Origin of the sequence: Microcoleus vaginatus HSN003 (genome assembly GCF_022701255.1) — a bacterium.
Classification (GTDB): domain Bacteria; phylum Cyanobacteriota; class Cyanobacteriia; order Cyanobacteriales; family Microcoleaceae; genus Microcoleus; species Microcoleus vaginatus_B.
Genome location: NZ_CP031705.1, coordinates 6,521,682 through 6,579,352 on the forward strand (window position 1 = coordinate 6,521,682; position 57,671 = coordinate 6,579,352).

At 45.9% G+C, this 57,671-nt stretch carries 57 protein-coding genes, 1 tRNA gene and 2 pseudogenes (2 of these 60 cut by a window edge); 41 read left to right on the top strand and 19 right to left on the bottom strand.

Going from position 1 to position 57,671, the window contains the following annotated elements; all coding sequences use genetic code 11:
• The 5 genes from glf to D0A37_RS27870 form a co-directional block, all read left to right on the top strand.
• A protein-coding gene (glf, locus tag D0A37_RS27850) for a UDP-galactopyranose mutase (RefSeq protein WP_242719480.1) crosses the window boundary here: on the top strand, nt 1-546 show its final stretch. Its footprint begins 702 nt before the window's first position; only the last 546 of its 1,248 coding nucleotides appear in the window; its start codon lies beyond the left edge, outside the window; it ends in the stop codon at nt 544-546.
• A gap of 104 nt (nt 547-650) precedes the next feature.
• Complete coding sequence (locus tag D0A37_RS27855) at nt 651-1,007, top strand: STAS domain-containing protein (protein ID WP_242719482.1); 357 nt, start codon at nt 651-653, stop codon at nt 1,005-1,007.
• A 220-nt stretch (nt 1,008-1,227) separates the two neighbouring features.
• Nucleotides 1,228-3,111 carry a glycoside hydrolase family 2 protein gene (locus D0A37_RS27860; RefSeq protein ID WP_242719484.1) on the top strand — a complete coding sequence of 628 codons (1,884 nt, stop codon included), beginning with the start codon at nt 1,228-1,230 and terminating at the stop codon, nt 3,109-3,111.
• Between the two features lie 181 nt (nt 3,112-3,292).
• A complete protein-coding gene (locus tag D0A37_RS27865; RefSeq protein WP_242719486.1) occupies nt 3,293-4,411 on the top strand; it encodes a glycoside hydrolase family 1 protein in 1,119 nt (372 codons plus the stop codon).
• Between the two features lie 939 nt (nt 4,412-5,350).
• The gene (locus D0A37_RS27870) at nt 5,351-6,154 is read left to right on the top strand and encodes a phytanoyl-CoA dioxygenase family protein (RefSeq protein WP_242719488.1); all 804 of its coding nucleotides are present in this window, start codon (nt 5,351-5,353) and stop codon (nt 6,152-6,154) included.
• Nucleotides 6,155-6,577: 423 nt separating this feature from the next.
• Here the strand turns inward: D0A37_RS27870 and D0A37_RS29635 are convergent, their stop codons facing one another.
• Complete coding sequence (locus D0A37_RS29635) at nt 6,578-6,727, bottom strand: pentapeptide repeat-containing protein (RefSeq protein ID WP_445242455.1); 150 nt, start codon at nt 6,725-6,727, stop codon at nt 6,578-6,580.
• 953 nt (nt 6,728-7,680) lie between these two features.
• On the opposite strand from D0A37_RS29635, the gene galT reads away from it, so the two are divergent.
• On the top strand, nt 7,681-8,766 hold the full coding sequence (galT, locus tag D0A37_RS27875) for a galactose-1-phosphate uridylyltransferase (RefSeq protein WP_242719490.1): 1,086 nt from the start codon (nt 7,681-7,683) through the stop codon (nt 8,764-8,766).
• Nucleotides 8,767-8,813: 47 nt separating this feature from the next.
• On the opposite strand, the gene D0A37_RS27880 is transcribed toward galT, so the two are convergent.
• On the bottom strand, nt 8,814-8,963 hold the full coding sequence (locus D0A37_RS27880) for a hypothetical protein (RefSeq protein ID WP_242719492.1): 150 nt from the start codon (nt 8,961-8,963) through the stop codon (nt 8,814-8,816).
• Here D0A37_RS27880 and D0A37_RS27885 point away from each other — a divergent pair.
• The gene (locus D0A37_RS27885; RefSeq protein ID WP_242719493.1) at nt 8,951-10,066 is read left to right on the top strand and encodes a M24 family metallopeptidase; all 1,116 of its coding nucleotides are present in this window, start codon (nt 8,951-8,953) and stop codon (nt 10,064-10,066) included. The genes D0A37_RS27880 and D0A37_RS27885 overlap by 13 nt on opposite strands.
• Before the next feature lie 128 nt (nt 10,067-10,194).
• Nucleotides 10,195-12,447, top strand: a complete 2,253-nt coding sequence (locus D0A37_RS27890) for a family 1 glycosylhydrolase (protein WP_242719495.1) — start codon at nt 10,195-10,197, stop codon at nt 12,445-12,447.
• Here the strand turns inward: D0A37_RS27890 and D0A37_RS27895 are convergent.
• Nucleotides 12,388-12,885, bottom strand: coding sequence for a hypothetical protein (locus D0A37_RS27895; protein WP_242719497.1), 498 nt, complete (start codon nt 12,883-12,885; stop codon nt 12,388-12,390). The genes D0A37_RS27890 and D0A37_RS27895 overlap by 60 nt on opposite strands.
• Before the next feature lie 232 nt (nt 12,886-13,117).
• Between D0A37_RS27895 and D0A37_RS27900 the strand changes: the two genes are divergently transcribed.
• The 3 genes from D0A37_RS27900 (at nt 13,118) to D0A37_RS29245 (ending at nt 15,016) form a co-directional block, all read left to right on the top strand.
• The gene (locus D0A37_RS27900) at nt 13,118-14,188 is read left to right on the top strand and encodes an IS630 family transposase (protein WP_242719499.1); all 1,071 of its coding nucleotides are present in this window, start codon (nt 13,118-13,120) and stop codon (nt 14,186-14,188) included.
• Between the two features lie 176 nt (nt 14,189-14,364).
• The gene (locus tag D0A37_RS27905; RefSeq protein WP_242719501.1) at nt 14,365-14,631 is read left to right on the top strand and encodes a hypothetical protein; all 267 of its coding nucleotides are present in this window, start codon (nt 14,365-14,367) and stop codon (nt 14,629-14,631) included.
• A 250-nt stretch (nt 14,632-14,881) separates the two neighbouring features.
• Nucleotides 14,882-15,016: a hypothetical protein gene (locus D0A37_RS29245; RefSeq protein WP_278187125.1), complete on the top strand. Its 135-nt coding sequence runs from the start codon at nt 14,882-14,884 to the stop codon at nt 15,014-15,016.
• 482 nt (nt 15,017-15,498) lie between these two features.
• On the opposite strand, the gene D0A37_RS27910 is transcribed toward D0A37_RS29245, so the two are convergent.
• Nucleotides 15,499-15,571 (bottom strand) — tRNA-Glu (locus D0A37_RS27910).
• Between D0A37_RS27910 and D0A37_RS27915 the strand changes: the two genes are divergently transcribed.
• On the top strand, nt 15,542-15,901 hold the full coding sequence (locus D0A37_RS27915) for a hypothetical protein (RefSeq protein WP_242719503.1): 360 nt from the start codon (nt 15,542-15,544) through the stop codon (nt 15,899-15,901). The genes D0A37_RS27910 and D0A37_RS27915 overlap by 30 nt on opposite strands.
• A gap of 80 nt (nt 15,902-15,981) precedes the next feature.
• Here D0A37_RS27915 and D0A37_RS27920 read toward each other — a convergent pair whose 3' ends face one another.
• The gene (locus tag D0A37_RS27920; RefSeq protein WP_242719505.1) at nt 15,982-16,263 is read right to left on the bottom strand and encodes a hypothetical protein; all 282 of its coding nucleotides are present in this window, start codon (nt 16,261-16,263) and stop codon (nt 15,982-15,984) included.
• Nucleotides 16,264-16,294: 31 nt separating this feature from the next.
• Between D0A37_RS27920 and D0A37_RS27925 the strand changes: the two genes are divergently transcribed.
• Together D0A37_RS27925 and D0A37_RS27930 are read left to right on the top strand one after the other, a co-directional pair.
• Nucleotides 16,295-16,861, top strand: a complete 567-nt coding sequence (locus D0A37_RS27925) for a hypothetical protein (RefSeq protein ID WP_242719507.1) — start codon at nt 16,295-16,297, stop codon at nt 16,859-16,861.
• Between the two features lie 17 nt (nt 16,862-16,878).
• On the top strand, nt 16,879-18,597 hold the full coding sequence (locus D0A37_RS27930) for an ATP-binding protein (RefSeq protein ID WP_242719509.1): 1,719 nt from the start codon (nt 16,879-16,881) through the stop codon (nt 18,595-18,597).
• A 145-nt stretch (nt 18,598-18,742) separates the two neighbouring features.
• Here the strand turns inward: D0A37_RS27930 and D0A37_RS27935 are convergent, their stop codons facing one another.
• Nucleotides 18,743-18,991: a hypothetical protein gene (locus D0A37_RS27935; protein ID WP_242719511.1), complete on the bottom strand. Its 249-nt coding sequence runs from the start codon at nt 18,989-18,991 to the stop codon at nt 18,743-18,745.
• Nucleotides 18,992-19,318: 327 nt separating this feature from the next.
• Here D0A37_RS27935 and D0A37_RS27940 point away from each other — a divergent pair, with 327 nt between their 5' ends.
• The 6 genes and pseudogenes from D0A37_RS27940 to D0A37_RS27965 all read left to right on the top strand — a co-directional run bounded on the left by D0A37_RS27940 (nt 19,319) and on the right by D0A37_RS27965 (nt 25,847).
• Nucleotides 19,319-20,080 carry an FkbM family methyltransferase gene (locus tag D0A37_RS27940; RefSeq protein ID WP_242719513.1) on the top strand — a complete coding sequence of 254 codons (762 nt, stop codon included), beginning with the start codon at nt 19,319-19,321 and terminating at the stop codon, nt 20,078-20,080.
• 239 nt (nt 20,081-20,319) lie between these two features.
• A pseudogene (dtd, locus tag D0A37_RS27945) lies at nt 20,320-20,664 on the top strand (D-aminoacyl-tRNA deacylase); the annotation flags it as partial.
• A gap of 162 nt (nt 20,665-20,826) precedes the next feature.
• Nucleotides 20,827-21,024, top strand: a complete 198-nt coding sequence (locus D0A37_RS27950) for a hypothetical protein (RefSeq protein WP_242719515.1) — start codon at nt 20,827-20,829, stop codon at nt 21,022-21,024.
• Nucleotides 21,025-21,123: 99 nt separating this feature from the next.
• Nucleotides 21,124-21,297: a hypothetical protein gene (locus D0A37_RS27955; protein WP_242719517.1), complete on the top strand. Its 174-nt coding sequence runs from the start codon at nt 21,124-21,126 to the stop codon at nt 21,295-21,297.
• 225 nt (nt 21,298-21,522) lie between these two features.
• Nucleotides 21,523-22,425 carry a GPI inositol-deacylase gene (locus D0A37_RS27960; RefSeq protein WP_242719519.1) on the top strand — a complete coding sequence of 301 codons (903 nt, stop codon included), beginning with the start codon at nt 21,523-21,525 and terminating at the stop codon, nt 22,423-22,425.
• Between the two features lie 29 nt (nt 22,426-22,454).
• Nucleotides 22,455-25,847 (top strand): TPR end-of-group domain-containing protein, encoded by a 3,393-nt coding sequence (locus D0A37_RS27965; RefSeq protein WP_242719521.1) that lies wholly within the window; start codon nt 22,455-22,457, stop codon nt 25,845-25,847.
• A gap of 83 nt (nt 25,848-25,930) precedes the next feature.
• On the opposite strand, the gene D0A37_RS27970 is transcribed toward D0A37_RS27965, so the two are convergent.
• The 3 genes from D0A37_RS27970 to D0A37_RS27980 form a co-directional block, all read right to left on the bottom strand.
• Entirely contained in the window at nt 25,931-26,296 is a 366-nt protein-coding gene (locus D0A37_RS27970) for a DOPA 4,5-dioxygenase family protein (protein WP_242719522.1), read from the bottom strand.
• A 47-nt stretch (nt 26,297-26,343) separates the two neighbouring features.
• Entirely contained in the window at nt 26,344-26,529 is a 186-nt protein-coding gene (locus D0A37_RS27975; RefSeq protein ID WP_242719524.1) for a hypothetical protein, read from the bottom strand.
• A gap of 247 nt (nt 26,530-26,776) precedes the next feature.
• Nucleotides 26,777-27,028 (bottom strand): hypothetical protein, encoded by a 252-nt coding sequence (locus D0A37_RS27980; RefSeq protein WP_242719526.1) that lies wholly within the window; start codon nt 27,026-27,028, stop codon nt 26,777-26,779.
• Between the two features lie 43 nt (nt 27,029-27,071).
• Between D0A37_RS27980 and D0A37_RS27985 the strand changes: the two genes are divergently transcribed.
• The 6 genes and pseudogenes from D0A37_RS27985 (at nt 27,072) to D0A37_RS28000 (ending at nt 32,658) form a co-directional block, all read left to right on the top strand.
• Entirely contained in the window at nt 27,072-28,298 is a 1,227-nt protein-coding gene (locus D0A37_RS27985) for a HetZ-related protein (RefSeq protein WP_242719528.1), read from the top strand.
• A gap of 346 nt (nt 28,299-28,644) precedes the next feature.
• Entirely contained in the window at nt 28,645-28,809 is a 165-nt protein-coding gene (locus D0A37_RS29640; protein ID WP_445242456.1) for an IS1/IS1595 family N-terminal zinc-binding domain-containing protein, read from the top strand.
• 515 nt (nt 28,810-29,324) lie between these two features.
• Nucleotides 29,325-29,460, top strand: a pseudogene (locus tag D0A37_RS27990) (IS1 family transposase); the annotation flags it as partial.
• Nucleotides 29,461-29,807: 347 nt separating this feature from the next.
• The gene (locus D0A37_RS27995) at nt 29,808-30,701 is read left to right on the top strand and encodes a DUF2382 domain-containing protein (protein ID WP_242719530.1); all 894 of its coding nucleotides are present in this window, start codon (nt 29,808-29,810) and stop codon (nt 30,699-30,701) included.
• A 346-nt stretch (nt 30,702-31,047) separates the two neighbouring features.
• Nucleotides 31,048-31,182 carry a hypothetical protein gene (locus D0A37_RS29250; RefSeq protein WP_278187126.1) on the top strand — a complete coding sequence of 45 codons (135 nt, stop codon included), beginning with the start codon at nt 31,048-31,050 and terminating at the stop codon, nt 31,180-31,182.
• Nucleotides 31,183-31,431: 249 nt separating this feature from the next.
• A complete protein-coding gene (locus D0A37_RS28000; protein WP_242719532.1) occupies nt 31,432-32,658 on the top strand; it encodes a mechanosensitive ion channel family protein in 1,227 nt (408 codons plus the stop codon).
• Here the strand turns inward: D0A37_RS28000 and D0A37_RS28005 are convergent.
• From D0A37_RS28005 to D0A37_RS28030, 6 genes are all read right to left on the bottom strand, one after another.
• Complete coding sequence (locus D0A37_RS28005) at nt 32,631-32,870, bottom strand: hypothetical protein (RefSeq protein WP_242719534.1); 240 nt, start codon at nt 32,868-32,870, stop codon at nt 32,631-32,633. The genes D0A37_RS28000 and D0A37_RS28005 overlap by 28 nt on opposite strands.
• Entirely contained in the window at nt 32,867-33,835 is a 969-nt protein-coding gene (locus D0A37_RS28010; protein ID WP_242719536.1) for a TIGR03885 family FMN-dependent LLM class oxidoreductase, read from the bottom strand. Before D0A37_RS28010 ends, D0A37_RS28005 begins: the two co-directional genes overlap by 4 nt.
• A gap of 177 nt (nt 33,836-34,012) precedes the next feature.
• Nucleotides 34,013-34,864, bottom strand: coding sequence for a DUF1206 domain-containing protein (locus tag D0A37_RS28015; protein WP_242719538.1), 852 nt, complete (start codon nt 34,862-34,864; stop codon nt 34,013-34,015).
• Between the two features lie 211 nt (nt 34,865-35,075).
• Nucleotides 35,076-36,128, bottom strand: a complete 1,053-nt coding sequence (locus D0A37_RS28020; protein ID WP_242719540.1) for an AI-2E family transporter — start codon at nt 36,126-36,128, stop codon at nt 35,076-35,078.
• Between the two features lie 13 nt (nt 36,129-36,141).
• Nucleotides 36,142-37,005, bottom strand: coding sequence for an HAD family hydrolase (locus tag D0A37_RS28025; protein ID WP_242719542.1), 864 nt, complete (start codon nt 37,003-37,005; stop codon nt 36,142-36,144).
• Between the two features lie 261 nt (nt 37,006-37,266).
• A complete protein-coding gene (locus D0A37_RS28030; RefSeq protein ID WP_242719544.1) occupies nt 37,267-38,685 on the bottom strand; it encodes an Nramp family divalent metal transporter in 1,419 nt (472 codons plus the stop codon).
• Between the two features lie 763 nt (nt 38,686-39,448).
• Between D0A37_RS28030 and D0A37_RS28035 the strand changes: the two genes are divergently transcribed.
• The 6 genes from D0A37_RS28035 to D0A37_RS28060 all read left to right on the top strand — a co-directional run bounded on the left by D0A37_RS28035 (nt 39,449) and on the right by D0A37_RS28060 (nt 46,313).
• Nucleotides 39,449-40,309 (top strand): formate/nitrite transporter family protein, encoded by an 861-nt coding sequence (locus D0A37_RS28035; RefSeq protein WP_242719546.1) that lies wholly within the window; start codon nt 39,449-39,451, stop codon nt 40,307-40,309.
• Nucleotides 40,310-40,402: 93 nt separating this feature from the next.
• Nucleotides 40,403-41,017: a DUF2238 domain-containing protein gene (locus tag D0A37_RS28040; protein ID WP_242719548.1), complete on the top strand. Its 615-nt coding sequence runs from the start codon at nt 40,403-40,405 to the stop codon at nt 41,015-41,017.
• 251 nt (nt 41,018-41,268) lie between these two features.
• On the top strand, nt 41,269-42,309 hold the full coding sequence (locus tag D0A37_RS28045; protein ID WP_242719550.1) for a hypothetical protein: 1,041 nt from the start codon (nt 41,269-41,271) through the stop codon (nt 42,307-42,309).
• A 352-nt stretch (nt 42,310-42,661) separates the two neighbouring features.
• The gene (locus D0A37_RS28050; RefSeq protein WP_242719552.1) at nt 42,662-43,501 is read left to right on the top strand and encodes a hypothetical protein; all 840 of its coding nucleotides are present in this window, start codon (nt 42,662-42,664) and stop codon (nt 43,499-43,501) included.
• 176 nt (nt 43,502-43,677) lie between these two features.
• Nucleotides 43,678-44,244 (top strand): DUF3611 family protein, encoded by a 567-nt coding sequence (locus D0A37_RS28055; RefSeq protein WP_242719555.1) that lies wholly within the window; start codon nt 43,678-43,680, stop codon nt 44,242-44,244.
• Between the two features lie 437 nt (nt 44,245-44,681).
• Nucleotides 44,682-46,313 (top strand): alpha-amylase family protein, encoded by a 1,632-nt coding sequence (locus D0A37_RS28060; protein WP_242719557.1) that lies wholly within the window; start codon nt 44,682-44,684, stop codon nt 46,311-46,313.
• A 23-nt stretch (nt 46,314-46,336) separates the two neighbouring features.
• On the opposite strand, the gene D0A37_RS28065 is transcribed toward D0A37_RS28060, so the two are convergent.
• Both D0A37_RS28065 and D0A37_RS28070 read right to left on the bottom strand, forming a co-directional pair.
• Nucleotides 46,337-47,302: an S-layer homology domain-containing protein gene (locus D0A37_RS28065; protein ID WP_242719559.1), complete on the bottom strand. Its 966-nt coding sequence runs from the start codon at nt 47,300-47,302 to the stop codon at nt 46,337-46,339.
• Nucleotides 47,303-47,351: 49 nt separating this feature from the next.
• Entirely contained in the window at nt 47,352-48,272 is a 921-nt protein-coding gene (locus tag D0A37_RS28070; protein ID WP_242719561.1) for a DUF2382 domain-containing protein, read from the bottom strand.
• 493 nt (nt 48,273-48,765) lie between these two features.
• Between D0A37_RS28070 and D0A37_RS28075 the strand changes: the two genes are divergently transcribed.
• From D0A37_RS28075 to D0A37_RS28105, 8 genes are all read left to right on the top strand, one after another.
• Entirely contained in the window at nt 48,766-49,377 is a 612-nt protein-coding gene (locus D0A37_RS28075) for a hypothetical protein (RefSeq protein WP_242719563.1), read from the top strand.
• Between the two features lie 155 nt (nt 49,378-49,532).
• Nucleotides 49,533-50,084, top strand: coding sequence for an SH3 domain-containing protein (locus D0A37_RS28080; protein ID WP_242719566.1), 552 nt, complete (start codon nt 49,533-49,535; stop codon nt 50,082-50,084).
• A 14-nt stretch (nt 50,085-50,098) separates the two neighbouring features.
• Nucleotides 50,099-51,223 (top strand): EcsC family protein, encoded by a 1,125-nt coding sequence (locus D0A37_RS28085; protein WP_242719568.1) that lies wholly within the window; start codon nt 50,099-50,101, stop codon nt 51,221-51,223.
• A gap of 170 nt (nt 51,224-51,393) precedes the next feature.
• Nucleotides 51,394-52,404 carry a mechanosensitive ion channel family protein gene (locus D0A37_RS28090; RefSeq protein ID WP_242719570.1) on the top strand — a complete coding sequence of 337 codons (1,011 nt, stop codon included), beginning with the start codon at nt 51,394-51,396 and terminating at the stop codon, nt 52,402-52,404.
• Nucleotides 52,401-53,726, top strand: a complete 1,326-nt coding sequence (locus D0A37_RS28095) for a DUF2254 domain-containing protein (RefSeq protein WP_242719572.1) — start codon at nt 52,401-52,403, stop codon at nt 53,724-53,726. The genes D0A37_RS28090 and D0A37_RS28095 overlap by 4 nt, the downstream gene beginning before the upstream one ends.
• Nucleotides 53,727-53,743: 17 nt before the next feature.
• Nucleotides 53,744-54,496 carry a hypothetical protein gene (locus D0A37_RS28100; RefSeq protein WP_242719574.1) on the top strand — a complete coding sequence of 251 codons (753 nt, stop codon included), beginning with the start codon at nt 53,744-53,746 and terminating at the stop codon, nt 54,494-54,496.
• A 150-nt stretch (nt 54,497-54,646) separates the two neighbouring features.
• A complete protein-coding gene (locus tag D0A37_RS29645) occupies nt 54,647-54,832 on the top strand; it encodes a hypothetical protein (protein WP_445242567.1) in 186 nt (61 codons plus the stop codon).
• Nucleotides 54,833-55,235: 403 nt separating this feature from the next.
• Nucleotides 55,236-55,721: a ZIP family metal transporter gene (locus D0A37_RS28105; protein WP_242719576.1), complete on the top strand. Its 486-nt coding sequence runs from the start codon at nt 55,236-55,238 to the stop codon at nt 55,719-55,721.
• Between the two features lie 22 nt (nt 55,722-55,743).
• Here the strand turns inward: D0A37_RS28105 and D0A37_RS28110 are convergent, their stop codons facing one another.
• Complete coding sequence (locus D0A37_RS28110; RefSeq protein WP_242719578.1) at nt 55,744-55,881, bottom strand: hypothetical protein; 138 nt, start codon at nt 55,879-55,881, stop codon at nt 55,744-55,746.
• 278 nt (nt 55,882-56,159) lie between these two features.
• A complete protein-coding gene (locus D0A37_RS29255; RefSeq protein ID WP_278187127.1) occupies nt 56,160-56,282 on the bottom strand; it encodes a hypothetical protein in 123 nt (40 codons plus the stop codon).
• 182 nt (nt 56,283-56,464) lie between these two features.
• Here D0A37_RS29255 and D0A37_RS28115 point away from each other — a divergent pair, with 182 nt between their 5' ends.
• Nucleotides 56,465-57,671, top strand: partial view of a bifunctional serine/threonine-protein kinase/ABC transporter substrate-binding protein gene (locus D0A37_RS28115; RefSeq protein WP_242719580.1) — the start only. 1,247 nt of this gene lie beyond the right edge of the window; the window shows 1,207 of its 2,454 coding nt (coding positions 1-1,207); the start codon lies at nt 56,465-56,467; its stop codon lies off the right edge, out of view.

Here is a 57,671-nt window from a genome sequence, read left to right on the forward strand (position 1 = left end):
GATTCATATTTCAATTATTGCTACGGCAAACTTCCTTACCGTTCCTTGGAATTCAAGCACGAAACACTGAACGTACCCGTACACCAAAAAGCACCGGTCGTAAATTACCCCAACGAGCATTTATATACTCGCTGCACGGAGTTTAAATACCTCACCGGACAAGAGCATCAAAAAACTAGCATTGTCTACGAATATCCCCAAGCTGAGGGAGACCCTTACTACCCGGTTCCGCGTCCAGAAAATGCCGAAATTTACAAGAAATATAAGGCTTTGGCTGATGCAACTCCGGGAGTCTCTTTCGTGGGAAGGCTGGCGACTTACAGGTATTACAACATGGATCAAGTGGTCGCTCAAGCTCTGACAACTTACAAACAAATTACTACCAAGCCGGTGATTGAATTGGTAGAAAATGTTAACGGTTCTGCCTCTAATGTAAGCTCCTCCAATGAAGTTGCCCCTCCCCCAGCCGCCGCTTCTCTAGAAGTCGCTGCTGTCAACAACGGCAACAGCCACGGCAACGGCAACGGCAAATCTGTTAGCAAGTAGCTAGAAGCTGCGAGTTACGGGTAAAAAGGTAAGGTGCCCACAGAGCACCTTACTCGGTTTTCATCAAAAGTTATTTAATAATTCAAACAAGCATTGAGGTAAAAATGAACGTTCTAGTGAAAATTGTTTTGTCTCATGAGGTTTTGGAAAATTCTCAATTTGCTCAGTTTCAGAAAGAAATACAGCGCCTCATTGAAAACGGTGGCAAAATTCTTATGCTGGATTTTTCAAAAATAAATTTCCTGAAAAATTCCGAGTTAATGGCTGTAGTGGCGATCGTGAAATTAGTTAGAGACAGCCAATGTATACTTTTGATCTCGGCCATGAGTGAACAAGTTAGAATTCTCTTTGAACTCACGGGACTACAGCAAATATTTCATTGTTTGCCGTTTGCGGAAGACTTTTATCTCAAAAGTGAGCTAACTGAACCGTTAGGAGGTTTGCAAAGTCTGGCTAGCTAGAGAGAGGGGGAGAGGGGGAGAGTGGGGTATAGGAAAAATCTTCCTGGTTTTTTCTTCCTGGTTTATTGTTCCTTCTCCTGACTAATGACTTCAGCACAAGAGACCCTTCAGATGAGGCTGTTTTAATGGGCAGAACTTTTGCAAATTAATCAGCAAAAAACTTGTCAAAGTGGTGGTAATTGTAGCTAACCTATAAATATAACTTTGGGTAGATGTGCCGATGAGTTGGTTAGGTAGAGAACTAGAAAATTGCGAGATAGAAGAGTCTTCCACTCTTGATAGTAAGGTGACTGTTCAAGGGCGGAAAACAGGTTATCCGCGCCCCCAATTGCGCCGGAGCAACTGGATTTGTCTCAACGGTCAGTGGAGGTTTGCTTACGACGACGCGGGCCACTGCGTGCAGCCGATCGATATTACTGAGTGGACTCACACTATAGAAGTGCCGTTTGCTCCAGAATCGGTAAAAAGTGGGATCGGGGACACGAATTTTCACCCCAACTGCTGGTACGAGCGCGAATTTGACGTACCCCATACAGAAGGAAGAACTCTCCTCCACTTTGGGGCCGTAGACTACCGCGCCCGCGTCTGGGTAAACGGTCAGTTTGTCATCGAACACGAAGGCGGACACACTCCTTTCACCGCAGACATTACAGCAATTGTAAACCCCAACGGGCCGCAACGGGTGACAGTCTGGGCCCAGGACGACCCGCAAGATTTGGAGAAACCGCGCGGCAAGCAAGACTGGCAAATAGAGCCACACAGTATTTGGTATCCGCGCACGACCGGCATTTGGCAGACAGTCTGGGTAGAATTGGTGCCTCACACTTATATCGAGCGCATCCGCTGGACTCCGCAGTTTGAACGCTGGGAAATCGGTTTTGAAGCGTTTGTCGCGGGCGATCGCAAGGAGGGAATCCAGATTAAAGTTAAACTGTCGATCGGCTGTTTGCTGCTAGTCAACGACACCTACGAAGTCATCAACGGCGAAATCCACCGCCGTATGGCCCTCTCCGACCCTGGTATCGACGACTACCGCAACGAACTGCTGTGGAGTCCCGAAAAGCCGACGCTAATTAACGCTCAAGTGCAGTTGTGGGCCGACGGCAAACTGCTCGACGAGATTAAATCCTACACGGCCATGCGGACTGTCAGCATCCAGCGCGATCGCTTCATGCTAAACGGCCGCCCCTACTATTTGCGACTGGTGCTCGACCAAGGTTACTGGCCCGACACCATGATGACTGCCCCCTCCGACGAAGCTTTGCGCCACGATGTCGAATTAGTCAAAGCAATGGGTTTCAACGGCGTCCGTAAGCACCAAAAAATCGAAGACCCCCGATTTTTGTACTGGGCTGACGTGTTGGGGCTCCTAGTTTGGGAAGAAATGCCCAGCGCCTACCGCTTCACTCCCAAAGCCGTGCAACGGCTGACGCGGGAGTGGACGGAAGTCATCGACCGCGACGCCAGCCACCCCTGTATCGTAGTCTGGGTTCCCTTCAACGAATCTTGGGGAGTTCCGAATTTAGTCGAAGCCGCAGCCCACCGCAACTACGTGCAAGCGCTGTATTTCTTGACAAAAACCCTCGATCCGACTCGCCCCGTCATCGGTAACGACGGCTGGGAAAGCATCGATACCGACATCCTGGCGATTCACGACTACGACAACAACCCGCAAACCCTAGCCAAGCGCTACGGGCCCGAAGTCCAGCTAGCCGATTTGTTCGATCGCGGGCGTCCGGGAGGGCGCATCCTCACCCTCGACGGCCACCCGCACCAAGGACAGCCGATGATGCTGACAGAATTCGGCGGCATCGCCTGCGCCGGCCACGAAAACCCCGATTTTTACAGAGTTTGGGGCTATGTGCGTGCGTGGGACACGAAGGAACTGCAAAGGCGCTACACCGCGCTGCTGAAGGTGGTAAACAAAGTGGAAATGTTCAGTGGATTTTGTTACACCCAGTTGACCGATACTTACCAAGAAGCTAACGGTTTGCTGTATGCCGATCGCACTCCCAAGTTTCCCCTAGAGACGATGGCCGCGGCAACTCTCGGCTGGGATATTCCCGAAGAAAGTTCACCGCCACAAGCTATTACTCAGTGCTAATTGGGCATTGGCAAAGGAAAAAGTAAAAATCTCAGATTTTTTTCTGATTTGATTTGGACTTTTTACCGATATACTTCTTACAAAAATAGCGTTTGTAGTAAGGACTTTAGTTTTTTCTAATGAAGATTTAAGGGCTCAAGTCCTGACTACCAACGTGAATGCCCCATTACCCATTCGATTGATGTTTCAAAGTTTTTTCATGGGTGGCTTTGAATGTTCCACCCAGAGATTGCTATCGGGAAAACGCCTCAATGTAACAGCCGCCACCGGCCACGATAAATTTGCAGTCGCCGACTACCAACGTTTGCAGCAGCAAGGCATTTACACAGTCCGCGAAGGTCTCTGCTGGCACTTAATTGAACAGTCGCCCGAAAAATACGATTTTTCCAGCGCCCTGCCAATCATCCGCGCCGCGCGCGACACAAAAATGCAGGTAATTTGGGATTTGTTTCACTACGGCTGGCCCGACGATATTGATATTTTCAGTCCCGAATTCGTGTCCCGGTTTGGCAATATGGCGCGCGCTTTTATGGAACTGTTGACTGAGGAAACCGACCAAACACCTTTCGTGACACCTGTCAATGAAATTTCATTTATTGCCTGGGCCGCCGGCGATGTCGCCTACCTCAATCCCTTTGCCCGAGGAAGGGGAGACGAACTCAAAATCCAGTTAATCAAAGCAGCGATAGCAGCAATAGAATCAGTTTGGGAAGTGAATCCCCGCACCCGCATCGTTCACCTCGACCCCGTAATTAACATTATTCCCCATCCTGACAAACCCGAGGAGCGGGACGAGGCGGAAGGTTATCGCTTATCTCAATATCAAGCTTGGGATATGTTGGCGGGACGCTTTTGCCCCGAACTCGGCGGCCAGGAAAAATATCTCGATATTATTGGGGTGAATTATTACGATCGCAATCAGCGGATTCACAATGAAGGCCCGATTAAATACAACGATCCGCTGTACCGCCCGTTTCGTGAACTGCTGCAAGAAGTGTTCGAGCGCTACGGTCGCCCCTTATTCGTATCAGAAACAGGCGCTGAAGACGATTTTAGACCCGTGTGGTTTAATTATGTGTGCACGGAGGTAGTGGCGGCGATGAAAGCAGGAGTTCCGATAGAGGGAATCTGCTTGTATCCGATTGTTAACCATCCGGGTTGGGATGACGACAGGCACTGTCACAATGGTTTGTGGGATTATTGCAATGAATCGGGCGATCGAGAAATCTACCAGCCTTTAGCAGACGAATTACAGTATCAAAGACAGCAGATTGAACTCTTGATGAAGTCGCACAAGTAACAAGTCCAAACTTTACGAGGACACTTGGCCAACAACTTGGTTTCTACCAAAAATCGTCTTGAATAGCCACCAAATATTGCTGAAAAACCAAGTTTTGGGGAGACGGTGCGTAACTCTACTTGAGGGTGTGCAATGCGCGCCTTACCACTATTTGCGAGGGAACATCCCGATTTGGCAAATAGACTGCCAGGAGGTCAAATTCTTGACACTCCCCGGCGTGCACGCACGGGGATTCTTTAATCTACGAGCCACTTGCTGAGGCAGGATTTCTCCAACAACAGTATACGAATTGCTTCATCTACTGGATTGAACTGATTCTGTTTCCCGTAGGCTTTAAACTAAAAAACTAGCAGGGCTTTACCTCGGGTATTTATGTTATATCGTTTGACATAAGACTGCCCCTCACAGTAAAGAAAGTTTACAATATAACTCGTATTGCTGATGAAGCAAACATTTGACTGGGAGACTTTAGTCTCCCGTGATCTTTCATCCCTGGAGTGAAGTCACAGGGTTTTCAGCTTATTTCCTATAATGTAAACGTTTTAGCCAAGTTCGAGCGATCGTGCGGGCTATTTCAATTCTTCTGCCTGAAACACTACTTAGAAAATATCCTAGGCTATCCTGTGAATTGGGGAACGGAGAAAGCTGAGAGAGCGTATTTACAATAATCGTCGGTTCTCCAGGAAGCGCTCCGCAGCTTTTAAAGATTAGCGACTTAGTATTTAATATAGCTCGGGTCGCTGTTAAGCGAATCAGCATTTTTATCTAATTTGAATAAAATAAGTACGAATACCGGCACCCTCGGTTTAAAAATTAAAATCAGGGATAATACTTAGCAATAAAATGCTGAGTTAGCTGTTCCGTAACAATTTATTAAAATCGGCTATTTTAGCTTTCTACGCCACCACAAAAGCCGAAGGAAATGCTAAAAATTAAAATATGAAGCAACAACGGTATAATCAACAACAAATTGACTCGTTCGCCCAAACGGTATTGAACGATGGCTATTGCGTGTTGCGCGATCACTTTTCCACCGCAACACTGAATGTTTGGCGCGAAACTTTTGCGCCCTTGCTACAGGATCATATTGAGCGCGAAGGTAAACTTCGCAATCGCGGCCCAGCTCGTTATTATGTTACCCTTCCTTTCAACGCTCCCTTTGCCGATCCCAGTATTTATGAAGATGAGGATGTGCTAGCGCTGGTTGAGCGTTTGGTGGGCGAAGATGCGGTGATGTGCCAGTTGGCGACTGACACGCCATTGCTGGGTTCTGAGTATCAAGATGTGCACCGGGATGCGCCACCGCTTTTCCCCGAAGCTGGGATAGAAACGCCGCCATTCCAGTTAGCAGTTAACTTCCCCCTCGTTGATATGACGCTGGAAAATGGCCCATTTGAGGTGGTGCGGGGTACGCACATGATCTCCAAGGCGGAAGGGTTGCAGCGCATGGAATCGGGTGAGATTAAGTTAGAGCCGGTTTTGATGAAAGCGGGAGATGTGATGATCCGCGATGTGCGGGGGCTTCACCGGGGTACCCCTAACCGCACGGAAATACCGCGCCCGATGGTAGTGATTGGCTACAGCAGGCGCTGGTTCTATCGCCCGGAGGTTTGCATTCACATTCCCCGTGCTTCCTTCGATACACTTTCGGAACGCGCTCGCCATTTATTGCGCTTTAATCCGATTGTTGAATCCCTGGAAGAGAAGCCGGCAGTTGAGGTTTATCAAGCGTTTGCTTACTAATAAAAAATGTGATAGGCGTTCGCTCTGTAACAGAAAAAGGGCGATCGCTTTTGCTTTATTTATGATATTCCACCGCTTGCAAAAGTCTCGAATTGGTAATTTGTCTTGAACACAAGCCGTTAACTCATTTGTGTTTATATGTGTTGATATATGGTTAAAAAAAGACTTTTATAATTCACTTGGGCCCACAGGGGCGGGGATTTGAGGGGCGAAGTGAAACGGACGGTTCGCTATCGTTCTACATACAAATAGAACTACTTCTCCAAAGAATAATTACCTCAATATTTGGGGACTGCGAGTAATTTGCCTTCGGGACTCCTATTGATTTTGTTGCTGGAATGGCACAAAGGCAAAGGACGCAGAGAAAAAAAGATTCTTTTGTCTTTTCACTTTTTACTTTCACCCCAGTCCTAACTGTTTCCTTCAGGTTGCCGGTGTATTCTTTGCGCTTTCCAACCATTGCACATTCTCCCACCCTGTAGCCTCATTCCAGGAAATGTTTCTGAGGTTTGCACCACTGAGGTTTGCACCACTGAAGTCTGTGCCATAGAGAAAGGGACGGCTGTTAATCACACAAAAACAAGCAAACCGTTTGGGGGTGGAGCCTTACAGCCATAGAAGTCCTACAAGTGGAAAAATGCTGTTTTCTACTGGATACCGATCGAGTCTTACCAAAATGCTTCTGTTGACCTGCTGGCCACTGTCACGGGAATTAAGGTCAGCCATAGCAGTCAACACAGACTTGTGTAGCGTCAATAATTTTCTGATTCTCAAGCGTCTGGGGCGATGGCACAAGTCAGCATAGATGGCGGTAAAGTACGACTCCGATACTAGCGGGGACTTGCGTGTCAGTAGCGGGATTATCAAGGCAGTTCGCTGGCAAGACCTTTATTATGGCGCTTTCTTCCCAGATAACTGCCATCTGAGCCGATTGGGTGAATAGTCAGCTACTAACTAATCCTGTAATGTGTTTAGGATCTCGTCCGGTGATGGTGCGGGTGAATTTCTTCAAGGAAATTACTACCTGTTCACAACGGCAGGAAATCTCAGACTAATATCACCTGAAAATAAATCTTGATAAAGTTGGTGGCCAGCGCCAGCGCATAAAACAAGCTGAGGTTTTGTTATGGCGCCCTTGGGTGGAGGATGCGCCTGCCATTGTTGACAACTGCCACAGTCGGCAAGTTATTAATTTCCGTGTCCACCTCAAAAAACACCGTCTCGGCCTTGTAGAGTATCAGACAAGTCAACAATTGCAACCAAGCTCCATCGGTTCGGCAGCGGTAGAATCAGCCGTCAAGTAGATAGGTAGAAGGCTAAAAATTTCCGGGGCAGGGGTGGAAATCCGAAAGTTTTTCTCAAATGTGTGGCAACTGCGTTGTGCCACATTGAATGGTGAATTTGCGGTTTAATATTTTTCCACGCATCGGGATGCTCCCATTTGCGACTTTAGGTAGGGGCGGGTTTTTCACACAGGAAGTTATACTTCCAAAATATCTTAAAGCCGATCGCCCGCCCCTACCAAAATGCACTCCCAAACATTGCTAAAACCAGACGGCCGTCCACTGACACTCTACAGCCGCTACCCAATCCCAGAAGGTATCGTGGCCGTAAGTCCCAGCAATGAACCCGTAGAGGCGAACCCGCACTTTCGCTGGCATCCCTTGCGGGGGGAATGGGTAGCATACGCCAGCCACCGTCAGGGAAGAACTTTCATGCCGCCGCCGGAATACAACCCGCTGGCTGCTACAATTAACGCTAAATTTCCGACAGAAGTGCCGCCGGGAAATTACGATGTAGCTGTTTTTGACAACCGCTTTCCCTCGTTGACTTTGCAGGCAAAAAACGCACCTGCAAATATTGTCGAAACTTTGCCTGCTAAGGGCATTTGCGAAGTCGTTGTTTTCACTCAAGATCCGCTGGCTTCCCTTGGTTCTTTGGAGTTAAGTCACTTGGAATTGTTGTTAGAAGTCTGGGCCGATCGCACTTCAGTTATCGGCAGCAATCCCGAAATTGAATACGTCTTGCCCTTTGAAAATCGCGGCGTCGAAGTCGGAGTAACTTTGCACCATCCCCACGGTCAAATTTACGCTTATCCGTTCGTGCCACCAGTGCCGGCGCGGATGTTAGAATGTCAGTCGGTTTACTATCAAAAACATAGTTCCGGGTTGCTGCAAGATTTGATTCAAAAAGAGATTGCTGACCAACAGCGAATTCTTTATTTAGACTCCGAGGCGATCGCCTTTGTCCCCGCTTGTGCCCGCTACCCTTACGAAGTGTGGATTGCGCCGATCGCCCCGGCTGCTACATTTATCGATTTGACGGAAAAACAGCGTCAATCACTCGCTAAGGCCTTAAAAACAGTCACCCTCAAATATGACGGTTTGTGGCATCGCCCATTCCCTTATTTGATGGCTTGGTTTCAAGGGCCCACAGACGGGAAACCCCATCCAGAAGCGCATTTGCACGCCCAATTTTATCCGCCCTATCGATCGAGCGATCGGCTAAAATATTTAGCAGGAACCGAACTCGCCGCCGGAATGTTTGCCAACGACGCTTTACCCGAAGAAAAAGCCAAAGAATTACAAGCCGTATCGGTCAATCTCTTTTAGATTTTAGATTTTAGATTTTAGATTTTAGATTTTAAATCTAGGAAATGCTAACTAAAATCATGAACTTTCTTCCTTCTTCCTGACATCCCGTACATGGCTCGTTGCCGCACTTCCTTCTTCCTGACATCCGTTATATCCGTTACATCCCGTACATAATCCGTTGCCGCACTTCCTTCTTTCATATATGATAAACTCATTCAACCAAGAAGTCGATTTCAAACTCGAATTCATCCGCAAAGCCTTAACAGAAACAAAAGCGGTTGCCCTTCGCTTGCGCGGCACAGACTGGTTTGCCTGGGCAACAGCCGGCGGTTCCCATACAGTATTGCTAACCGCAGAAACCGGAGTTGCAGAACTTTTAATCACCGCCGAAACGGCTTGGGTACTCACCGATGAAATCGAAGCCCAGCGCTTGCAAGACGAAGAATTGCCAACCAACTTTCAAATGCACATCTATCCTTGGGCAGATGTGGCACAGCGCGAAGCTTTTGTCAAAGAAATTACTGGTGACGGTAACGTCATGAGCGATCGGCCAATTTATCCCAAAGAAACGCCAATAATCGCATCTTTACAGTCTCGCAAACAGACAATGATGTCAAGCGAATTAGAGCGATACCGGCGAGTGGGAAGTTTAGCCAGCGAAGCGATGACAGAGGTACTTTCTGCCGCCAAACCAACATGGACAGAATATCAGCTAGCGGGAGCCGGTGCAGAGGCTTTGTGGGCCAGAGGTTTGCATCCAGCCCTGACATTAGTTGCTGGAGAAAGGCGTTTGCCGCTGTACCGCCACGCCACAGCAACCGCCGAACAAATTGGGCGACAAGCAATGTTAGTATTTTGCGCCAGAGGATGGGGTTTGTATGCAAATTTAACCAGGTTTGTCTGTTTTGGTTCCCTAGCCGAAAAGGATGCACAATTGCACCGACAAGTCAGAGAAATTGAAGCCGCAGGGTTGAATTTTTGCCAGCCAGGAGTATCGCTGAATGCGGTTTATGATACGCTGAAAACTACTTACGAACAGCACGGATATCCTCAAGCAATTCGGGAACACCATCAAGGCGGAACTACTGGATATTTGGCGCGCGAAGTTGTGGCGAATCCGGCTACTTCAGATATTTTAGCAGAAAATACGGCTATGGCTTGGAATCCGAGTTTGTCGGGAGCAAAAATTGAGGATACGTTTGTAATTCACAGCGATGGAACGTTGGAAAATTTAACTTTCGATCCGAATTGGCCGAGTGTAGAAGTAGCGGGAAGGTTGCGGCCAGTGCCGCTGGAAATAGGGGGCGATCAGCTTTAACTTATATATTGGGGATCGGTTCTCCGGCCCACCCCATAAAAACTGATCTATCTATCTAATTAATGTCGTCACTAATCTAAAAAACAAATATGTTTAATATGCAACCCCTGTATTAGGACACTAATCTAATGAACACAGAGCCGATGGCTATCGGGCCCCTAGAAGTATGGGCTGGACTAGAATGCACTGTTAACCGCGTGGGCGACGAGTATTTCGACCAGTTGGAGCGCAACGGTCACGCCACGCGCCTGGATGACCTCGACCTGTTTGCAGAACTAGGCGTGCGTGCCATCCGCTACCCCGTGCTGTGGGAACGGACTGCACCCAATGGTTTAGAGAGTGCTGACTGGTCGTGGCCGGATGAACGGCTGGGTCGTTTGCGCGAACTCGGCATTCATCCAATCGTTGGTCTAGTTCACCACGGCAGTGGTCCCCGCCATACCAGCCTCATCGATCCAGCCTTTCCCGAGAAACTTGCCGAGTTCGCCCGTGCGGTTGCAGAGCGCTATCCGTGGGTAGACCGTTACACCCCTGTCAATGAGCCCCTGACCACGGCGCGATTTAGCGGACTCTACGGTCACTGGTATCCTCACGGACTCGATGGAGAAACCTTCGCCCGTGCCTTGCTTACAGAGTGCCGTGCCACTGTACTCTCGATGCGGGCAATTCGTGAGATAAACCCTGCCGCACAACTGGTGCAGACTGAGGACTTGGGTAAAACTCACAGCACGCCCCTACTCGCGTATCAGGCAGAATTTGAGAACGAGCGCCGCTGGTTGACCTTCGATTTGCTGTGCGGTCGCTTGAATCGGTCTAGCCCCATGTGGGGCTACCTATGCTACTTGGGCATAGAGGAAGCCGAGCTCGATTGGTTTCTGGAGAATCCCTGCCCGCCAGACGTGTTGGGGCTTAATTATTACGTAACCAGCGAACGCTTTCTAGATGAACGCATAGAAAACTACCCAAACTTCTCGCCTTCGGGAAACGAGCAACACAAGTACATCGACATAGAGGCAGTGCGTGTCTGTGCTGAGGGTACAGCCGGTTTCGGTGCGCTGATGAAAGAGACATGGGAACGCTACGGGCTACCCATCGCCGTGACAGAAGCACACCTCGGTTGCACTCGCGAGGAGCAACTCCGCTGGCTTTATGAAATATGGCAGGCAGCGCTTTCTATGTGCCGCGAGGGCGTGGACGTGCGTGGGGTGACTGTTTGGTCTCTCTTGGGTACGTTTGACTGGAATGTTTTGCTGACCCGCGCCGATGGCTACTATGAGTCGGGAGTATTTGATGTGCGTGGTTCCCATCCCCGCCCGACCGCCCTTGCCCGGATGGTAAGGGATTTAGCAGAGGGACGCAAGCCCGACCACCCCGTCCTCGACGTGCCTGGATGGTGGCACCGACCTGTGAGGCTGCTTTATCCACCTTATAGTTGTTGCGTAGATGGGCAGCAAGAGAACTGGGTTATGGGGGCTGAAGACTGGCGAGTGTTCAAGAACATGACTAATTCCCAATTAGCAATTACCAATCCCCCGCCTTTGCGTCCGCTGGCAATTATTGGAGCCACAGGAACGCTGGGCAAGGCTTTTGCCCGCCTGTGCGATATCCGGGGCATCCCATACCACCTCCTGACACGCCAGGAGATGGACATTACCGACCTCGCGTCTGTGCGTGCCGCTCTTACTGAGTTGCATCCGTGGGCAGTTGTGAACGCTGCTGGGTACGTTCGCGTGGATGATGCGGAGCGCGAACCTGACATCTGTCTGCGCGTGAATGCTGAGGGCCCAGCTATCCTCGCTGCTGCTTGCGCTGATGTGGGAGTGGCGCTGCTTACGTTCTCATCAGACCTTGTATTCGATGGGGCTTGTGCTACCCCTTATGTAGAAAGCAACGCTGTTGCACCCCTCAACGTGTATGGGCGCAGCAAAGCTCTAGCGGAGGCGGGGGTCTTAAAGGCTGATCCCTCAGCCCTAGTAATCCGCACGAGTGCATTCTTCGGGCCGTGGGATGAGTATAACTTCGTTACCCTCGCACTGCGTCAGTTGGCTGCTGGGCAGACGTTCGTAACCGCAGAGGATTCCGTTGTTTCGCCTACCTATGTCCCAGATTTGGTGAATGCCAGCCTCGATTTGTTAATTGACGGCGAGTACGGCTTGTGGCATTTAGCTAATAAGAGTGCGATCACTTGGACCGAGTTGGCGCGACTGGCGGCTTCTGTAGCGGGTATTGATGCGTCTGGTGTCGAAGCTCGTCCTACGCGAGAACTTGGTTTTGCCGCTCTCCGTCCCACTTACAGCGTTCTCGGCAGCGAGCGGGGCTTACTACTCCCGGATCTTGACCATGCCATGTCCCGGTACTTCGCCGATCGGCAAAGCTGGTAAAAGGGTGATACCGCCTAGCACAACAGCACCAACAGCTATACCGCCGCCACCAGCCGCGATCGCTCCACCGCCAAACCATGCTAAAGTTGCATTCCAAGCAGCCGCTCCGCTGAGAGTTGAGATAGCTGTTGCCGTGCTTGCTGCTCCTAGTGAAGTAACAGCACCAATAGCACCGCCGTAACCTGCTGCGGCTGCTCCAGCAGATTTAACGCCAGCCATAAAATATTGTTCTGCTCCTACCGCCGCAGCTTTGTACTCCTTCATCTGCTGAACTGAAAAATCCATCCCTTCTAAAAGCCGCTTTTCACTTTCTGAAGCCTTCCGACCACTATTTTCAAGGAAGGAAACAAAGCGCTTAATTGTGCTTCTTATGACATTCAGTTGCAGTTGACCGTACTCTTCGGCTAATCTGTTTGTGGCTGCTTCTTCTCTTTTCAAATTTTCAACCGCCAACTCGAATCGCTTTTGAGCTTCCTGGGCAAGTTCATTAGCTTTCTGACCGGGCTAGAATGAAGGCATAAAATACTTTTAAGTTTGATTTTTAAGTCGGATTTTTCGACATCTTAAAAACAGGCGATTTTTTAGATACTTTGGCTTAATATAGCAATCCTAAATCATTATCATGATTGTGATACAATTATATGCAATACTCGATCGTGACCATAAAAAAATGAATAACTTACAACTGCAACAAAAAGATAGGCAAAAAGAAATAGATTGTTTAGAATCTTTCATTAAAAGCGATATAGATGCCAGAGAACTAAAACGAGCAATAGCTGTAAGGATGGCGCTCTCAGGTAATATCTACCATGAGATCAGCAAAATTTTAGGTATAAGTAATTTTTTTATTGGTTATTGGAAAAAACAATTTAAAACCAAAGGCATCGCCGGAATCAAACTAGGACATAAAGGGTCAAAAGGGTATTTAACAGCTCTACAAAATACTGAAGTAATCGAGTGGTTAAGAAATAAAGAATATTGGAATTTAGATGAGCTAGTTACTTATTTAGAACAAGAATTTGGTGTGATATATAAATCAAAACAGAGTTACTATGAACTTTTTGACCGGGCGAAAATTAGTTGGAAAAAAACTCAAAAAATTAATCCTAAATTTGATAAAGAACTGGTAAAAAAAAAGACGGAAGAAATTAACGATATTTTATTTAAAAACAAGGCTGGTATAGAGTCTGGGGAAATAATAGTATTGTTTTTAGATGAATGTCATCTACTTCATGGTGATCTGACTGGTTATGTTTGGGGTCAATCCCAAATCCGAATTGAAGTCCCAATTACCAATGAAAAAGATAGACAAACTTATTTTGGCGCACTCAATTATCAAAGCAAAGAATTCCATGTTCAGAGCCATCCATCTGGTGATGGAAAATCAACAGTTAAATTCATAAAATACTTACAAGATAAATATAAAAATCGCAAGATTATCTTGATTTGGGATGGAGCTAGTTATCATAAATATGGAGAATTTAGAGACTTTTTATTAGAACTCAATGCTGCCAAAGAACCTGCTAATTGGTCAATTACTTGTATTTTATTTGCTCCCAATGCTCCCCAACAGAACCCCGTTGAAGATATTTGGTTACAAGCTAAAAACTTTTTAAGAAAGTATTGGTATTTATGTAGGTCTTTTAAGATTGTCAAGTTTCTGTTTGAGTTTTTTACTAACGAACATAAATTTGATTTCCCCAAAATACGTCAATATACTTACACACAGAAAATCATTTAGGATTGCTCTAGATATAGAAAATCATTTAGGATTGCTATAACTCTGTCCTGGAGAAAACTCTACCTCGCAAGAAGTGAGCCTTGCCCGAATTTCCTGTGTAAAATTAATCACGATCCTGCTTTCCCTGATACTAATCTCACTACCTTTAACAAAGAAACTAATAAGCATTAGGAATCGTGTTAGACTTTGATTATAAAAAATCCAGAAACCTATCCCCTGCAATAGCATCCTCTAACGATCGCTTCTCCGAAGCTGCCCGCGACTGGGACTTAGAAACTCTTTACACAGACCTAGCATCCGCCAAGGGAAAGCGGCTCACGCCCACAGAGAAACCACATCTACGGAGTTTACTCTGCGGCTACAGTCCCGCCGAAATTGCAGCAAGGGTCAGTAAAAACCCCAAGGGAATTGCGGTAGATTTCTGTACTACTTTATACCAATAGGTAAAAAATCTTGTAGGTAAAGCTGATGAAAAGGTAGAAAACAGGAGGAAGATTTGTGAATGGCTGGAGGACGCAGGATATAAAACTCAGCCGTCTCCCGAACCTGAATCAGGTGATTGTTTATCGGCAAAAATTATAATAAAAAAAGCAAATGTAGTTCTTGATAAAAATCAAATCATAGTTGATATCAACCTGCGAATCGTCGCTTCCTCCCCTTCAGAAATTCCCATTATAGAAAACTTCGATATCAATGGCAATGGTGCAAACTAACGAAAAGGCGATCGAACGCATCAGCTTAATGTTAAACCGACCGTCGGGCAATCCGTCAGTCCGCCAGCAGTTTAAACCCCTGCCTCAAAGCAAAAGTCCTCTTGCATACGACTGAAGAACTCATTAGTTCTCGACCGAGGACTTAAGGTATTAACCAGGGACTTAAGACAGGGGTTGAAACCTCTACATCAAAGAGGAGTTAGAGAGGCACACTATATATAATATGCCAAAAAAATGATCTCACTTTTTCTCTCATAAAGAGCGATCGTCACGAGATTAAAAACTTGATGGCTCAAAAAATCACGAACTCTGCTGTTCAACAAGAAATAAACGTAACCCTGGCAGGTTTAAATTCTCTTTAATTGGTAATTAATTGCTAATTGTGATAATTGATTTAATCAGGGGAATTACGAATCAACCCCAAAGAAACCAAACTAAAGAAAGCGGGTTTTTGCGGTTGCTGCAGGCTGTGACCGGTCTTCTGGGCAAAAACCAGGTTTCTGGCTACCCGTGGGTAAGTCCTAATAGCAATAAGGGCGGGCCAAATGCCCACCCCACATACTAGATATCAGTTTGATATCAGACTTAAATTTTCAATACCCCCAGGGGAATTCGAATCCCCGTCGCATCCGTGAAAGGGATGTGTCCTAGGCCTCTAGACGATGGGGGCGCGTTGCGTTTGCTTGTGTTCCGCACCTTTATTACCTTAACTAATCTTTCCCAATCTGTCAACTACTTGGCGAAACTTTTTTTTCTACTCGTGCGAAAGCTAGTCACAGTAGGCTTTGAGGATACGATCGCAATTGTCGATCGCCCCGGAGGTGAGCAATCTCGAACCGGGGGTGTTCTGGGTGGGGATGCCCAAACAAGCGACGCGGGCCATCTGGCCGAACTTCATGGCGATCGAAGCATCGCTCCCAAAACAGCTAATTGCCCCCAACAGCACCTCTACGCCGGCTGCTGCGTGCAGTTCCGCAATCCTTCATCGTACAGTCGGTAGTCGTCCCGAACCAGCAAAGCCGGGTTGTCGCCGTCAAGAATCGGCTATTGAGCCACCAAGCTTGCAAATTTCCCAAGCAATTAGCACATCCAACGGCTGGCGCTGCGTAAAATACAAAGCTGCGATCGCCTCGGCTCCTTCACCGACGACACCAAATAAACATTCACCGCAGGCTCTTTCAAACATTCCGCCAGAGCCAGCCAAATAGCCATAGAACCCTTGTTCTCCAGGCTGTAGCTCATCATCCCATCCTTCACCCGCAACGGGCGTTTACGGTGCTTTCCCACCACCATCCGCGTTGCCGATCGAATTCCCGCCGACGCTAATTCATCCGATACCTTTACCGAAGAAGAATTCAGCATTCAGGAACCAGAATGGATTCTGTGCGACAGGATGGAGAATCCAGGTGTCAAGCCCCCGATTTTAATCGTGGAGCAAAAAAAATTCTTTCATTACCGAAAACCCTCACTTCAGGCATGGGGTATTCTGAATTCTAAATTCTGTCTTCTGACTCCTTCTCATTTTTTTCGATCCCGGCATTTTCCCACTCTCAAGAAACATCTTCCTACTGAGCTTTTTGAGGAGATTCGTCGGGGTTTCACCTCACCCCCGGACAAACTGGTGACGCGAGCAAGAGCCGAGCAACTGCAGCCATTACTGGTGGCGGATACACTGCTGGCTAACAAGGGCTATGATCCAGATCAGCGTGTGATTGACCGCCTCAATGCCGAGGGGAAGACCACCGTGATTTCACCTCGCCGCAATTGCCAGACCCTGGAAACTTACGATGCTCAATTGTATAAAGCCCGTAATTTGAGTAAGAACTTTTTCCCCAAGCTCAAGCAGTATCAGGCAATCGCTACGCGCTATCACCCTAGGGCGGTGAACTTTCCGGCGTGCGATTCTTCTGGCTGCTGCGGTCATCTGGTTGAATTGATGACACCCCCTAAATTAACTTGACAGTGCCGTAAACTAATATGCCTGACCTCTTGAGCACCTTCTTTTCTAATAATTTCATTCCCCACGGGCATTGTTACCTCTGGAAACCGGGGTTAGTCTGGCTGCACTTAACGTCAGATGCCTTGACTACCCTGGCTTATTTCTCGGTGGCGGTTGCCATTGTTTACTTTACGAATGAGCGTAAGGATCTGCCGCCCCACACGGTGATACTGCTGGTGGGTTTCTTTTTTATCTTTGCCTTATGTGGCACGACTCACCTGATGGGAATAGTGACACTTTGGCACCCCATTTATTGGGTTTCAGGACTGATCAAAGCTGTCACTGGTCTTTGGTCTTTCTATACGTTCACCTTTTTACTGATTCCCTTAATTCCAGTGGCACTCGATACGCCCAGTCCAGCTCAACTTGCCCTTACAAACCAGGAACTAGAAAATAGTCGCCGCCGTATCCAGGCGATTAATGTGGAGCTAGAGCAACGGGTGCAGGAACGCACTTCCCAACTGGAAGCGTCTAATCGCACCAAAGACGAATTATTGGTGCGTGAACAAGTAATTCGGGCAGAGGCAGAGGCCGCTAACCGTGCCAAGGATGAGTTTCTCTCGATTCTTTCTCATGAACTCAGAACTCCTCTCAACGCGATCTTAGGGTGGTCAACGATGTTACGGCAAAAAAACCTGAGTGAGGATAAGGTGGCGCGGGCTTTGGAGACGATCGAGCGAAACGCGAAGTCTCAAGCCCAGCTTATCGAAGACATCCTCGATGTTTCTCGCATCATCACAGGTAAACTGCGCCTCCGAGTCCGTCCTGTCAACCTCGTGCCGGTGATTGAATCGGCGATTGAGTCTGTACACTTGGCGGCTGAGGCAAAGTCAATTCGCCTGCAAAGCGTGCTCGATTCTGAAGCTGGCCCGCTCTTGGGTGATGCCGATAGGTTGCAGCAAGTTGTGTGGAATCTTCTATCTAATGCCCTCAAATTTACGCCTAAAAACGGGCGAGTCCAGATTCGTTTGCAGCGGGTTAATTCCCATGTTGAAATTACTGTCAGCGATACTGGAACAGGCATCAGCTCGGATTTTCTACCGTTTGTCTTCGATCGCTTCAGCCAGCACGACAGCACGACCACTCGCAGTTATGGGGGGTTGGGTTTAGGGTTAGCCATTGTGCGTCAATTAGTTGAATTACATGGCGGGACTGTAACGGTAGTGAGTCCAGGGATAGGACAGGGGACGACCTTTACAGTCAAACTGCCCGTGATGATTATCCATCTACCACCCAGCGATCCAGAGCCATTAAACTCGCTCGTCGAGTTTAAGGGGAGGTTTCAGGCCTCGCCAACCCTTGAAGGCTTACACATCTTAGTGGTAGAGGACGAGGCTGACGCGCTAGAGTTACTGAGCACGATTCTCGAAAAGTATGGTGCTGATGTCATGGCTGTTGGTTCGGTCAAGGAGGCCTTGACCATTATCGAAACCGCAACCGATCGCAGGCTCGATGTATTAGTGAGCGATATTGGGATGCCGGATGAGGATGGCTACTCCCTGATCCGCAAGTTGCGTCAACTTGAAGCGCAGCGGGGCGATAGGCTACCCGCGATCGCGCTGACGGCTTATGCCCGGAATGACGATCGTCAGCAGGCACTATTAGCAGGTTTTCAGATGCACTTGACCAAACCCGTAGATGCTGCGGAGTTAGTGGCGGTGGTGGCCAGCCTCACCGGACGTACAAGCAGGTGCTAAAACCCAGGTGTTCTTGAACAAATGTTGCGTTTGAGAATAAGAGGCTTCTTGTCAGCTTGGGGTGAAGGCTAGCGGTTGTGGCAAATCAAGCTTGTGAGTGTTGTCTCCAGCACAAACCTCTGCTAACTTGATTCAGGTAACAAATCTACGGTGTCAAGGATAGGAAGCACTCAGAGTGGTTATCAAGTAGACCCTGCATGAGTGCTAGATTCTCTAGGGTGCGAATTTCATCTTTGTCAGCCGTAATGGCGATCGACTTTTGGGGATTGCGGTCGGGAATTAGGGCGATCGCATTGTTGGCACGATCGAGCCAAGCATTCACTCCCGGATCGGCAAATTTTTCCATCAACCGCTGGTTAATTTCTGCCTCCGCAGCCCTGGGAAAGTGGAGCATTACTAACTTTTCAATTGTGGGGAGCCGTCCATCGAAATCTCACATTTTTCACTTCCGTGTTTTGAAGCGCATTTTGACATATATTAAAGCAGATTTACTCTCCATTTACTCTTCTTATGAACCAAAAAATAACTCTCTGTAATGATATCTAGCGCATTCTCAACAAACTCGTAATCAGCCGGATTGGTTGACTAAAACTCTCGCCTTCAGGTTGAATTCCCCGAGATAAACTGGATTCAAAATCGGGGCCAAATGTGAATTATTACCTAGAGGCTTTTCCATCATCTAAGGTTATTTTAAAATTAAAACAAATCTCAATCTCTGCCTATGCTTGTCCATAAACTTCAGCAACTCGTGCAGCGCCAAATTCGAGCCAAAAAGTTAGGGATTAAATTTAACAGAGTGGCTAATTTTCAATTGCCAGAACAATTAATTGTGCAAGGAAAACTGCATCAAGTAAACGTACCTTCAGAGAAAGGCATGGATGGAGAATTTATAGAAGTCCTTTTAGACGACTGCTACGGAGTCGAGCAATTATCTGAATCGCTGATGACAATTATTGATATTGGAGCCAATGTCGGCTTATTTCCGATTGCTGCGAGGAACAGGTTTCCCCAGGCCGTAATTCACGCCTACGAAGCTAATCCCTACTTAGAAAATTACCTCAAACATCAATCTGAAATCGCCAATTTTACATATTTTATGGAAGCAGTAGGGGGTCGAGATGGTAAAGTAGTCCTCGACATTCGGGAAGTTTCGGGAAAAACCCGATCGACAGTTAGCGAAAGCGGCGAAATACCAATGATATCCTTTCGCAGGGCGATCGAGCGAATTGGTGGTAGCGTCGATTTAGCCAAAGTAGACTGCGAAGGTGCAGAATGGCTGTTATTTGAAGATCGAGATACTTGGCAACTGGTGCAAAACCTTTCTTTAGAATATCACTTGTGGTCTGGTCACACTCACGCGGAAACCCGACAAATTATTGAAAACTTAGGATTTCGGATCGGAAAGCAAATACCAATAGATAAATGGTATGGCTCGATTTTAGCATCTCGAACCTGCAACCCTCAAGGATATAGCAGATGTTGAAGAAGGAAGGAGTCAGAACGAAAAAGCCAGAAGAAGTGTTTTTACAAATATGAGATGCTCCCGATTGCTATAGATAAAAATCTTCTGATAAACTATAGATAAAAAACCTCAAAATTTAGGATACGAATTTGGAAGATGGACAGCACAAAAATTAGCAAGATCTTTATAACATAGTGCTGCAATTAAATTAATTTAAGCGCCAGTTCGGAGGATATTAAAGCAAAAAAAGTACATTTACCACCGAATCAGAAATCGATTGGATGGCTCGCAAATGCCTAGAATTACGTTTGTTTCCCGACTCGGCCGGGGATACCGGGTGCTGGGACAAGTCCGTACAAGACATCGGCGGCGAGTTGCTGCTTGTCAGTCAGTTTACGCTCTACGGCGACTCTCGCAAAGGTCGGCGACCTTCCTTCGATCGAGCAGCAGCTCCTGAACGAGCGGAAATTTTTTATGATCAATTTGTCGAAAAGTTGCGCCAGAGCGGCTTAAAAGTCGAAACAGGCTTGTTTGGAGCGATGATGCAAGTCTCGATCGAGAATGACGGGCCGGTGACTTTGGTATTAGAGAGAGAATCGGGGTGAGTTGTGAATTTATAATATAAATAGTTGCCGTGAGTATGGTCACAATTAAAAGTGATTATTGTGATGTAACTCCTAAGTTAATTGTGAGATGATTACTCAAATTTAGTCGTTCGGCATAGCTTATGCCAGTCTGAGTCAGACAAAAATATTATTTTTACATTTATGTTAACCCCAGTAACTAAACCATCTGTCCGAGTTACCGAAATCGGCCAGTACATCCATTATCAATCTTGCGATCGCCGCTTTAAGCTAGAGCATAATAACCGAAAGCTTGCCCGAGAGCTTCCGTTTGCAGAACGCCTCTTCAACTCCTTAGATCCAGTTCTCCAAGAGGCGGGGCGATTGAGGGAGAACGAATGAGAAACTTCTATCAAAAACAATGGTCTCATTGACCTCACTTTGTACAGCCAAAAGTCTGCTGACGAAAAGAAGACACCCTGGACTACCTTTGTCGCACAATTGCAAGGTATAAGTTCAGGACAAAGAGCATATGGACGCGAAATTTCCGTTGAAGCAGACGAGGGAGCTTTCCAGATCAAAGGCCAAATTGACTTTGTACTAATTCTGTGGGAAGCCGATCGACCAAAGCTGCGAATTGTTGAATGCAAAGCCAGTCGTCGAGATCCAAGTTAACTACCATTTTTAGGATTCGGCGGTTTCAACCGCTTATATATACAATTATTTTTAAGCCTGAGTAGTTACGCAATAATAACAAGCGATTGGATGAATTCATAAATCCTGAAATCGTTCCCCAGAGCCGAGTTCATGTGTTATGATTTGAGCGCCACAAGTACAAAACAGGATGTGAGATTAGGTCAAAACTCTTAAAATCACAGAATGTAATGGGGAAGAATTTAAATGAAAGTAGTTGGTATTCATGGAATCGCCCAAGACTTTTTAGGCAGTCCACAGCTTGAAAATGCTTGGTTGCCTGCACTACAAGGAAGCCTAGAATTGATCGAACAGCCCCGCTTGACACGATCGGAATTTGGGATGGTTTTTTATGGCGACTTATTTCGCCCGTCGGGAATGCGTTCTGCAGGAGTCCCCAAGTTGACAGCGCAGGATGTTGAAACGGAATGGGAGCAAGCCTTACTCGTTGAGTGGTGGCGTGCAGCGGCAGAGTTATCGATCGCGAATCGTAGCGCTGGCGACCCATTAGGCGAAGATCCCAGCATTCAAGAACCGGAGTTTCAAGGTCGGGGACGAACTCCCGAGATTGTGCAGCGTGCATTAAGGCAGTTGTCTAAGTCACGCTTCTTCCGAAACTTGGGCCCGGAAAAAACATTAATTTTTGCCTTGAAGCAAGTTGGTTTATTTCTCCACGATTCGGATACAAAAAAAGCAGTGTTGGAACGGGTAGAAGCCAAAGTCTCGCCAACAGAGACAAAAGTAGTGATCGCCCATTCCTTGGGTTCCGTCGTTGCCTATGAAGCTTTGTGCGCTCATCCAGAATGGAATGTACAGACGCTGGTAACGCTGGGTTCTCCTTTGGGAATCCCTAATTTGATTTTCGATAAACTGACACCTCCGCCGGAGAATTGTAAAGGTGCATGGCCGAATATCAAGCAATGGTTTAACATTGCTGATAGCGGTGATATTGTGGCACTTCAGAAATCCTTAGCCCCATACTTTGGAGATGGAGACGATCGCAAAATTGTCGATCGGCTTGTTTATAATGGATGGGAGTCTCATTCGGTGGAAAGGTATTTAACAGCAAAGGAAACGGGTGCTGCTGTTGCCACAGGCTTGATAGTTTAACGTGCTGTTGAAAATAATTTCGGCTGACAATGGGTAAATCTAAACGGTTTTTGATTGCGATCGGCTCTGCATCGTGTCCTAAAATGGAACTAGCAGACTTAGCTAGAGTCAAGAGTGATGTCGATCGAGTCGTGAATCTGTTTACAGGAACACAGCAGGGGTACACCAGAGTTTTATCCGATCAGATTTCGATCGACGCAGAGGCTGAAGACATCAAAAATGCCCTGTCCAAATGGTTTGGCAGTTCGGAAAGAAGTCAGGACGATATCGTTATCCTGTATTATGCCGGACACGCAGCCGACGATGGCAATCTAGGTTCCCACTATCTCTACACATTCAATTCTCGACCCGAGCACTTAAGTGCCAAAGCGATTGAAACTCAACAACTTGTTCGATGCCTATTTGAGGGAAATAATAACTATCCTGAAAATGTCTTACTGATTCTGGACGTTTGTTATGCAGGCGCGGGTGCGAATGGGATTATTCAGAGCTTGACTTCTGGATCGAGTACCCGCAAGCCATCGGGATTTTGCGTTCTGTGTTCGACAGATTCAGATACAGAAGCAGGTGATGGTGATTTTGTCGATGCTTTTGTTAGCGTCCTGGAGAAGTCCGATTGGCAAGATGATGACGAATTTTTAGAGCTTTCTAAACTGAGGAATAAGATTAACGAATATTTCCAGTCCAAGGCTTCCGCTCAAAAAGCGACGTTGAGCAATATCGATAGCGCAAATCCCCAAATCTTCATCAAAAACCCGAAAGCGCGATCGCCGAGCTCAACTGCTTTAGCACAGTCCAGTTCCGCAAATTTAGGTCGGGAAAAAGCCTCAAAACCTCGTCGCCCAGGTTTTTTCGTTTCTCGCCATTCGACCAAACGGTTTCTGGATGATTTTGATAAGGCGATTGAGCAACCCAACTCCGAACCGTTGATGTTTTATGCGTATGGAATTGGGGGAATTGGCAAATCTACCTTACTACATGAGTTAAAAAGTCGGCACCACGGAAACGTGAAATTTCTGGAGGCTGATTTTAACGACAGCCGATTGAGTAAACCCATCGAACTGATGAAACACTTACACCAGAAATTGTCAATTCATCAGCCAGAGGCAGATATCTTCACAGTTCGGTATCAACAGTACGAAGAAACGCTGCGACGACTGGAAACTGAGGCTGCGGAAGAAACTCAAATAGTGAGCGCTGAGCAGGGTAGTTTGGTTCGGGAATATATGGGAGTGGCGCGAAGTTCGATCGTCACCGAGGATGAATCTAGGTTTAATCCGCTTTCAACAAGAGGGCGCTTCGAGCAACTTTTGAGGCAACATCCAGCTACGCAAGGAACAACACCGGAAAAGATGAGCTTGCGAGATCTCATGCTCGATCCACAGCCAAAGCTCACCCAAGCTTTTGCACAAACCTTGATTCAGTTGTCGCAAGAGATGCCGATCGTGTTATGGCTGGATACCTATGAAAAAGCACAGAAAGATTTTAATGAATTTTTGGGTAATGAATTACTCAGAGATACGACATTGCAAAATTTTCCAGTCCGAATTGCGATGGCAGGACGCTACAAGCTGAGTCATGGACGTTATCAGGGGAAGTTTAAAGAGCGGGAGAATCCGCTGATTCGTGAATATGCACTGATTCAATTTGACGAACAAGAAACTCAAAAATATCTAGCAGATATTGGAGTGACAGATAAGGGTTTTGTGAGGCGAATTTGGAGAGCAACTCAAGGATATCCCTATTACTTAAATTTGCTAAAAAAACAAAAGGAAGAGAGCGGAAAAATCACCTTGTCTGGTGGGCACTCTAGCATGGTGAAGTTACTCCTAGATGGGTTGAATGAAACTGAACAACGAGTGGTAAAATTGGCGGCTCACTGTCGTTGGTTCGATCGACCGTTGATTCGCAATTTGCTTCAAAAATTTGAAGTATCGGACATTCTGAATGATTGCAAAAATGGTAACAAAATCGATTGGTTTAAGTGGCTGACAGAGCGTGATTTTGCAATTTCTGACGATCGATATCGGATTGATGATGTTGCCAGAAGTGAGATTCGGAAAACCCAGCATCAAGAAGATAAACAAGAATTTTTTCAAATCCACAATTGGATAGCCGATTATTTTGAGCAGCTCGCCGATCGAGAAGTATCGCCCGATCGCTCTCCCCTCGATAAATATGAAAATTCCGAATGGCAGGAGCTGATGATAGAAGTCATTTATCACAGACTATTTGCCAATAAAAATGAAGGAAAACGTCAACTATTAACTTGTTTTTTTGAAGGGGGTTATTTTAAGAAACCATTAATTGCAAGAAGTGCATTTTTTGCAATTGCCTCAGAAGCCGAACTAAAAGAAAACAAACTATTACGGGAAGATATTCAGAAGTTTCTAGACAGCATAGAGAAAACTATCGTATTTGGATGGTGGGTCATCGGTATGCCTGAAAAAGACTATAGCATTAACATCCAGGGAGAAGAAGATTCGAGTCAAGTTAAGTCCAAAATTGAGTCGGGACTAAAGGTTTGCTTCCGTGAAACTCAGAATTTAACAGGTTTAGCAAAGTGTCTGGCTCTAATAAGTTACAGTCTGCGGAGTGATTACGACCACACGCGAGCTTTAAGTCTTTTGAATCAAACTCATGCAGAAATTGAGACACTTAAAATTTTCGATAATACTCATTTTCTAAGTGACATTTACTTTTACTTAGCTTTAGCTTTTTATTTAATAGATTTAGACAAACAAGCATTAATTAGTATCGACATATCTATTGAAACCGAATCAGAAAAGTCTCATTATTACGCTCTAAGGAGTGAAATAATGAACTATTTAGAACGCTATGAAGAAGCCCTAGTCAGTATCAACAAAGCTATTGAAATTGATCCAGAAAATCCTAATTATTACGCCATTAAAAGTCACTCACTAAGATATTTAAGACGCTATAACGAGGCGATCATTAGTGAAAAAAAAGCTATTCAAATAAATACTAAAAGTTCTGATTTTTACAATAATCAAAGTTTAAGTTTAAGCCTAATCGGAGATTATCCAGCCGCGATAAATAGTTGCGATCGCGCAATTCAGTTAGGAGGAAATAAACCTCTATTACTCGTTAATAAAGGAATCGTTTTCTCCCGTGCAGGCGAATACTCACAAGCTATGAAATTGTTCGATGGAGTGATTCGCAAACATCCAGAAAAGGAGGAAGGTTACTACGGAAAAGCCTGTTGCTATGCCCGACAAGGTGACACCGAGCAAGCTATTGCTGCGCTTCAACGAGCAATCGAGATCGCTCCGCGCCGTTGTTGTCGGGAAGCTCGATCGAACCCCGACTTTGACTCCTTGCGGAATGACGAGCAGTTTATTTCCTTAGTGGGAGAGAGTCAGAGTCGCGATCTATCTTCAATTGATGTCGATCGCACTTGAGTTCCCAACCGCTCTGGTTTCTTCGGTAGCTCCGCACCCAGCAAGTAGTGTTTGCTCTACATATAGCAATCAGAGAACGATGACTAGAAACTCGCACTGGTGGTTTTAGGTCGCAGAAATTCGACATTCAACTGTAGTTTCTCTCCCAGCCACAAAGAATGTGTCGTGTGGTCTTCAACATCGTCGCCTGTTTCGGGATGAACGAGAATATCTAGTTCCTCGCGATGAAGCATTAACCAGGGAACGACTTTGCCAAACTGCTCCGGTAAAAATGCAACTTGATACATTGCTTGGGGGTGGGGGCCAATGGGTTTGTCATGCCAGCGCCCGAGCTGTACCTCAAACCGACTCAATCCTTCACGCACGCGCGCTGCAGCATCGCGGCTATCAGTGTCGAAGTAAATATGGGCGTGAAAACCAACAATTTCGATGGTGTCTTCTTTCATCATTTTTTGTGGGTGATTGAGCCGACATCTGCACAAAACGGCTGTTAACTTTAGGTTAACTTGACTCGCAGTAAACTGCGAAATTCAGCCAGCAGCGTTGTTCGCACTCGCCCCGCCGCAGCTTTAATCGGAATAAGTGCGATCGCATTTTGCCCAACAGGCGACAGCACTTTCGGTTCCATACCGTACAAATCTCGCAGCACAGTCTTGACGTTGGGAAACGCGAAATACTCCATCAGTTTCCCAATGCGGTGATTTAAGGGTTGATATCGGTTGCGGTACACACCCTACACAATACTGTGCTTATTCTTTATTCCTTCTGCCATCAGAGCAAATTTGCAGATCGACCGGGTTTCCTAAATGCTGTAGCGTAGGTTCAGAAGACATGGGTTTTCGCTACATTTTCTCCCATCCCGATTCCAGAACCTCAAACCCTTAAAAAACCAGTTTGTAAATCGTCCACTCAGCAGTCTGGCAGCACCCTCAATTTTCATCCCGCTCGCCCCACCAAAATAACGGCTCAGAATGCTTGTACAGTAAGGCTTTAATGGCAATAAAACCAATCTTCCACAGCCAGCGCTTAGAATCAGATTCAGCAGCCAAAAACTGTTGGATGAGAGAGTGGAACACTGGCATCACTGCGGTTATCTCTACTTCCGTAACATTCAATGTATAGAGAGTTGAATCAGCACAGCAAGCGAAACCGCCAGCAACTGCCACCTCACTCTCTGACAAATGTCCTCGCACACCCGCTGTGCCCTACCACCCGATAAACGCCATGACTGTCAAAGCTGCCACCAACACCGTCAACTGCAACACCGCTTCTGACCTCAACAGCATTCCAGAACAAACCGCCGAAATCAATACTGTTCCCAGCATCGATATCCTCGCTTTGGCTAACTTTGCCCTCAAAGAATTGCAAGCCGAAATGAAAACTCCCAGCCGCAGCGCTCAAGCAGTGGCGATGCGGATTGCTAAGGAAGTCGAACGGATTTGCCAAAAAAGCGATCGCATCCAAATTTCCGGCGAAGTTGAAGCTTGGCAAATCACCTTGGCCGAGCACCGGTTGCAAAAAACCCTGCAATACTACCGCCTCGGTTCCAAACAAGGCCGCGTCGAACTGCACTCCCACCTCGCGGCTATGATTTACCGCCATGTTGCTTCTTTCCGATCGAACTTGAACTTCCAAGCTCGCTACAACATGATTGAAGACTTTTTGCAAGGCTTTTACATCGAATCTCTGCGAGCTTTCCGCCGCGAACATCAACTCGATGTCACCTACCAGCCCCGCACGCAGCTAGAATTGGCTGAGTACATGGCTTTTACCGAACACTACGCCAAGCGCCAAATCGGTTTGCCCGGCCGCAACCGCCAACGCCTGATCGTGTTGCGCGCTCAAGGATTTGCCAAGGGCCAGCCTCCGGAAACTGCGATCGACATTGAAATGGCTGTAGAATCCGGCAAGGGAGAAGAGGCGGAAATGTACAGCCGCTCTCCGGCGCTGCAACAAGTGCGTGAGCAAATGGTATCGGAAACTGTCGATCCGGCTGATGCTGTGCTGCGCGATCGAGTAGTCGCGGAATTGATCGCCTATCTGGAATCGCAAAATCAGCCAGAATGCGTGAATTACTTAACTTTAAAATTGCAAGACCTTTCCGCTTCGGAAATTGACCGCGTGCTCGGTTTGTCTTCCCGCCAGCGCGACTACTTGCAACAGCGCTTTAAGTACCACGTCGAAAAATTTGCCCGCACTCAAAATTGGAAACTCGTGCACGAATGGCTGGGTGCTGATGTCGATCAAAAGCTGGGAATGACTTCGGACAAATGGGAAGCATTTCGCGCTCAACTGTCGCCGGAACAGCAGCAACTGTTAGACATGAAGCGGAATCAAGAAAGCGACAAGGCGATCGCCACCGCGCTCAAATGCACTCCCAAACAAGTCCAAAAACGCTGGGCGCAACTGTTGGAGCTGGCTAGCCAGACTCGCAACAGCAACCAAGCTTAATTGGTGCTCAAATATGAATGCAACTGTTTTCTTGAGACTGGAAAATGCGATCGGGTGCGGCACCTGCACAGGAATGCCCGCCCCGGCGCCCGCTCTCAAATCAACCAGGGCTGCTACTAATTTATCGCCGCTTTTTGGCAAATTCAATTTATTAAAACAACATTACTTTTTTTAATATTTTTCCTTCCCTGGTTAGGCCGGGGAATTTGTTTTTATTAGTAATTAGTCCTTCGTCATCAGTTATGGGAAATTGCTTGCTGAAGAGGCGACGTTGCATCATATATTTATAAGGATATTTAAACATAGCTAGTGATCTAATAAAGGCAAAGTTGTTCAAAATTCAAAAATGCAATTGCCAAAATGCAACTATGAAGATGTAGTTAAAAATGGACATCTTTACGGAAAACAGTGCGATAGATGTAAAAAATGCGATCGCCAGTTTGTCCAAACCTATAGTGAGCATGGACACTCCGAGGATGCCAAACAAATTTGCTTAACCAATGTACTGTAATGCCATAGCCCGCGAGACAAATTGAGCGTTGTACTGCTATCACCCACAATAGTATCATCAACGGGGTCAAAGAAACAGGGGGACGATTATCTGAAACTGAGGCAGTTGAAACGATACCCGAAGTAAGCGAAATCGACGAAATATGGACAGCCAGAAATCACTTTGCTGAGGGCATTCTTGCTGGGAAGTTAGGGGATAGGAGGAGTGACACTTTTGTGGCTTTGTGGATGATGATTAAAAATTGGTATTGCTATTTCTGGGTGACTGAGGGTTATTGTGTTGACCCAAAATATATCAATTCTGAAAACCATATTTTTGCAATACTTATTATATGATATCGTTTCCGGTTGCATCGGAATAATAAAATCGAGTCAACAGTTAACACTCAACCATTCAGTTTTTCGACCCGCCCGTCAACAGTTAACAGTCAACAGTCAACAGTCAACAGTCAACAATAATTCCGGTGCAACCGGAATTGATGTGACTTGCGGTCGAAGGGCAGAACACCGGAGTCCAGACGTTATCTGGCGCGGGTGACATCGCAACACCTTATGTTATTCCAAGTCTAAAGAGATGTTGCAACTTTCGATTCGTTTGTTGCTTTTTTACCTCAAACATAAAAATCCCAAATCTTTTCCAGTTTTTCTTTGAGCATTATGAATATATGCAATCCTCACACAACTCTAGTTTTAAAGTAATAAATTATGTCTATAAAAGGTTTTATATGCGTTAATTTACCGTATTAAAGTATAACTTATAGCTTTATTGCTGCTTTATGGCTTGATAAAAACCGTTAAACACCGATTGTGGAACTTGAGGGTGCGGAAGGTGGATAAACAATGATAATTCATCTATCCAAAGACAGAAAAAAAATTAAAATTAATATACTCATCGTACTATTCTGTTTCATTTAATCCTTCATAAGAAGGAAGCATCAAAGTTGAGTTCTATCTAAAATGGGGGCATAACTTGATGTAGATAGAAAGGGAAGGACTCCTATGTTACTTTACAAAATTGAAGATTTTAATCCCAACTACCGCGAAGCTGCTTTTAATGGCGAAGATATCAAAGGTCTGGATATCTATGCTGGAAATACAGATGAGAAGATTGGCTCTATCGATACCGCGCTAGTCGATGAGACAGGACGTTTCCGATATTTTGTTGTTGACACGGGTTTCTGGATCTTTGGCAAGAAGGTATTAGTTCCAGTTGCTCTTTGTCGAGTGGAGGTAGATGCAGAGCGCATCTACGCGACGGGTTTGAGGAGTAAAGAGCAAGCAGAAAAACTACCCAAGTATGAAGATGGGATGGTGGTTGATTACGATTATGAAGAACAAGTGCGGGGTGTTTATCGTACTTCAACAGTAGAAGGGTCTGCACCTGTAGAAGCATCATTGCCTTTAGAGGCATCTGCACCAGTTTCTATGCCGCGTTCTGTCTCTAACCAAACTACGGCTGCTGGTTATGACCGCAACACCTACACTTACGAACACGAGCCTCAATTGTATCAGATGAACGAGCGTGAGCATCACAAATTCCGCCTCTACGAAGAACGACTGGTTGCAGAGAAAAGCCGTCACAAAACTGGCGAGGTAGCAATTGGCAAGCGAGTAGAAACCGACACGGCACGAGTTTCAATTCCAACAGAAAAAGAGCGAGTTGTAATTGAGAGTGTAACTCCAGGAAAGGCAGGTGCGCCAGTAACTCGGGATACTCCATTCCAGCAGGAAAAGGTGATGCGTATGGAAGTTTACGAAGAAACTGCTGATCTCAAAAAAGAAGCTTTCGTCCGCGAAGAAGTTAACATCAGGAAAGAAGTTGAAACGGAGATTGTTGAGGCAACGGAAACGCTGCGTCGTGAAGAGTTGGATGTAAAGACCGAAGGGCGTTAGAGTGCGAATGAATTGAACCAGGTTTTGTAGTTGCGCTGTCTTCGCCCACATTAGCGTTGAAGCGCAAAGACGAACCTAAAAAATCACTATAACTGCAAAAAAAACGTAATTTTTCATGTTTAATTGCTGGCGTTGACCCCTAATAAGTGCAGCATTCCTAGCTTTATCGTTTAGCATCGGTGCGACCAGTTTTTTAGTAAGGTCTGAGCCAGTTGCAGCTCAACAAGCTCAGCAGACATTTCATGATGTTCCGTCTAATTACTGGGCGCGTCCATTTATTCAATCTTTAGCTGAAAAAGGCAATGTTACAGGATATCCTGATAGAACATTTAGACCTAAACAGCCTGTGGATGGCGACGAATTTGCAGCAATGATCCGCCAAGCCTTTGAGCGAGCAAAGATTAGGAACATACCCAGTGGAAGTGCCTTTAACGCTGTGCCTCAAGGCTATTGGGCAGAGCCTCCCATTCAACAAGCCTAGGAAATGGGATTGATCAGAGGCTTTGCCGGATTGCTATTGGTTTAGGATATCCTCGATCGCTATTTCTTTTATTAGCCAACTTAGACAACAACAGCGGTAGTGCATCGAATCAAGCAAAGCATAAAAATTCATTGGAGGCGGTTAGCACGATCGAGCGTGCGGTCGGTTCTGTTACTCGCGCTCTTAATTGCCCTAACGATAACGTGTATTACCCCGAATTCCGCAGGCGCCCAAGACGAACGGGTAACAGTGCGTTTAGATGGTCGAGCCATGTTTCGGGTGAGTGCGGTAGAAAACGTAGATGCAACCGCACGGGCGCGACAGATTGAGCGGCGGCTGAGCCGACTGTTGGAGAATCCTACGGCGATCGCACCTCCCCGCATTGAACCGACTCAAGGTAGCGATCAGCGGGTGATTACGATTGCTGGAGTCCCTGTTGTCACCGTAACTAAAGCAGACGCTCAGGATAATTTGACAACGGTTGATACGCTGGCAACTCAGTGGTCAGAGGCGATTAATACCGCCCTAACGCGAGCCAGTCAGCGCCGTCTTTCCCCTTCGGAACGCTTTGTGGCAGAGGTGCAATCCTCGGTGCAAACCGGATTTGCAAGACTGGGTGAATCTGCGATCGCGATTATTCCCCGCGCCCTAGCTGCATTACTGGTGATTGGATTATTTTGGGCGATCGCGGCTTTGGTGCGCTGGTTGATGCGCCTGATTTTCCGTCACATTGTAGAAGACTTAACGGTAGAAAACCTAATCAAACAAGTCGCCTACTATGTTGTCTGGAGTCTCGGTTTTATTGTAGCCCTGGATGCCTTTGGGTTCGATCCGCAGGCAGTTGCCACCGGATTGGGTTTAACAGGTCTTGCTCTCGGCTTTGCTTTAAAAGATATCCTTTCTAACTTTATCAGCGGCATTTTAATACTGGTATTGCGTCCTTTTCAACTTGGGGATCAAATTGTTGTGGGGGAAACTGAAGGCAATGTCGAGCGGATCGAATTGCGCGCCACCCAACTCCGTACTTATGATGGTCGAGTTGTATTGGTTCCCAATGCGGAAGTGTTTACCTCGCGCATTACAAACAACACCGCCGCCCCGATTCGTCGCAGCAGCGTGACTCTGTTTATTGGCTACGATAGCGATTTGCAAAAAGCCGTAACTGTTATGACAGAGGCCGCGCAAGCTACGGAAGCCGTGCTCACAGATCCGCCAGTTTCCGTGCGAATTCGAGAGTTGGGACAGGATGACATCTTGGTTGAGGTGCGGTTTTGGACGGACTCGCGACGTTCTGACTTTGTGGCGACAACCTCAGCCGTGAGACGGGCAATCGTTCTTGCCTTCAAAGATGCTGGCCTCGGCTTGCCCGATCCTGATGTGCGAGTGCTGATGCCGCGCCATCCCGATAAGTGGCGAACCGCATTGGGTTTGGGAGAGAGCGATCGCACTCAGGATTCTGACAAGGCTAGTCGGTAAGTCATATCGATTCCGTTGCACCGTCCGTTATTGTTGACTGTTGACTGTTGACTGTTGACTGTTGACTGTTGACTATGAGTCAAAAAACTGAAAATAGCGCGAATTATTTGTTGGCAGCTTAATTCGACTTTACGTTCGGCGATGAAGCGCGGATTTGATATCATTCCGGCGGCGCCGGAATTGATATCAGTAGCATCATAATTACGAATCAACTTTTTTTCAGCCCTGGCACTACTTTTTCGCCAAACACCTCAATAAACTGCTCTTGTTCTCGGTTAACGTTGTGCAAAATTAGTTCATCAAACCCCAATTCAATATCTTTTTGCAACCACTCAATATGCTGCTCTTGCTCTGCCGAGATGCGGACGTGTTGATATAACTCATCAGGTTGCACAAACTCCCCGGCGGCATCAAATTGATCGGGTGTTATCAGTTCTGTCAACATTTTGCTTTTGAAAATGTTACTACGCCATTGATCATGAGCGCCTTGTAGTGCTTTCTCTGCATTACTGTGATAGGAAAGCTGCACTTTCAAAATCATTGGTTTCCCTTCTCCGCCACCGCGACGAAACGCATCGACGACTTTTTTTAACTTTTCAGGTGGGCGAGAAGTAGTAATTAATCCATCTGCCCAACTGCCCACCCATTCTGCGGTTTCTGGGGTAACTGCGGCGCCGATAATTAATGGGAGAATTTCCGGGCGGGTATAGAGTTTTGCATCTTCTACGCACACTAAACCGCGATGGGTGACGGTTTCTCCTGCCCAAAGGGCGCGGATAATATCGACACATTCTTTGAGACGTGTGTTGCGATCGCTCTTAGTAGGCCACTTCTCCCCAGTAATATGTTCGTTCAACGCTTGACCGCTGCCAACCGTGATCCAAAAACGATTTGGAAACATTTCTGCCAACGTTGCCGCAGCTTGGGCAATAATAGCCGGATGATACCGCTGTCCGGGAGCGCAAACAACCCGATAGGAAAGCCTCGGCGTTGCTTGCATTGCTGCACCCAACCAAGACCAAGCAAAACCACTTTGTCCTTGCGCTTCACTCCAAGGATGAAAGTGATCGGAAGAAAGGGCATGGGTAAAGCCAGCTTGTTCTGCCATTTGGACATATTTCAGCAGTTCGCTGGGCTTAAACTGTTCGTGGGAAGCGTGATAACCAATTTGTGGCATAAGTTTTTAGGAGTTTTGAGTTTGAAGTTTTGAGTGTTGAGTTAAAATATCCAGAATTAAAAGCAGGTGATTTAATCAGGACGCCTTGTAAAAGTTTTGAGCTTTGAGTTAGATAAGTTTTTAATTCAAAAAAATTGTTGTACTCAAAACTTATAAATCTCTGTATAACAGGCAAGCTTATGAGCGCAAAATTCGCCGATAGCGAGCTTGAATTACCGAGTAGATGCCATAGGCAATTAAACCCAAAGGTACTAGAGCCAAAATCACTGGACTAAAAGGCTGTTGTGCCAGAATTGCCAACACCTCGCCCAATCCCTTCGTTTGACTGGCATCCGATAGCCTTGCTGCTTGAATTAAGAAAAAACCAATTATAACGAAAACAGTTCCACGGGCAGCAATTCCAAATCGACCCAACCGTGTCGCCCACTTTTGCTCGGTTGGGCTCATTTCATCTAGCTTGAAATGGCGGCGAAATTTGGCTTTATATGCTTCGTAGAAATAAGAAAAACCTACACCAATAACCATTGATCCCGCCAATCCTACCAGCCATTGTCCAAACGGTTGCGCTAAAATTTGGGCTGTCAAATCTTCCGTTGTATTGCTATTACTACGGCCCGAACCCATTATCAGTTTTACAGCCGTTAAAGCCAAACCTGCGTAACCTAAAGCACTTAAGGCGTAGCCAATGCGTTGGGCAATTCGCTTGGCATCCATTTTCTGTCCTTGGTGTTCTGGGTCTAGAATTGTCTGAACGATACGCCAAAGGGCATAACCAATAAGGCCAATCGTTACCAGAAATAGCAGAAATTTACCGAAGGGTTGGTTAACAATTGCTGATAATGCACCGCTAGTATCGGTTGTCCTGCCACCCGTACTAAAGGCTGCTTGTGCTGCTAGAAAACCGACAATAAAGTAAACTAAGCCTTTGGAAGCATATCCCAATCTTGCGAGTCGCTCAAACCAGGGATGAGAAGCTGCCTGTCCAATTGAGTCTTTAATGCTGTCGGTGGGTGAGTTGTCCCGTTTCATATTTTTTATACTTTAGTTGTTAACGACTGCTGGCAGAGGCAATGCTGCTTTCCTTTCCAGTTAACTGAGTTCTTAAAGAAATAATTTATATTATTATCCATTAATTTAATTATTAGCTTGTTTAGATATTTTTTTCATCTGTCTTGAGCGGGAGTGTCAGCGGTTGATTTATTGAGAAACTTCACATTAATTGGGGTTGACAAATATAGCTTTATGGGTTATCTACTGGCTTCCCTGATGGAGCAGTCTGCCAGGGGTCTAGTATATCTTTGATTAAAACTTCTTGAACCCAAATTTGAATAACAATTAGAATTGGTAGCCCTAAAAATAATCCCAAAAAACCCAAGAAAAATCCCAATGCTGTCAAGAGAGCTAAGGTGTAAGCGGGAAGCAGAGATACCTGCTTTTCCATAATGATAGGTGTGACCAAGTTGCCTTCAATTTGTTGAATTAGGAAATAAAGCAACAACACCGCGCCTGCTTTTGAAGGCGAATCTAATAAAGCCAGCAGCAGCGGTGGAATTACGCTGAAAATTGCGCCCACATAGGGAATTAAGGCTAATATGAATGCCACAAGCCCGTTCACAAAAGGCAGTCGAACTTGCAAAACAAACAAACCAATAATGCTGGTAATACCAATAAAACTCATGCTTAATGCCACGCCTGCCAACCAACCCATTAAACCCTCTTCGCATTTTGACATAATTTCATCGGCTCGCTGACGGTAAAAAGCCGGAAAAAGGCTGATAATGGCGTGGCGGTATGGCATCGGATTTACCAGAAGCATGATTGTCAAAACGGTAATTAATAAGGTATTGATAATCAAGCTTAGATAGTTGGAAAACCACAGATAAATATGCGAACTTGTCCACCGAAAAACCGTTTTAATTTCTTGGGTTAAATCATCAATACTGGGAATGTTATCAAAAATTTGTCCGGGTAATCTTGCTTGCAACCAATAGAACCCAACTCGCAGTTGTTCTATTCCTAGCGGGACGAGTTGGGACAACTCTTGAAATTGATTGCTCAGGCGCGTTACGATGAGAGTTACCAAGACAGCGCTCGCTGTGACTAGAATCGCAATTGCTAAGGCGATCGCCACTCCGCGCTTAGCACCCGACTGCTGCAATCTTCGCACTAAACGGTTGAGAGCGATCGCTAAAATTACGGCGGTAAAAAACAGTAAAACAATCGTTCTAATTTTCCACAGAATATAAAGCGAAGCTACCAAAGCAAAAAAACCGATCCATTTTCCAAAACCCACAACAAAATCCTCTCTATTCACCAACACTTAACTGTAGCAGGGAGATTTTTTTGGCTAAACTTTCTACAGCGAGAGTGAGCGATCGCATCAATTCCGAATCCTCACTGTATTCTGCGGAAGCCAAATTTATCAGGCGCTGACTTTGGCTAATTTCTATTTCCTGACTCCAATCTTGTGGGGTACTATCTTTATAAACCCCAATCGTTATTCCCTGTTGTTCATTTAAAAGCGAAAAACAAGGAATATCTGATGCCCCATCACCCACATAAATGACTTGCGTTAGCGGGATACGCAATTCTTCCGCCGCAACATCCCGATAAACAAATGTCTGGCTATCGTCTTTTGCAGCGTTGTCAACGCCTTTGGCAAGTTGGAACAAATAGCGAGTTTTTTCTGTGTGAGTTACAATTTTTTTGAGAAACTCAATCCCGCCGTCTTTACCATAATGGAACTCGCAACCCCACATCGCCTTAAACTTGGGGGCGATGCAATTATTACGGGCAATTTCCACCATACCGCAGCTAATTAGATAAAATTCAACTTCCACTTTGGGGTTGATTGCATAAGCGCTTTGACGTAGGCGATCGAACATTTCCGAAGCGCCATCAAAGGGCGCTAAATTTTTTCCAAAATTTGCTAGATATTCCTGGGTTATTTTGTTCCCTTGACGCTTAGATTCCTCGATAATTGCGTAAAATCTGGCTAGAATTTTGTCCCAACCGCTATCGATTAAAGGTTGAATTCGCTGGCGACGAAACGTAAGCGGCTCAATATTGAGGCTTTCTAACAGACTATCGACGGTATCCGGGACAAGGGTATCGTCGAAGTCAAACACGACGGCGATATAGTTAGATAAAGGTTTGGTTGCGAGAGTCATAACAATTTGAAAGTGAAGGTTAACTAACAAAAGTAATTTGATAGTTGCGATTTTCCCATTTTTGGGAAATAGTCCAGAAAAAAGTAAAGTAAAGCGGAGATGTTTGATTGTGCTCGATTGCAATATCTAAAAATTCTATTCCGAGTGCAGTTGAGGAGGAGTTTGTATCTGTAACAGTTTGCCAGTTATGGCTAGACCAATGTAACTATTATTGCGAAATTCTGGCACGTTCACCTCCTAGCGCCACTATAAAAACCCTGTTTAACTTCCTCCTCCACTCGTTCCAATTATCCCGGTCAGTTGTAAAAGATAGATAACTGCAAAGCAGGCAAAAAAGAGCCCTGCAAGTACCGTTCCACCCCAGATAAACTTCGAGGGTCGCAATTCCTTGGGCAGCATTCGATGATTCACATAAAGCGTTAATCCAGTCACAATGGGAATGTGAGCTGCTTCAATGCCTCCAGCCATTTGTAACAAGGAAACGGGTTTGCCGAAAATCAGATAAATCGCAATGGGTAACGCAGTTAAAAGCACTATAATATAAAATCGCTGCAAAAATTTTTCATTCGTCCAACGACCCTGCACGCCAAATCCTTGCAGTAAAATTTGCGTGCCATCGGCAAACATCCGCCCAAAGCCATCTTGGACTGAAAGCGTGGTGCTACAAAAAGTAATAAAAACAATTGCCACCATAAACCAAAAGCCAAAGGGCCCCCAAAGGTCGCCTAGCAAACTACCCAAAATTTCGGCTACTTGTTGTTCTTTTGGCACTAATCCTTGGGGACGCAACAACTCGCCACCGAGAATCAAAAAAGCGAGTGCCGCTAACAGCGCACCCACGACTGCTAAGGTATTGGATAAACTCATTAAAGTCACCCAACCCTGCAACCTTTTTACTTGTTCGTGGCCGATTTGATTAAAATCAAGGGGTTGTTCTTGTTTGAGGGAAGCAGCACCGTATCCTCTGGCTTCCACCCAATAGGAATACCACATCAATCCCGCTGCCCCTGCTAGCATAAAACCCAGCCAAGGTAGGATTTCTTGATATTGCACGTTTTGGGGAATTTGAGGCACTAGGCCGGCTGCGAATTGTCGAAGGTTGGGAAAGACAAAAATCGCCGCCGCAACCACTGCCAACGTGCGGCCGATGCCGATAATTGAGGAAATTTTTTCAACAACTTCATACTGCCCCATGAACACAATTGCTGCCGTCACAGCGATAATAATCACCGTCCAAAGTTTAACAGTTCCTCCTGTTACTAGAATCAGTGCTGTAGCAGCGGCACCTGCAAGTCCGGCAACGGTGGAAATTGCTACTACCACCTGCGGCAATAAAATCAGCCAAATCGTCCAATTTTTCGGCCCAGGAATTTGCTTAAAACCTTCTAAAATCGTTGCGCCCGTACAAACCGAAAACCGCCCGACTTCGTTGTTGATAAACCACTTGAGGATAACAGCCGCTAGCAGCGCCCACAACAGCGAGTAGCCGTAAAGTGCTGCAATTCGAGGTGTAAATAGTAACTCACCAGAACCAGCAGCCGACAGCATCCATAAAAAACTCGGCCCCAACCATTTAAAGCGATCCCAACCCTCTGGCGGCTGCGGGATTTGTTGACTGGTATTTTCACGCTGCTGGTTAGTTATTTGTGCCGAAGAACTGCGATCGCTATTTATATTCATTGTTATTACTAGATTAGTAACTCGTCAACACGGATCGATTTACCCACGATTTATGGTGAGGTTGAAATTGTGGATTTTCATATTCCGGTGCTTCACAGCTTGTTAAAACGACGCTTGCTGGCGGCTTTTACCCAAAGTCCGATTAAACCAAAGACAACTGCGATCCCCAGCAAAAATGTTAGATTGAACTGAATGCCGGAGCCACTTGCATGATTGTGCCAAGGTAAAACTCACAGCAGGTCTTGGTCAATTGCAAATGAGCGTACGCGCAAAGCCAAAAAAACTGCTGCTAGTCCCAAAAAAACGGCAATTTCCACCACGAATGCGATCGCACTCCGGCTTGACTAGGTTCTCAAGTTTGAGAGAGGAATTTTCCTTCCCAATTACAGCAAACGAACCACCTAGAAGCATCCACAATCGCATTCGTGGTTGAATTTTTGAATGGGTCAGCTTTTCTTGTACTCAAGGAATTAATTTTGTACAAAGATACCTCCTAATACTGCCACTCTTAAATTTTCACCCTACACCCCTGTATGGAACGATTGTGCAAAATTAAAGCAAATAGCCAAATATCTTACTTAAGATATATTGCTTTTACATTCAATTTTAAAATTACCAAACTTAAGATAGATGCTGCACGGCTATTTTTTCTATAGTGAGACTTTTTAGAAAAACCCAAAGCTCATTCTCAGGCTAGGCGCGTCGCTATTTTTTAGTTTGTATCCTGAGAACTACGAAGTTCATATAATTTAACAAGAGCGAGATGACACAAAATTGCGATCGAGCAAGCCAAGCAATAGAATTGCTGGGTCAACAAAAGTTGGAACTAAGCGATCGCGATCGTGAACAGATCATTGAGCGCATCCGTCCCACTGCCTTAATCATTCACGAAACGATTAGGATTGAGGGTGAAAGTGAGTTGTTCCGTCCAGTTTCAGCCCTAGCTTGGTCTGGATTAGCCGCAGGACTATCTATGGGATTTTCCCTGGTGGCTCAAGGTGTACTCCAAGCAAATTTACCCCAGCAATCTTGGAGTTCCATCATTGTCAGCCTTGGGTACAGTATCGGCTTTGTCATTGTGGTGATGGGGCGTCAGCAGTTGTTCACTGAAAATACCCTGACAGTCATTCTGCCTTTGTTAAGCGATCGCAGACGCAAAGTTTTTATGCGAGTGCTGCGATTATGGGGAATCGTGTTAGCAAGCAATTTGTTAGGTGCATTCATATTTGCCTCAATAGTTGCACAGGCTGGAGTCTTCCCGCCTGAAATTCAAACAGCGTTTGGCGAAATAGGTTTAAGAGTTATCAAGGGAGGATTTTGGATAACTTTATTGCGGGCAATCTTTGCTGGTTGGTTAATTGCTTTAATGGTTTGGCTTCTACCCGCCGCTGAGTCTTCCCAACTGTGGGTAATTGTTATCATCACTTCCCTGGTTGGGCTAGGTGAATTTCCTCATATTATTGCCGGATCGGTGGAAGTTTTCTATGCAGTGGCAATTAAAGCTGTTTCCTGGCCAGAATATTTTGGCAAATTCATGATACCTACCCTAATTGGTAATATTTTAGGCGGAGTTACCTTAGTCGCCGCCTTAAACCATGCCCAAGTTGCTCAAGAAGACCTCTAGAAAGTAAACTCAAATAAACCACATAAAGGGCATAGAAAACCCCGATTTTTCTAAGAAGTCGGGGATGTGTGATCTTAAGATAGAAGGAGAGGGATGATGACTACAAACTGGCGTGGCTATCGAGTTGCAGCTTGGGTAGGACAGGCGTTATTAACAATAGCAGTAATAGCTGCTCTGAGTCAGGGAAAATGGCAAAATGCCTTGGGGTTAGCCTTATTCTTAGTAGCACCCCTGGCGTTTGTGGTGAGCGACAATCACTTGCCAACGCTGTTTGATTTCCTGTTTGTGCTGGCTGCCTTACTCAACGCCGGAGGCTGGGTTTTGGGACTGTTTTACCAACCGGGACTTTATGATGAAATTGTTCATGCTTTCACGACTTTTGCCGTGACTTTAGCATTGAGTTTTTTAGCATACAGTTCAATGCTGACTATTTTTCGCAACCATAAAATGCTGTACTTGCTAACAATAACCAGTTTTGGGATTGCGATTGGTGCTTTGTGGGAAATTGCCGAATGGACGGCTGGTATTGTTCTCTCAACCGAAGTGATTGAGAGCCTGAATGATACGATTATTGATTTGATTATGGATAGTTTGGGAGCTGCAATAGCTGCCCTAACTAGCTTATGGACGTTGCAAGAATGGATGCGCCCCAGTGCGGGTGTTGGGAATCAAGCATCTATCGCCAATAGTCCGACCGATCGCACTTAACTCCAAGCAATATCATAATTTTTTCCTCAATCATCTTCCATTAGATAGATATTTTCTTATTGCCTCCGACAGATAGCAAGCTCTGGAGATTTGAGGTTAAATAGAAAGAGAGACAACATTTTGAAAGAATGTAGAACACAGACAATCGACCTTTAGCAAAAGTCAACTTTTAATAATTGAAATTTTCACATCATTAATTGAAATTTTCACATTAGTGCAAGAGGTTGGTTGTTGCGATTTAGGAGGATTTTATGAAAATAAAATCATTTTCAACGGCAATTGGACTGGTTCTGTTGGGTTCAACCCTTTATTTACCGGAAATTGCCCAAGCTAGTCCCAAACCCTCTATCCAAGTAGCTCAACGAAGAGTAGTCGGCTCGGATATCGACAGTTTTACCGCGTATCCAGTACAGCGATTAGATCCGGGAACTGAACTCTTTTTCGTGCTGCGAGGAGCCCCCTATTCTAGAGCTACCTTGACTATCCCAAATGCAGTGCAAAATCTGCCGATGCGGGAGGTTCAACCGGGAGTTTACGAGGCAAGCTACATGATTCGCGAGGGCGATCGAATTTCCGAAAATACAGTTGTACGGGCAAATTTGCAACAAGGCGATCGCATCAGTAGCACCCGCTTGCAACAACCTCTAGTTGCTGGTTATAGCAATGGCCGCTTTCAATCTTTGTCTATTAACCGCTTCAGTGCTCGATCCGTACAGCAGTTAGATCCCGGAACCACGCTCAACTTCAAATTGCTCGGCACTCCCAACGCTACAGCTAATTTCTCCATTGAAGGAGTTGCTTATAACATCCCCATGCGGGAAGAATCCAACGGCGTTTACACAGGGGAATATACGATCCGCAGCCAAGATAATTTCCCCCCTGCGGGAGCGGCGGTTACTGCTAGTTTGCAGTCAGGAAATCAAGTTATTCGTTCCCGTTTAGATCGAGAACTAATTGCTGGCGATGATGGCAGTTCCAAAACTGCCGAAATCCCGCTAGAAATTATCACTCCCAAAGAAAATGCTCGCGTCAGCGGGACTGTTGAAGTGGAAGGACGCAGCGCGCCAAATGCGACAGTTAATGTCAACGTTCAGGCTACCTCTTCTGTGGCAGGTTTGTTTGGATTTGAACGAAATATCCTCGAACGCACAATTCGGGCGGATGAACAAGGTAAATTCAGCTTTGCTTTTAAGCCGACCATTTCTCTACCAGGAACCCGATACGAGGTGAATCTCAGTTCTAGTAGAGGCGAGCGCACCAGCGAAGAAACTTTGGTACTGTTTCAAAATTGAGCACCGACTCGCCACTATTTGCCCGCGCAAAATCTGGCAAACCTGACTAAATTTGAAATATTCCATCAGGAGATATCTATGTATCAACTAAATCGCTGGAAAAAAACGCCAGGGATATTACAAATCATCTCTGGAAGTTTATTAATCGCGCTGCCAACCGTTCCTCTTGTGGCAAGGGATGCTAGCAGTTTCCATAGAGGAAACCAGTAACTTTGATGGCAATCAAGGAGTTTTAAGAATTCAACCTAACGGTCAAGTGTTTTTGAATTAGGCTATAAAAAGACCCGGTTTTTAACACAAATTCTGTAGCTTCATCAACAAAATAAACAGCAAAAATCAAGGAGACTTTTCAATGGTTAATAATCGTTTAAACAATTCCACTCACAAGCTCTCGAATGCTAAGGGAGGAGCGATCGCACTCGCACTAGCAGCTCTCCTGCTTCCGGCTTGTTCTAGCCCACAGCGGCAAGCAACGGCACCTGCACCTGCACCTGCACCAACCGGTTCGCTTCCCACGACAACCGAGAATGTGGTTGATAACACCGCACAACTGCTTGGCAAAACTGTGACCATCCGAAGCGAACCCGTCAAAAAATTGGGGCCATCGAGCTTTACAGTTAGCGAGCAGGAGTTTTTTGGCAGCGAATCGATTTTGGTTGTCAATGCCACCGGCAAGCCTTTTGTGCTGCCGGCTGAATCAGATCAAGAAGTTCAAGTAACGGGAACAGTTCGCAATTTTGTCCTTGCAGATATTGAGCGCGAGTACAAATTAGGCTTAGAGTCAAACTTGTACGCCGAGTTCGAAAATAAACCTGCGATTGTTGCACAATCGATGGCGCTAGCCCCCACACCGGGGGAACTCACCTCAAACCCCCAAAAATACTACGGCAAGACACTGGCGGTGAGTGGTGAAGTCGAAAGCCTCAGAAGTCCAAACTCGTTCACCTTGGATGAAGAGAAATTAATTGGCGGACAAGACTTGTTAGTGATACACACAGTTCCACAACCAAGCGTGCGAGAAGGTGAGAAGGTTGCCGTAACCGGTGTGCTGCGTTCGTTTGTCCTCGCTGAACTTGAGCGGGACTACGATCTGCAATGGGATTTGACCTTGAAGCAGAAGCTAGAAGCCGAGTATACCAACAAACCTGTGCTAGTTGCTACAGGGGTATATCCCTCAGCCATTCCTAAGTAACCAATAGACCTCTGTCATAACTCCGTTAATGGCAGGCAGGATGCCTGCCCTTAACGGAGTTTTCTGGAGAAGTCTAATAGCTAATCACAAGGCGATCGCGATCGCTCGGAAGACAAGCAGAACCTATTTCTTACCTCGTTTATTTTGATGCTCAATTCAGCAATAAGGTGGATATAATGAATCAACCAGAATCCTTGCCACAACCGCTGACCCAAAGCGAATTTGTCGCCACTTTTCGCTTGTTTAGTCGATTTAGCTTCTGGATACAGTTATTCTTGGGTGCTGTTTCCGGCATTGTTTTATTATTTGCTATGTTGGGTCGCAACATGGGCGAACAAACCAATAATGCAGGTATTGGTTTCGGGGTAGTTTTAGCTATAATTGGCCTGTTATTGCTGGGCTTTAGAATATTTTGGGATTTTCGCTATAGGCTGTTAGGCAGACTTTTGCACGCCGAAAATTCCCAGGTATATCCCAGCAAAGAACATATTACTCACACCTTACGGATTGGATTAATTTCTAGTTTGGTGGGGGTATTAATCGCCTTTGTCGCTTCTGAAGAAACAGTTGCTGTAGTGCTAGCGAAAACTCTTAGTCAACCCCAAGCGCTCGCAGCTTATACGCCAGAAAATGTGATTCGTTCCCTAGATATTTTTGTGACGATGGCAAACGTCAATCTGATTGGCGCTCACTTTTTTGGAGCTGTTACTTCTCTTGGGTTACTCAATTGGGTAGAAGAGTAGTGGGCAGCATTGGCGATCGCTAAAGGCAAACACAACTCCTATGCCGTCAGCACTTACAAGCGCTGGCAGATTTAACTAATGTTTATGCTGGTGCACTGTCTTGGCGAAAGAGAGCGAAGGCAGTGCAGCTACAAGCTAAACAAATTGGCTATTTGGATGAACATCGAATCGGAAATTCCTAGCGATCGCTCCTGCTAATGATAGTCAGCCGGATCGACCGTTTTTTATTTGAAAAAACGTAATTTATTTATTATCTTGATAGATATTTCATTAACCTTTATATTGAGAGATATATTTTTAATTGGGACAAACAGAACTTAGGCTCATATTCCGAAAGATGAGCTATATCGGTGGCATTCAGCTTCCTAAATAGCCCTGTGACCCAATTTCTGAACACAGCCAAGTTACACAGTTTCTTTATTAGGAAATTTACTGCAATGAAAGACCTCTGGTATAAAAACGCAATTGTCTACTCCCTCGATGTTGAAACTTTCATGGACTCCGACGGCGATGGTGTCGGCGACTTTCAGGGACTTATCAACCGCCTAGACTATTTATCCGCGCTAGGAATTACTTGTTTGTGGTTGCTGCCGTTTTATCCTTCCCCTAACCGGGACAATGGTTATGACGTGATGGATTACTACAACATTGATCCGAGACTGGGAACCCTGGGAGATTTTGTCGAGTTCATGCACCAAGCAAAGGAACGAGGAATTCGCGTGCTGATCGATCTGGTAGTAAATCATACGTCCAATCAGCATCCTTGGTTTGTTGCATCCAAAAGCGATAAAAACTCCAAGTATCGCAATTACTACGTGTGGTCAGAAAATCCACCCAAAACAGATCCAGAAGTGCTGGTGTTTCCCGATGCCGAGGACAGTATTTGGGAGTACGACGAACAAGCAAACGCTTACTATTTGCATCACTTCTATAAAGAACAGCCAGATTTGAATATTTCCAATCCGGCGGTACGAGAAGAAATCTGCAAAATTATGGGTTTCTGGCTAGAACTGGGCGTGTCTGGATTTCGCATTGATGCTGTTCCCTATTTAATTAAAGGAATTGGCATCGAAGGTGCAGACCCCGAAAACCTGCGAGGTTTCTTGGAAGACATGAGAGAGTTTGTGTCATCGCGTCAGGGTGATGCAGTGTTGCTGGCAGAAGCAAATGTCGATGCCGATAAAATTTCTATCTACTTTGCTAAGGGCGACAGAATGCACATCCTGTTCAACTTTTTGCTGAACCAGCATCTGTTTTTGGCCTTGGCGCGTCAAGAATCCACAGCATTGCGCGATGGACTAAAAATGTTACCGGATATTCCTGATATTTGTCAGTGGCTTAATTTTGTGCGCCACCATGATGAACTGACGCTAGACCGCATTACTTCATCGGAACGAGAGGAAATTTTTGCAGAATTTGCCCCTGAGAAAACGATGCAAATTTTCGGGCGCGGGATTCGTCGTCGCTTACCACCGATGATGGGAGGATCTCGCCGCCGGATTGAACTGGTCTACAGCTTGCTTTTCACTCTGCCTGGTACACCGATGCTGCGCTATGGCGAAGAAATTGGCATGGGCGATGACCTTTCGCTGGAAGGTCGAGGTAGCGTCCGCACGGTGATGCAATGGTCAGATGCAGCCAATGGTGGCTTCTCGACGGCTGCAACTGATGCCCTTGCCAGACCTGCGATCGCCAAGGGAGAATACGGTTACAAACAAGTCAATGTCGTCGCAGCGCAGCGCGATCCTGCCTCATTAATTAACTGGATGGAACGTGCAATTGCCATCCGCAAGCAATGTCCTGAGTTGGGTAGAGGCAAGTGGCACATTCTCGAAACCGACTCTCCCTCGGTTTTAGCCCACTGCTGCGAGTGGCAAGGCAGGACGGTGATTGCTGTCCACAATCTAGCCGACAAACCTTGTACCGCTACGCTGAAATCTCCCGAATACACCCCTCTGTTCGATTTATTTGGCGATCGCCTCTATGAATCTCTCGGTGCCGACTCGGCCTCTATTCCTTTAGAAGCCTACGGTTATCGCTGGTTTCGAGTCAATCGAATCCTGGGGTAAAAAAGTTAATTTTGAGGGAAGAACTAGCGACGTGGACTGTTAGGAATGTACTTAGCAGCTTCCTTGTCTGGAAGCGGTTCTATCTGACCTTGATTGACCAAAGCTTGATGAATTAGGGCAGTAGCACTACCCCGACTGAGCAACTCGTTGGGATTAAGAACTCTGGGATCTGGATAGTTGACCACTATCTTTGCCTTTGTAGCTGCTGCCACTGGCTCAACGGCCTCTTTAGGAATTTTCCCGGCATCTTTATAGTACGACTTGAGAAAATCTAATGCCGAATTTTTACCAGGGGCAGTTGCAGCTTTTGTCGTTGTTGGCGGAACAGTCTTAGCCGATTTAGGTGCGGGCGCAGCCGCAGGCTGCAGCCTGGCCACTACAGGTAATAACGGCTGCATCAAAACAGTCGCTGCGAAGGGAAATGCCAAACGGTTCCGGGACTTTCGACGTTGATTTACTGGAGTTTGCCTTGCTGGAGTTGCAGCAGCTTGATCAGTTTTGACAACAGGGGGATTGTAATCCATATTTAAGCCCCTCATTAACACAACTAATGCTTGTGCCTTAGTCAAGGGCTGCTTCGGACGAAACTCATTTCCGGGAAAATCATTCATAAATCCCGCTTCATAAGCTTCTTGAATCGGAGTTTCTGCCCAGTAGTTTTTAGGCACATCCTTAAAGTAACTTCCACTCGGTATCTTTCTAATGCTGGCTCGGTTAAAAGCTTGGCGGATCATCGCCGAAAATTCATCCCGATCCACAGCCTGTTTGGGTCTAAAAGTTCCGTTTACATATCCGGTAACAATGTCTTTTTCAGCTAAGGACTGAATAAACGGACGCGCCCAGTAATTCTGCGGTACATCAGGAAATTTTGATTTAGCTTGTTGAGCAGCAACTTCCTGGGAACTTAGCACAAAACCAGTGCCACTGACACTAACGGCTAAAGCTAAAAAGGCTACGCTGATTGACGGTAAATGCCTGCGATTAGACATGAGAAATCTCCTCCTAATTTTTGCATTTTTAACGAGATTATTTGCTGACTTAGAGCGGATTACGTTTTTTTCTATCCGCTTCCCATTCTGTTTTTACATCTAACTCTTCGCGACGTACTGTGTCTGTTGCCTCAACCGTATCGTGCTCAACTTCTTTTCTGACTTGCACTTCCTCGCGCACGAACGCCTGCTTTTGGATATTCACACTTTCTTCGTAGATATCCAAATGTGCCATTTCTTCTTGCTTGAAGGCGGTATCTGGAGTTACTCGACTCCCTGCATATTCGGGAGTTGTGTGCTCAATCACAACTCGCTCGTTTTCTACAGGAAGTTGCAGTTTTACCGTTTTGGTTTCAACTTGTTTGCCAATTATTACCTCGCCTGTTTTGCGACGGGTTTTATCTGCAACTAATCGTTCTTCGTACAGTTTGAGTTTTTGATGATCCTGTTCGTTCATCTGATACAATTCGGGCTCTCGCTCGTAAGTGTAGGTATCCCGGTCATAAGCAGCATTACGAGCTTGAGGCGAGACAGAATGCGTTCTAGAAACTGGAACAGGCCCTTCTAAAGGTAATGATGCTTCTACTGGTACAGACGCTTCTACTGTTGAAGTACGATAAATACCCCGCACTTGTTCTTCATAATCGTAATCAACTGCCGTCCCATGCTCATACCTGGGTAGTTTTTCCACTTGGTCTTTACTCTGCAAACCTGTAGCGTAAACGCGCCGCCCCTTAAAATCAACGCGACAAAGAGCGATGGGAAGTAAAACTTTTTTGCCAAAAATCCAAGAACCAGTCTCTACCACAAAATAGCGGAAACGTCCTGTCTCATCTACCAGCACAGTATCGATCGTGCCCATTTTATCATCGCTATTTCCGGCATACACATCCGCCCCTTTGATATCGTCGTCATCAAAAGCTGCTTGGCGGTAGTTGGGATTAAAATCCTCAATTTTGTAAAGTAACATTGTTGTTTCCTGTACTATCTACATCAACTTGTGTACCTACTTTAGATAGATATCAGCTCTAATACTTCCTTCTTATGAATGATTCAGCAAATTGAAAATCATCAAGATAGCGATATTTTTTTATATTTTTCTATCTTTAGGTAGATGAATTTAGATTTCCTGTACTCAAGGGGATAAATTTATCTAATCATTCGTAGGTTGGGTGGAGCCAACCTACAACGTTTCTGCCACCAACTCTCACAAGGATTTATTAGGTTTTATGATCACCTTAACTAGGGGATCTCCTACAAAATTAAGCGCATCTCTAAACGACGAGCTGCTGGTTTTTTTTTTAAGGAGATTTCGATTTAATGAGCGAAATTACTACTTTTGATATTTAAAATTTTTAAGTTAAAAATATTATGCCCATCGGTAGATATTCTGGTAATGATGATTAAGTAAAATTAAATTACCTTCAAGAAAAAAAATGACGTAACGCAGGGGTTAATCTTTTATGACTCATCCAGATCGATCGGGCAGTCCACTCACTGATCCTACAATCGTCAATCCGCTGGTGGATTACCACGACCAAGTGAGGTGGGGGCCAATTTTGGCAGGAATTGCGATCGCTCTGGGTACTCAACTGGCTTTAAGCGCTTTGGCAATGGCGATCGGATTAAGCGCCGGTGCAACAGGGGCGGATGCAGGTTCCGTTGGTTTTGGGGTAGTAATTTGGTCGATTATCAGTTTGCTGATTTCCCTATTTTTAGGTGGTTGGGTGATGGCTCAAAGCTGCGGCCCTATGACCAAGAAAACAGCACTTTTGAATGCAGCAATTCTTTGGGGAGCTACATTAGCACTTAGTGCTTGGTTATTAGGAAGCGGGATATCGGGTGCCGTTGGCGCTGCCGCTGCTAATGCTGGAGAAATTGCCAATCAAGTACAACAACAGGGTGGCGTTAATATACCGAATCAAGCGCCGAATGTAAACCCAAATCAAGTTCGCGATATAGCTGGTGATACAGCTAAAGCTGCTTGGTCATTTCTAGTTGGCTCTTTGCTGGGTTTGGCAGCGGCAATGGGTGGTGGTGCTGTTGGCGCTCGCAAACCTCGCGTTTATGCTTGATTAGCGATGATAAAACCAGAAAATTCAACAAGCACAGCAGCGAGTCGAATGATTTTATACCATTGTGATGATGATTCATCCTTTCTTGGAGAAGATGAACGAGCTAAAAACCTTTTTTAAGGTTTTGGCATAGAGATTGAAAAGGAGATAAAGCGATGCAAGAGCAAAGGATATGGCAAAAATATACAAGGTTAACAACTTCGATGTTGTTAACGGCAACGGTTTTAGTTGCTCCCTCCTTCGCCGCTAATACAAATAAAACACAGATTCAAGGTGAATCTTTACTAGCGCAATTACCAGATAGCTGTCGCCAGGTTATTGCGAGGAATGGTCTTAATGTTCGGCGACAACCGACGGCTAACAGCGAAGCGGTTGGCATCATCGGTTCCGCGCGAAATGTGACGATTCAAAGTCTTGGTGAGAATGGCTGGGTACCAATTACAGCCCCCATACAAGGCTACGTATATGGTGGTTTTCTCGGAGCGTGTGAAGTCGCAACTCCGCCGCCTCCTACTAACTGCCGCCAAGTTGCAGCCCAAACAGGAATTAATGTGCATCAAGCACCTTCCACTGATGGGGAAAGCGTTGGAGTCGTCGCGAATGGACGAAGAGTGACGATTGAAAGTGTAGGAACGGATGGTTGGGTGCCGATTACAGTGCCTCTGAGAGGCTACGTCCAAGCTGAAAACCTGGCATATTGTAGTTAATTGAAAAAACAGTGATGGATGATCACCAATCAAACCCAAAAAAAGAAACTAATTCACAGCAAAAGTCTGGTTGGTTAAATTTCATTGCCGAGACAACAGAATCTGCACTGAAAGCAGGCAAAGCGGTTGTTGACACAGCAGTTGATTTGGGGGAAGCTGCTGCTAAACAAACTTATCGATTGATTGGACAAGCGACGCAAGGAACCGGAGATGCGGTAACTTATGTTGGCACTCTTCCCTTTGTTAAACAAGTGGCAGGGGTACTCAGGCTTGATTGGTTAGTTGGGGTCAGCGATCGCATCGACTTAGCCAAAGCCGAAGCTCAAGTCAAGGAACTCCAACAAAAGTATCCCAATGAAGATCCCAGCGCAATTGCCCATCGCATTATGGTGGAAAAAGCGATCCAAGCGGGTGGTGTCGGATTTGCTAGCAGCATTTTACCCGGTGTCGCGGCTGCACTGCTGGCGATCGATTTAGCCGCAACTACTGCGATTCAAACCGAAATGGTTTATGAAATTGCCGCCGCCTATGGGATGGATTTGCAAGAGCCAGCCCGAAGAGGCGAGGTTTTGGCAATTTTTGGGTTAGCGCTAGGCGGTAGCAACGCCATGAGAGCTGGTTTGGGCTTTTTACGCAACGTACCGCTGGCTGGCGCGATGATTGGTGCGAGTACGAATGCGACGATGCTGTACGCGCTGGGATATGCGGCGCGCCAGTTTTACGAAGCCAAACTGAGGGAAGATACTGAAGAACCTGGAACCGAAACGCTGCAAGCGATCCAGCAACAAAGCGAGAAATATCTTGATGTGGCGATCGCCCAGCAAGCGGGCATGGATCAAATTATGGTTCACATGATTTTGGCTAGTTATCCCAACAAAAACTGGGAAGATATTCTGCCAGAATTGAAGGCATTGCAATTAAATGCCGATTCTCTCAAAAGGATTGCTGCTAACATCAAGTCTCCCAAACCATTGGGTGCATTGTTAGAGCAACTTAACCCCGACTTTGCAGTACCGCTATTAGCTCAATGCCGTCGCATTGCCGACAATAGCGGAGAGGTTTCCGAAGCAGAACAGAGGGTGCTGGATGCGATAGCACAAAAACTCAACGGTCAAGATGTGGTTGCGATATCCACTTGAAAAAAATTGTTGGTGCGTTAGCTTTCTGCCTAACTCACCATCCCCAATATTTACTGGGGCTGTGTAAGTCCTAAATTAGCCTCACCTTACAGTAATCTACTGCCTTAAGATAGAGTGGGACATGGCTAATTTTAATACTATCAATAACAACTGATGCAAGAGGAAGTTTTATGACAGCAGAAATATCCGGAGTCTGGGACAAGATTGAGAGCATGATCAATGGCTTCATTGTCCTGCTGCCTAATATGATACTAGCGTTCATTGTTTTTGCAATCTTTTTCTTTGTTGGGAGGTCAATTAAGAGATTGGTCAGGCGGGTTACCCGCAACCACCGCCAATCCCGGAATTTGGGACTGGTGTTGGGAAGGTTAGCGCAGGGTATTACTGTTCTGGTTGGTCTGTTTATTGCCTTGTCGATTGTAATTCCCACATTTAAAGCAGGCGATTTGGTGCAACTGCTGGGAATTAGCGGGGTAGCGATTGGTTTTGCCTTTCGCGATATCTTACAAAACTTCCTAGCTGGTATCCTAATTCTTTTGACGGAACCGTTCCAAATCGATGACCAGATTGTGTTTAAAAACTTTGAGGGAACGGTAGAAAGTATTGAAACTCGCGCTACAACAATCCGAACCTATGATGGTCGCCGGATTGTAATTCCCAATGCCGAATTGTTCACCAATTCTGTTATGGTGAATACCGCCTTTGATAAACGGCGGATGGAATATGACGTTGGTATCGGCTACGGCGATGATATTGACCTAGCCAAGCAGTTAATGATGGAAGCCATGCACAATGTGGATGAGGTTTTGAATGACCCTGCTCCTGACGTGCTGCTGATGGAACTTGCAGGAAGTAGTGTCAATATCCGCGCTCGATGGTGGATTGCTCCGCCGCGACGAATGGACGATCTGCGATCGCGGGACAAGGTGCTGTCTGCGATTAAAGAAAAGCTTACTGCCAACGGCATCGACTTGCCCTTTCCTACGCAGCAAATTTTGTTTCACGACCAAACCGAAGAGACGGATGGCGATCGCAAACGTCAACGCGAAGGATGGCCCGTTGGTAATGGTGAAGTTCCTAAACCCCGCAGCATCAGCGGTTCTCTGCAAAAACTAATTGAAGTGCGATCGCAACAAGACGGCAACGGCAACGGACAATCTTCACGCCACCCCAACTCATGAAAAATGTCAAGTTAAGCAAAATTTGGGACTCGCTGCACTCTAGCTACTGGTTTATCCCAACGTTGATGGCGCTGGGGTCGATGATTTTAGCGATCGCAATGCTGACACTTGACCGCACGGGTAATATACCAGACTGGAGGTGGATTTACACGGGTGGAGCCGATGGTGCGCGAGCGGTTCTTTCATCGGTTGCCAGTTCAATGGTCAGCGTTGTTGCTACAGCTTTTTCCATTACTATTGTGGCGCTTCAGTTGGCGAGTTCAAATTTTGGCCCCCGATTGCTGCGTAATTTTATGCAGGATACGGGCAATCAAATCGTGCTTGGCACTTTCATTGGCACGTTTATTTACTGTTTACTCGTACTGCGAACCATTCATTCAGAAGGAGATGGATACACTCTCTTTGTACCCCAACTCTCGGTTACAGTTGGTACCGGATTGGCAATTGCCAGTATCGGGGTACTGATTTACTTTATCCATCACGCATCAACCATTATTCAAGCGTCCCATGTAATTACTCAGGTTAGTGGGGATTTAGACAAAGCTCTAGATCGTCTGTTTCCCGGAAAAATCGGAGGAGGTAAAGCGAACAACTCGCGACAAGTGGGAGAAATTCCTGCAAATTTTGACTCGGAAGCAAGTCCAATCAAAGCCACTGGCGAGGGTTATTTGCAAGCAATCGATGACGACGAATTAATGAAAATTGCCCGTCAGTCTAATACGCTTGTACGTCTTACAACTCGACCGGGAAAGTTTATCGTCAAGGGCAGCGATGTAGCGATGGTTTCCCCGGAAAAAGGGGTGAATCAAAGCCTGAAACAACAGATTAACGATGCTTTTATTCTGGGCAAAGAACGGACTGAATATCAAGATGTAGAATTTCCAATCGATCAGTTAGTTGAAATTGCCTTGCGTGCGATTTCTCCTGCTATCAACGATCCATTTACTGCGATTCGGTGTATCGATCGACTCAGCGCCGGATTATCCCGCCTCGCTCAAAGGGATTTTCCCTCGCCCTATCGCTACGACGATGAACAGAATTTGCGCGTCATTGTTGAAGGAGTGACCTTTGAAGGGTTAGTCGATGCTGCCTTTAACCAAATTCGCCAGTACAGTAAATCAGATGTGGCGGTAACAATTCGCTTATTGGAAGCTATAGCTTGCATCGCCACTTACACCCGCAATTCCAAACAACGAAAAGCTTTACGCCGTCAGGCGGAGATGATTTTAAATACGAGCCGCGAAGAAATCTCTCCGGAGCAAGACCAGAAAGATGTCCAAGAGAAGTATTACCAAGTCATTAAAGCTTTAGGCGAGGATTAATTTGCTTGAACATAATTATGGTAATAACAGCAGCTTTACGCCCTGCTCCTAATACTTTAGCTTTAACCGCGCTGATTGCCATTGGTTTAGCGCTGACACATTTATTTTGCGGCAAGTTGCGGTTTGCTCCTATTCCTCGCAATGGCTGGCTTTCAGCAGCAAGTGGGGTTTCGGTAGCTTATGTTTTTGTGCATATTTTACCGGAATTAAATCTGCACCAAGTGGTATTAGAACAAGTAGAAGCAGGAGCTATTTCCTATCTAGAACACCACGTTTATTTAATAGCTTTGTTAGGATTGACTGTATTTTACGGCCTGGAGCAAATGGCAAATTTATCTCGTCAGCGGGGCGAAGAGGATGTGACCAGTCTTGGTGTTTTTTGGTTGCACATTGCCTCTTTTTCAATTTACAACGCTCTGATTGGCTATCTGCTGGTGCATCGGGAACAACTGGGCATTACCAATCTGCTGTTGTTTTCTTGTGCAATGGCACTGCACTTTGCAGTGAACGACTCTGGTTTGCGGGAACACCACAAGCATATTTATGACCGCATCGGACGCTGGATACTAGCAGCAGCTATTATTGTGGGGTGGGTGTTGGGTAGCGCTACTGAAATTGGAAAAACTGCGATCGCAGTTTTATTTGCTTTTTTAGCCGGAGGAATTGTTCTCAACGTCCTCAAAGAAGAATTGCCAGAGGAACGAGAAAGTCGGTTTTGGGCATTTGCTCTTGGTGCGGGAATTTACACGGCTCTTTTATTGGCTTTGTAGAGGAATCAAAGGAAGCCAAAACATTCGAGCTGAAAACCATTAGAAGGAGCCAATCTTTCTTTCAGACGCCGTTTAAAATTACCGGGATAGTTTTTCCGAACACTGGTAGCAAATGCGACGGTATTAACAGTCTTAGCTTTAGTCAAGTTTCTGAGTGGTCAACGTTTATTATTCGCATCCCTTGCTGCCAGTTCATTCTTAATTTATCTAGACATCCAACACAGCACAAACGAATTCAAAATACGGGTGATTTCTCACATGATTGCAGCAACGATTGGTTGGTTCACTTATCTAATTGTTGGACCAGGATATCCGTCAATCGATTTTAGATTTTAGATTAAAGAATTGAAGCATTGACCCCACGGATAAATTCGGGGGGCAAGTTTCATCGGATACAGGCTTTTTATTTCTCCACGGATGAATCCGGGGGCTTGTATCCTGGATGCTTTCGGTCAGCGCAGACGGCGATAAGGAGCAAAGATCGTTATTATTATTGATTGAATAATGCTAGTTAAAAAAATTAGCCCTCTATTTCCTTAGAAGCCTACCGCTATCGCTGGTTTCGAGTCAATCGCATCCTGGGGTAAAAGTTTTAATGTTGATGGGAACATTAGCGACTCTAACTATGAGGAATTTACTTAGCAGATTAGGTAAACAACCCGGTTTCTGGTCCCCATCCGTAAGTCCTATATATAATTTTTAGGCGGGCAGAAAAAATTTTTCCTTTGAGGTGCGACTGATGTTTCCAGTGTGGTTGCAGGCAGGATTTTGGGGTTTAGTGGGGGGTTCGGCGCTGCTACTGGGAGCGGCGGTGGGTTACTTTGTGAGCATTCCTCAGCGGGCGATCGCGACAATTATGGCTTTTGGCGCTGGTGTGCTGATTTCAGCGCTATCCTTTGAGCTGATCGATGAAGCTTACAAGCGCGGCGGTTTCGACTCGACGGCGATCGGCTTTTTGGGGGGCGCTGCTGTCTACACAGCCGCCAATTGGTTTTTGGGTCAACAGGGAGCAAAACACCGCAAGCGATCGGGCAATTTGCACCCAGCTAAAACAGAGTCAGGCGATGGCGGATTAGCCATCGCCCTCGGCGCGCTGTTAGACAGGATACCGGAGTCGATCGTCGTTGGTGTCAGCATGATTTCTGGAGGCGCTGTCAGTTGGGTGACTGTAGCGGCAATTTTTCTCTCCCACATTCCCGAAGGCCTCTCTAGCGCCGCCGGATGAAAAAAGCAGGGAGATCGATCGGTTAAGTTTTTGGAGTTTGGGGCGCGATCGCAGTTATTTCCGGTATCGCAGCATTGTTAGGATATACGCTTTTTAGCCACTTTTCTGGGGAAATAATCGCTGCAACTACCGCCGTAGCATCGGGCGGTATTTTAGCCATGATTTCAGATACCATGATTCCCGAAGCCTTCGAGGAAACTCACGATTTTGCCGGATTAATTACTGTCGGCGGGTTTCTGGTTGCTTTTGTACTCAGCAAGTTAGGGGAAACTTAATTAGTCAGCAGTCATCAGTCATTAGCCATCAGTTTGCTGTAGAGTGTGTCATATTAACCGTAATTTTTGTAGGGTTCAAGGTTTTACTCGAATAACAAGTACAGCATATTCGAGTACGACCTTGAAAGGGTTCGCGCCCGATCTTCAGTACAAATCCGAGATCCTATAAACCCGCCCCGGCAGACTTGCAATATTCGATCGCCCGAATGAAATTTCGCTGGCTGACACCCCGGGCTAACTTGTTAAAGCGAGTTCGATCGATTGCCCATTTTTGATATAATATCACCCTGCATCTGGCAGCGAAAAAGCTTGTAGAGCAGTTTTCAAGTCAGTTAGGTACTCGCCGAGCGATTGCCAATTACTAATTATCAATTACTAATTACCGATTGCTAGACATCCCTCACCTAATTCAGGCTTGTTACGATCGACATTAAAAACCACAAATTGTCAATAAATTTTGGAAAATTTATGTGTCTAGAACGAGGGCATATATTGCACGGAATGCACGGAAACTACAGAATTATAGAACAGTTGGGAGAAGGAGGATTTGCGAGAACCTACAAGGCTGCAAAACTAAAAAAAACCAGAAATCCTCTGTGCGTCGTTAAGGAAATTCCTTTGCCGATCGCGAACGATCCGCGCGTCTTGGAAAGGGCACGCAGCCGCTTTGAAATGGAAGCTAGAGCTTTAGAAATACTCGGGACACACTCGCAGATTCCCGAATTGTTCGATCGCTTTGAAAACAACAAGAATTTTTACTTAGTTCAAGAATACATTAAAGGATATCCGCTCAGTAGAGAACTCACTCGTGGCAACCAGTGGACGGAGAAAAAAACCGTTGCTTTTTTGCGGGAAGTTCTGGAAATATTAGAAATTGTCCACGACGCAAATATTGTCCACCGCGACATTAAACCTGCTAACTTAATCCGGCGAAAAAAAGATAGAAAAATTGTTTTAATTGATTTTGGAGCGGTCAAAGAAATCAGCAGGTTTACTGCTAACGCTACAGGTGATATATTCACATCGCAGGCGATCGGCACCCGATTTTATATGCCAGCCGAACAATCCGATACGCGGTTGCCACCGCAACCTTACAACGACATTTACGCGCTCGGAATTACCGCCATTCAAGCTTTCACCGGGCGAAGTCCCAACGAGTTCCTCAGCGATCCCGTAACTTGCGATCTCGTTTGGCATTACTCTACACACGATCGACCGGCGGTACAAGTTAGCGACGGTTTCAGAGATATTTTAACTGGGATGGTGCGCTTGCATTTTACACACCGCTACCAATCTGTCGCTCAGATTTTGAGCGCTTTAGACTCGCTCGAACAGCCCGAATCTCCCGAAGGCGACAACACTGGGCTTCGCCGACTGTTGTTAGCTTGTGCGGGAATTGCTACAGCAGTGTCGATCGTACTTTTAAACCCCAGAATTCCCCCGCTAATCCCGATAACTTCAACGCAACCAACGCAGGCTGAACCCTCCCCAATTTCACCGCCACCAACACAGCCTGCACCCTCCGCAGATGGTGTAAGTTCTGGCGAAAAACTTCTAGTGCAAACCTCTGCCCTTTGGTCAAAACAAAGAGGAATTAGCGAATTTGCAGACTCAAATTATCCAGAAGCTTTTAAATTGCTCAAACAGTCATGGAGGGAAGATCGCAGAGATCCGG

Bases quoted from the DNA above. Each gene is read 5' to 3' on its own strand.
- D0A37_RS27915 (WP_242719503.1), top strand. From the start codon at position 15,542: ATGTGTCCTAGGCCTCTAGACGATGGGGGCGCGTTGCGTTTGCTTGTG.
- D0A37_RS28080 (WP_242719566.1), top strand. From the start codon at position 49,533: ATGCAAGAGCAAAGGATATGGCAAAAATATACAAGGTTAACAACTTCG.
- D0A37_RS27890 (WP_242719495.1), top strand. From the start codon at position 10,195: ATGAACACAGAGCCGATGGCTATCGGGCCCCTAGAAGTATGGGCTGGA.
- D0A37_RS27930 (WP_242719509.1), top strand. From the start codon at position 16,879: ATGCCTGACCTCTTGAGCACCTTCTTTTCTAATAATTTCATTCCCCAC.
- D0A37_RS27965 (WP_242719521.1), top strand. From the start codon at position 22,455: ATGGGTAAATCTAAACGGTTTTTGATTGCGATCGGCTCTGCATCGTGT.
- D0A37_RS29245 (WP_278187125.1), top strand. From the start codon at position 14,882: ATGGCAATGGTGCAAACTAACGAAAAGGCGATCGAACGCATCAGCTTA.
- D0A37_RS28010 (WP_242719536.1), bottom strand. From the start codon at position 33,835: ATGCCACAAATTGGTTATCACGCTTCCCACGAACAGTTTAAGCCCAGC.
- D0A37_RS27960 (WP_242719519.1), top strand. From the start codon at position 21,523: ATGAAAGTAGTTGGTATTCATGGAATCGCCCAAGACTTTTTAGGCAGT.
- D0A37_RS28030 (WP_242719544.1), bottom strand. From the start codon at position 38,685: ATGAATATAAATAGCGATCGCAGTTCTTCGGCACAAATAACTAACCAG.
- D0A37_RS27970 (WP_242719522.1), bottom strand. From the start codon at position 26,296: ATGATGAAAGAAGACACCATCGAAATTGTTGGTTTTCACGCCCATATT.
- D0A37_RS28085 (WP_242719568.1), top strand. From the start codon at position 50,099: ATGGATGATCACCAATCAAACCCAAAAAAAGAAACTAATTCACAGCAA.
- D0A37_RS27985 (WP_242719528.1), top strand. From the start codon at position 27,072: ATGACTGTCAAAGCTGCCACCAACACCGTCAACTGCAACACCGCTTCT.
- D0A37_RS28095 (WP_242719572.1), top strand. From the start codon at position 52,401: ATGAAAAATGTCAAGTTAAGCAAAATTTGGGACTCGCTGCACTCTAGC.
- D0A37_RS27870 (WP_242719488.1), top strand. From the start codon at position 5,351: ATGAAGCAACAACGGTATAATCAACAACAAATTGACTCGTTCGCCCAA.
- D0A37_RS28035 (WP_242719546.1), top strand. From the start codon at position 39,449: ATGACACAAAATTGCGATCGAGCAAGCCAAGCAATAGAATTGCTGGGT.
- D0A37_RS27880 (WP_242719492.1), bottom strand. From the start codon at position 8,963: ATGAGTTTATCATATATGAAAGAAGGAAGTGCGGCAACGGATTATGTA.
- D0A37_RS27885 (WP_242719493.1), top strand. From the start codon at position 8,951: ATGATAAACTCATTCAACCAAGAAGTCGATTTCAAACTCGAATTCATC.
- D0A37_RS28025 (WP_242719542.1), bottom strand. From the start codon at position 37,005: ATGACTCTCGCAACCAAACCTTTATCTAACTATATCGCCGTCGTGTTT.
- D0A37_RS28105 (WP_242719576.1), top strand. From the start codon at position 55,236: ATGTTTCCAGTGTGGTTGCAGGCAGGATTTTGGGGTTTAGTGGGGGGT.
- D0A37_RS28040 (WP_242719548.1), top strand. From the start codon at position 40,403: ATGATGACTACAAACTGGCGTGGCTATCGAGTTGCAGCTTGGGTAGGA.
- D0A37_RS28070 (WP_242719561.1), bottom strand. From the start codon at position 48,272: ATGTTACTTTACAAAATTGAGGATTTTAATCCCAACTACCGCCAAGCA.
- D0A37_RS28045 (WP_242719550.1), top strand. From the start codon at position 41,269: ATGAAAATAAAATCATTTTCAACGGCAATTGGACTGGTTCTGTTGGGT.
- D0A37_RS27920 (WP_242719505.1), bottom strand. From the start codon at position 16,263: ATGCTGAATTCTTCTTCGGTAAAGGTATCGGATGAATTAGCGTCGGCG.
- D0A37_RS28050 (WP_242719552.1), top strand. From the start codon at position 42,662: ATGGTTAATAATCGTTTAAACAATTCCACTCACAAGCTCTCGAATGCT.
- D0A37_RS28060 (WP_242719557.1), top strand. From the start codon at position 44,682: ATGAAAGACCTCTGGTATAAAAACGCAATTGTCTACTCCCTCGATGTT.
- D0A37_RS27995 (WP_242719530.1), top strand. From the start codon at position 29,808: ATGTTACTTTACAAAATTGAAGATTTTAATCCCAACTACCGCGAAGCT.
- D0A37_RS28110 (WP_242719578.1), bottom strand. From the start codon at position 55,881: ATGGCTAAAATACCGCCCGATGCTACGGCGGTAGTTGCAGCGATTATT.
- D0A37_RS27975 (WP_242719524.1), bottom strand. From the start codon at position 26,529: ATGGAGTATTTCGCGTTTCCCAACGTCAAGACTGTGCTGCGAGATTTG.
- D0A37_RS28065 (WP_242719559.1), bottom strand. From the start codon at position 47,302: ATGTCTAATCGCAGGCATTTACCGTCAATCAGCGTAGCCTTTTTAGCT.
- D0A37_RS27860 (WP_242719484.1), top strand. From the start codon at position 1,228: ATGAGTTGGTTAGGTAGAGAACTAGAAAATTGCGAGATAGAAGAGTCT.
- D0A37_RS28015 (WP_242719538.1), bottom strand. From the start codon at position 34,864: ATGAAACGGGACAACTCACCCACCGACAGCATTAAAGACTCAATTGGA.
- D0A37_RS28100 (WP_242719574.1), top strand. From the start codon at position 53,744: ATGGTAATAACAGCAGCTTTACGCCCTGCTCCTAATACTTTAGCTTTA.
- D0A37_RS28055 (WP_242719555.1), top strand. From the start codon at position 43,678: ATGAATCAACCAGAATCCTTGCCACAACCGCTGACCCAAAGCGAATTT.
- D0A37_RS29640 (WP_445242456.1), top strand. From the start codon at position 28,645: ATGCAATTGCCAAAATGCAACTATGAAGATGTAGTTAAAAATGGACAT.
- D0A37_RS27950 (WP_242719515.1), top strand. From the start codon at position 20,827: ATGTTAACCCCAGTAACTAAACCATCTGTCCGAGTTACCGAAATCGGC.
- D0A37_RS28075 (WP_242719563.1), top strand. From the start codon at position 48,766: ATGACTCATCCAGATCGATCGGGCAGTCCACTCACTGATCCTACAATC.
- D0A37_RS27940 (WP_242719513.1), top strand. From the start codon at position 19,319: ATGCTTGTCCATAAACTTCAGCAACTCGTGCAGCGCCAAATTCGAGCC.
- D0A37_RS27900 (WP_242719499.1), top strand. From the start codon at position 13,118: ATGAATAACTTACAACTGCAACAAAAAGATAGGCAAAAAGAAATAGAT.
- D0A37_RS28090 (WP_242719570.1), top strand. From the start codon at position 51,394: ATGACAGCAGAAATATCCGGAGTCTGGGACAAGATTGAGAGCATGATC.
- D0A37_RS27925 (WP_242719507.1), top strand. From the start codon at position 16,295: ATGGAGAATCCAGGTGTCAAGCCCCCGATTTTAATCGTGGAGCAAAAA.
- D0A37_RS27855 (WP_242719482.1), top strand. From the start codon at position 651: ATGAACGTTCTAGTGAAAATTGTTTTGTCTCATGAGGTTTTGGAAAAT.
- D0A37_RS27935 (WP_242719511.1), bottom strand. From the start codon at position 18,991: ATGCTCCACTTTCCCAGGGCTGCGGAGGCAGAAATTAACCAGCGGTTG.
- D0A37_RS27865 (WP_242719486.1), top strand. From the start codon at position 3,293: ATGTTTCAAAGTTTTTTCATGGGTGGCTTTGAATGTTCCACCCAGAGA.
- galT (WP_242719490.1), top strand. From the start codon at position 7,681: ATGCACTCCCAAACATTGCTAAAACCAGACGGCCGTCCACTGACACTC.